Here is a 52394-nt window from a genome sequence, read left to right as displayed (position 1 = left end):
AGCACTACCGGCCGGACGGCGTCGTGATGTTCTCGGACATCCTCACCGTCCTCGAACCGCTGGGCTTTGACTACCGCATCGAGAGCGGCGTCGGCCCCGTGATCGAGGACCCCTTCGACGGCCCGAGCGACGTGCCGGACGACTACGCGGCGATCGCTGACGAGCTCGACTACGTCGGCGCGCTCCTCGAGCGGCTCGACGACGCCGTCGGCGATGAGACGTCGCTCATCGGCTTCGCGGGTGGCCCGTTCACGCTCGCCTCCTACATCATCGCCAGCGGCTCCTCGCGCCACGACGAGATCCGGCAGTTCCGCGCGCGCCATCCCAACGCGTTCGCGTCGCTCCTCGACGTCATCGCGGACGCCGTCCTCGACTCACTCCAGTACCAGATCGACCACGGGGCGGACGTCGTCCAGCTCTTCGACACGTACGCCGGCGAACTCGCGCCCGCGGATTACCGGGAGTTCCTCCTCCCACTCCATCGGCGGATCTGCGCGGGCGTCGACGCGCCCGTCATCCTCTTCGTGCGCAACATGGCTGGCCGCCTCGACGCGCTCGCCGACGCCGACCCCGACGCGGTGAGCCTCGACTGGACCGTTGACATCGCCGACGCGCGCGACGAGCTCGGCGATATCGCGGTCCAGGGGAACCTCGACCCGCAGTACCTCTTCGGCGACGAGTCGTTCGTTCGCGCGGAAACGGAGCAGGTTATCGAGGCCGCAGGCCCGCGCGGGCACGTCCTCAATCTCGGCCACGGCGTCCACGCGGACACGCCGATGGAGAACGTCCGCGCGTTCGTCGAGACGGCGAAGAACTGGGAGTACGAGAACTGAGCTACGCGAGGTCGTCGGCGACGCACTCGGCCTCACGAACGCGGCCCGGGACGCCGACGCGCGCCGTGTAGTTCGTCGCGAGCGTGATCCCGTCCGGCAGATCGAGTCGATCGAGCGCCGCCCACGACTCGTCGTAGGCCGGGAGCGCATGCCGGTCGATCGAGACGTCGCGGACGTGTGCCGCGGCGTCCATCACTGCCTCGAACTCGTCGGCGGCGATCTCTCCGACGTCTTCCGGGGCCATCTCGACGATCTTCTCGTCCTCCATCCCGCCGAGATACGCCGTGTACTGGCCGGTCCGCCCGAAGAGGCTGTGGTGCCACGAGACGCCGAGCGTTCGCAGCGACTCGGTGCGTCGCACCTGGTAGCCAAAGCCCTCGCGGCGCGCGTCCGAGTACATCGTCACGACCGCGAGCGGGTTGTACGTCAGCTCGCCGAGCGCGGCCGCCGAAGTGGGCGCGACGCCGCCGAGGAGGTCGGCGGCGGCCGGCGCAGGAACGGTGAGCACGACCTCGTCCGCAGTGACGGGGCCATCCGGCGTCGAGACGACGTAGCGCTCACCGGCGCGTTCGATCCCGGTCGCGGGCGTCCCGAGCCGCACGCGATCAGCGTAGCGTGCGGCGAGCGCGTCCGGGAGGCGCTGGAGACCACCGGTGATCGAGACCGGCGGCGGGGCCTCCCGGTCGGCTATCGCACGTTGCAGGAGCGGCCGGAGGAGACGCCCGTGTTCGCCCTGCATCCGCAACAGCGCGGGGAGCGCGTGTTTCACCGGCATCCGATCGGGATCGGAGCCGTACGTTCCGCCGTAGATCGGTTCGACGAGGTTACGATACGCCGTCCGCCCGAAGGAGCGCCGGACGGCGTGCCCGACTGACTCGTCTGGGCGCACGTCACCGGTCAACGGCTCCGCGAGGACGCGAAACTTCGCGTACCACGGGAGGAGGTCGGTGCGGAGGAACGTCGGAAGGTCGAAGGGGACTTCGCGGAGCGAGCCGCCCGCATAGACGTAGAGCGGGAGGTCGTCGTCCGCGACGAGCAGGTCCTCGCGAAGCCCCGCAGCATCGACGAGCCGCTCGATCCCGTCAGTCAGCCGGACCCGGTTCGGGCCGCGTTCGGCGACGAGGCCGTCGTCGAGGGGCTTCGAGTCGATGACGCCGCCTGCCTCGTCAGCGGCCTCGAGCGTGACGCTCGTGACGTCGCGCTCGGCGAGGGCGTGCGTGAGCGCGAGGCCCGTGATCCCCGCGCCGACGACGGCGACATCCGCGTCGTTGCCGTCCCGTTCTCGGCCCGTGCCCGCGGCCACGGGCACGGTTACTCGGCGCGCGGCGCGTTCAGGCACATCGCGCCCTCCTCGGCTGCGCACTGACACTCCCGGAGCTGGTAGTACTCGGGGTCGACGTCCGCCGCGAACGGCTCGACAAGGTCCGCGAGCAGTTCGGCGAAGCGTGGGTCGTCGTGCGGGACCGGGACCCGAAAGAGCTCCTTGCCGGCTGCCTCGACCTCCTCGCGGAGTTCGATGTCGAGTTCGGAGAGCGTCTCGGATTGCTCGTGCATGAAGCTCACGGGCTCGACGACGACGCGCTCGGCATCGGTTTCGACGGCGACATCCTCTGTCTCGGGTTCGGTCCACGGGATGTCGCGGTTCTCGTGGTTCTGGTAACCAACGACATAGTCCTCGACACCGACGAGGTGGGCGAGTGCCGTCGTGAACTCGTTCACGTAGACGTCGTAGCGCGACCCCTCCTCGAGGTAGTGCGTCGGCGTCCCGTGCGCGGAGAAGAGGACGTCCGTGTCCTCGGCATCGAGGTCGATCCCCTCGCGCTCGGCGTACTTACGGACGTTGTCGGCACGCATCCGGGTGTACGCGGGATGGCGGTGCCAGCCGGAGATGCGATCGACCGGCACGTCCCAGTCAGCGGCTGCGACGGCGTCGTTGAGGTCAGCGAGGGCATCGACGGTCGTCGAGGGGCCACAGAGCGGGTAGATCGGGAGGCCGACGAGTCGGTCGACACCGTCGGCTTTCGCGGCGGCGACGGCGTCCGCGATCGTCGGCTCGGAGAACTGCGTGCCGAGGTAGCCGGTGGCGTCGAAGCCGCGCTCGGTGAGAACATCGACGACGGCGTCGACCTGTGCTTTCGCCTGCGGGTTCAGCGGTGACCCGCCGATGTCTTCGTACTCCTCGATGAGGCTGGGCGCGCGCTTCTCGGCGAGTTCGCGCGAGCGCTCGCGGGCCTGCGCCTCGGGCATGTCGCCGTCGAGGAAGCGGTTGTTGTAGAAGATCCGTTCGAGATAGGGGACGACCTCCTCGCGCGTCGGCTCGGATGGTTCGCCGAAGTTCAGGAGGATGACGCCTGTGGTCATATGCGTTCGTTGGGCATCGGTCGGCCAAAAGGTATCGGTTGCCGAACCCACCGTACGGCCGTCGAACCAGTCGGTATATGCCGTTTGCGTCCGTTCGTGGATGGCCGTCAGACGCCCTTCAAGTTCGTCGAGGGCCGAACGAAAATATGATCATTCCGATGACAACGATTATGTAACACTATCAGAACAGTGTAATCGTATGCCCCGCAGAACGAAACGATGTGCCCTCACCCTCGGGCTCGTCGGTGCCCTCCTCCTCGCCGGTTGCTCGACGCTCCCGACCGGCGGGCTCTCGGACGCCGACGCGATCGGTGAGCAGGTCCAGCATCGCTACGACGCGATCGAGGGGTACAGTGCGACCGTCACGAAGACGGTCGAAACGGAACACGCGACGTCGACGGTCAGTGCGCACGTCTCCGCCGACACCGACGGTGCGACGACCGTCACGTACCGGAGCGGCCCGAACGCGGGGTCGACGGTGACGTACGAGACGGCGACACGCGCGTCCGCCCTCGCGACCGGCCCGAGCGATGCGGCGACGCGTGGGTCGACGTACGGCGCGCTCGCGGCGTCACTCGTCCGAACGAACGACGTCTCGATCACTGGAACGGCGGTCGTTGAGGGCCACCAGACCGCAGTCGTCTCGCTCACCGACGGCAATACGAGCGACGCGGACGACGCTGCCCGTCGCGTCTGGATCGACACCGAGCGTCGGATCCCGCTCCGCGTCGAAACGACGTGGACGACTGCGGACGGCGTGAACGTCACCGAGACAGTCACGTACACGAATGTGACCCTGCGCGAAACTGGTGACTCGAACGGCACGATGGCAGCGAACACGGTGAGCGCGACGTGAGCGATGGCTCGCGCTCGCGACTCGGTCGCCTCGTCATCGTCGGTGCGGTAGTCGGCCTGCTTGTCGGTGCGGCCGTCGTTCCGACCGTGTGGGATCGGACGAGCGGCCCGGACGGGAGCGTCGCCGTCATCGAACTCCACTCGACGATCACGAGCGACACCGCGAGTACGGTCATCGACAACCTCCGCGAGGCCAGGCAGAATGACTCGATCGAGGCTGTCGTCCTCGATATCGACAGCCCCGGTGGTGCCGCGGCGGCGAGCGAGCAACTCTACCTCGCCGTCAAACGCACGCAACAGGTGATGCCCGTCGTGACGAGCGTGACGGGGATGGCCGCCTCCGGCGGCTACTACACCGCGGTCGCCTCGGACGAGATCTACGTGACGCCCGCGAGCAGCGTCGGCAGCGTCGGCGTGCGAGCGACGATCCCGACGCCGGGCGTGCCGGCCGGCGAGATCGTCACCGGCCCTGACAAGGGTGCGACGTCGACGCAAACCGAGGTCCGCCAGCGCGTTGAGGCGCTCCGGCGGGCGTTCGTCGGTAGCGTGCTGGCTGAGCGGAACCTGACGCTAAGCGAGAGCGAACTGTCCTACGCGAAGCTCTACTCGGGCGCGCGCGGCGTCCAACTCGGGCTCGCTGACTCCGTCGGTGGGATCGACACCGCGATCAGCGCGGCCGCGAGTCGGGCCGGGCTCTCGGACTACCGCGTGGTCCGAATGGAGTCACCGACTCCGAACGTCCTCAGCCAACTCGGCCTCAGCGCCGACGCGGACGGGACGGCGAGCGCGAGCGCGACGTTCGGCAACCAGGGCGTCGAAACCGTCCACTACCTGATGCTCCATGGGTCGATCGCCGGCCCGAAGACGGAGGTGATCGCCAATGCGAGCGCCTGATCTGCGACGCGGTATCGGGGCGTTCGTCGCCGTCTTCCTCGCCGTCGTCGTCGTGACGGCCGGTGTGGGCTTTGCGAGCGGCGTTATTGGCTCGAGCGGATCGGCGCAGCCGGACGCACCTGCGTACGACACGGGTGAACTCCTGCCGACGCCGGTCGACGACAGCGGGTCCGTTCCGGTACCAGACGCGGGAACGCAGAAAACCGTCGTCGTCGACGCCGCGCACGGCAACGCAGTCGGGCGCGCGGACATGCAGCCGCTCGTGAACGCCCTGATCAAGGGCGGCCACGAGGTGCGCTTCTACACCGGCGGGACCTCTTCGCTCGTCTCCAGTTCGGGGACGTCGGCGCTGAACGAGACGCTCAACGGTGCGGACGCGTTCGTCATCGCCGATCCGGCCGCGGCGTATAGCTCGGCGGAAGCGGACGCCGTCTCTGCGTTCTCGGACGACGGTGGGCGCGTGCTCCTGCTCGGCGATACGCCGACCACGGCGTCGAGCACAGCGTCGCTCCTCGGGCTCTCTACGGGTGCGACGACGGCCGGGAGCGGGCAGCCGAACGCCGTCGCCGCCCGCCACGGAATGACGTTCAATGCCGACTACCTCTACGACATGACGGAGAACGCGAACAACTTCCAGTACGTCTACGGATCGCCGAGCGCCGAGGGCGGCCTCGCCGCCGGCGTCGATCGAACGGTGTTTGACGCCGCAGTCGCCGTCACACACGGTGACGCGGCGACGGCGGCCATCAGCGCCGAAAACGTCAGCCGATCGAGCACGCGGACGACCGGGACGTACGCCGTCGCGGTCCAGAACGGGAACGTCGCCGCGATCGGCGACACATGGTTCCTCACGCCGGACGGCGCGACCGTCGCCGACAACGAGGTCCTCATCGGGAACGTCGCCGACTTCCTCGTGAGCGGGACGAAGACCGGCACGATCGGCGGGTCGAGCGCTCGGCCGACTCCGGGCGCACTCTCCCTCGGTGGATCGGGCGTTACGCCGACCCCGGGGGGCGCGACGAACGGAACGAACACGACCAACGCGACGGCCTGACGCGTCGGCGCGTCGCGTACGGGAGGCGAAACGCTTGTGTCGCCCTCCCACAAACTCTGGTTAATGATGAGTGACGACGAGCCACCGACCGCCCCGGTCATCTGCGAGGCGTGCGGAACGACGAACCGCGTACCGCTCCCGGAGGTCGCCGACACCATCGAGCGGCACAACGAACGCGTCCACGGCGGGGCCGAGGAGGCTGAAGTCGACCCCGACGTCGCCGACAAACTCGCGGACCTCATCGCCCGCGATCTCGGGTTTCTCGACGAGTAAGGGGGCGGATACTGGGGATGCCCAACCAAGCAGCACGTTTAGTAGTACTGTCCAGTAATACTGCTTAGTAGTATCGAGCTGGGGTTCCGCGACGCTACGCACGGAGCGTGGCGGACCCGACTGGCGACGGCCGGCGTTGATCGAATGCCCGCGCTACCAGTCAGTGAACTTATCGCGGCGAAAGAGATCGAGCTCTTGGACGACGTTCGGGTCCTCCTGCTCGGCGGCGAAGGCGATGGCACGCGCGACGTCGGCGGGTTCGGCTGCGTCGCCGGGCTCGATGGCTTCAGCGAATTTCTCGCCGTCCTCGCTGGCGAACTCCGTGCGGACTTCGGTCGGGTTGATTACCGTCACGCCGACACCCTCGTTGCCGGCGCTCCCCTGCAGGCTCAACGCGAGCCCGCGTGTCCACCACTTCGTCGCGGCGTACACCGGTGCGCCGGGACGCGGGTACTGCCCGGCCATACTTCCGAGGAAGAGCAGGTTCCCCGCGCTCTCCTTCAGATGAGGCATGGCGGCACGCGCGACGTGGAACATCCCGTCGCAGTTCACGTCCATCATCTGTCGATACGCGTCGAGGTCGAGGTCCTCGATGGCCGTCTCGGCGCGCCCGAGACCGGCGTTGTTCACGACGACGTCGAGGCCACCGAAGCGCTCGACGGCCGCATCGACGAGCGCCTCGACCGCCGCGTTGTCCGTCACGTCCGTCGGGTGGACGACGGACTCGACGTCGTGATTGTCTGACATCTCGGTCGCGAGCGTTTCGAGTCGCTCCTCACGGCGGGCGCTCAGGACGACGTTCGCGCCTCGAGAAGCGAGTTCGCGGGCGGTCGCCGCGCCGATGCCGGAACTCGCGCCCGTGACGAGCGCCGTCGCGTCGGTCAGCGTGTCGGTCATACTCGTGACCGGTATAGCAAGGGGCTTAACGGTTCGGGAACCCGGTGAGGCGAATCAGCCGACGGATTCGGAGAGGGTTCGTCACTCGTCCACGGCATCGACGAGCGTGAGCGCGCGTTCGACGGCGTCGCGGGCGTCCGCGCCGAAGACGTAGCAGACGGGCTCGATGCCGTACGCGCCGTCGTGGTAGGCGACGGTCGGTACGCCGTCGGCGAACGCGTCGCGGAGTTCGGCCGCGCGGTCCTCGTAGCCGGCGTCGAACGCGACGGGGTCGTGTCCGCGCGCCCGGGCGGCGTCGAGGAGCGCGTCGCTCGTGGCGAGGTTCAGCGCGCCGCCGACGGTGTCGCCGACGTCGGCCGCGACGAGGAGCGCGCTCGCCACGTGGTGCGACGCCCCGAACGCCGGTTCGGAGGGGACCTCGACCCGCCCCCGCACGGCGTGGAGTCGGCCGGGGACGGCGGCGACGTCCGCGGGGTCGGCGGCCTCGGGAAGCGCGCTCGCCACGTTCGTCCCGACGTTCGGCACATGGCCGGGCGTCGCGTCCGCGGCGGCGAAGCGTCGGACGGCCGTGCGGACGTCGCGGAGCGTCTCGCGCTCGCGCGCGGCCGCCCCGTCGCGCCCGCGGACACAGAGGTCGCACTCGCGGCCGTCGAGCGCGGGCATCGCGTCCTCGTGGAGTGCGCAGACCGGCCCGCGGTCGACGAACGCGGCGAGGAGCTCGCGGACCTCGACGAGCGCGTCGTAGCCGGAGAGCTCGTCCGCGACCCAGCCGTCGGCGACGCGCTCGACCGTCGATGCGAAGCGCTCGTCGTCCGCGAGTCGGTCGGTCGTACGGGCCTCGCCGGCGAGGTAGTTGCTTACCGCGGCCTGCGTGACGCCGAGAAAGCCCGCAATCTCACGCTGCGAGCATCCTCGATCGGAGAGAGCGCGGGCGAGCGCGACGCGCATCGTCGGGACGAACTCGTCGGCGATCACCTCGGCGGGGAGGACGAGCCCGTCGTCGCGTGTCGTTGCCATCGGTGATAATCCAGTTATACCACTAAATTATATAGGTGGCGATGGCGAGGGGACCGATATGGGATACACCGAGACGCTGACCGAGGTCGCCGACCCGACCTGGGACGCCATCGAGGCGCACCCGATGGTGTCGGGGCTCGGCGACGGCACGCTCGACGTCGAGCCCTTCCGGTACTGGGTGCGTCAAGACTACGTCTACCTCGTCGAGTACTGCCGGGTGTTTGCCTACGGGGCGGCGCGTGCGCCCGACCTCGACACCCTCCGGCGTTTCGCCGAACTGCTCCACGAGACCGCAGAGACGGAGATGGATCTCCACCGCGAGTACGCCGCCGAGTTCGGCATCACCGAGGCCGAACTGGAGGCGACCGAGGCGTCGCCGACTACACGCGCGTATACGGACTTCCTCGTCCGCACCGCCGCAACCGGCACCTTCGGCGATCTCGTTGCCGTCCTCCTTCCCTGCATGTGGGGGTTCAACGAGACCGCGAAACGGCTCAAGGCCGGGGGGCTCCCGGACGATGAGCGCTATGCGGAGTGGATCCGTACCTACGCCGGCGACGACTTCACTGAGCTCGCTGAGTGGTGCAAGGCCCTCATGGACGACATCGCGGCCCGGTCGAGCGACGCCGACCGAGAGCGCTACCGCGAGATATTCGAGACCTCGGCGCGCTACGAGTACCGCTTCTGGGACGCCGCGTGGCGCGAGGAGGAATGGACGGCGTGAGCCACACGGACGACCTGCGCGCGGTGAGCGCGTGGGATGACGCCACAAACGGGGGCGAGCGCTAATGCTCGATGCGACGCTCACGCTCGGCGTCGTCGCCCTCGCGCTCGCCGCCACGACCCTCGTCGGCATCGGCTACGCGCTCCGGCGTCCCCTCTCGCTTGATGCACTCCTCACCGCACGCGGAAGCGCGAGCGAGGGCACGACGGTCGCGTCCATCGTCGGCTCCGTGATGGGCGCGTGGATCCTGCTCAGCCCCGCGGAGGCCGGTGCGGCCTACGGCGGCGTGACGGCCGTTCTCGGCTACGCGATCGGGAGTGCCGCGCCGCTCCTCCTCTTCGTCCCCGTCGCCGCACGCGTCCGCGACGTGATGCCGGACGGCCACTCGCTCACCGAGTACGTCCGCGCGCGCTTTGGGACCGCGTTCTACTGCTTCGTCCTCGTCGTCTCCGTCTTCTACATGTTCGTCTTCCTCGCGGCGGAGATGACGGGCGTCACCGCGGCGCTCGCGCTCGTCGCCGGCGTCCCTGCGTGGGCGACCGCGACTGTCATCGGCGGATTCGTCCTTGTCTACACGGCCTACGGCGGTCTCGTCGCCAGCCTCGTCACCGATACCGTCCAGACCGCCGTCGCGCTCCCCCTGCTCGTCGTCGCCGCCGTCGGCGCGCTCTGGCAGTTGGGCGGCACCGACGCCGTCTACCACACTGCCGCGAGCGCGTCCCCAGATCTCCTCACACTCGCAAACCCCGCGGCACTCGCCTTTGGCTTCTACGTCGTCTTCGCCGTCCTCGGCGCGAACGTCCTTCATCAGGGCGTCTGGCAGCGGATCTGGGCCGCTGAGTCCACGAGCGCGGTGAAACGCGCGTTCGGCGTCAGCGCCGTCGCCGTCGTTCCGATGATCGTTCTGTCCGGCGTCTTCGGCGTTATCGCTGCCGCGCGCGGCCTCGTGGACGGCAACGCCGGCGTCTCCTTCTTCCTCGTCGTCAACGACGTCTTCCCGACGTCGCTCGCGCTCGGCGTCGTCGTGCTCGCCGTTCTCCTCGTCGCCAGCACTGCCGACACAGTTCTAAACGGCGTCGCCAGCGTCGTCACCGTCGACCTCGCAGCGTTCACGGACGCCGACAGGGACACCCTCACGCGGATTTCGCGGGCCGCGACCGTCGTCGTCGCCCTCGCCGCCATCGTCGTCGGTGCGCGCGGCTACGACGTCCTTACGCTGTTCTTCCTCGCCGACCTCCTTGGTGCGGCCACGTTCGCGCCGTTCGTCCTCGGCCTCTACCTCCCGACGCTCGGCGAGCGCGGCGCGTTGCTCGCCTCCGTCGCGGGGCTGCTCGTCGGCCTCGCGTACTTCCCCGGCCTCGGACTCGCCGGCGCGCTCGCCGCCCTGGGCGTCCCCCTCACCCCCTCCTTCTTCTGGGTCTTCGTCGGCTCGACCGGCGTCTCGATCACGCTCACGTTCGCCGCGGCCGTCGTCGGGCGACACGAGTACGACGTGCGAACGCTCCGCCACGTCGGCGAGCGCCTCACGGAGGCGAGCGACCGGTGATCTCGCACCTCGGCTTCGCCGTCCTCATGTGGGGATCGATACTGCTCACCGCGGCCGTCTTCGGCTACGTCGTCCTGACGCTCCGGTGGTAGGCGACGACAAGACCTATTGATCGCCTCCTGGACGTACGTGTATGGCCGCCATCGAGATACGATCCCTCCAGAAGCGATTCGGCGACGTCACCGCCCTGCGGGACGTCGACCTCACCGTCAAGGAAGGCGAGGTGTTCGGGTTCTTAGGGCCGAACGGAGCCGGGAAGTCAACGACCATCGACCTCCTCCTCGACTACCTCCGGCCGACCGCGGGGTCGGTGTCCGTCTTCGGGCACGACGCGCAAGCGGAGACGAAGCGCGTCCACGAGCGCCTCGGCGTCCTCCCGGACGCGTACGGGCTCACCGGCCACCTGACCGCCCGCCAGCACGCGCAGTTCGCCATCGACTCGAAGGACGCGGACGACCACCCGCTCGAACTCCTCGATCGGGTGGGCGTCGCGGAGGCCGCCGATCGGAACGTCGAGGGGTTCTCGAAGGGGATGAAACAGCGCCTCCTCCTCGCGTGCGCGCTCGCCGGTAGCCCCGACCTGCTCGTCCTCGACGAGCCCTCGACGGGCCTCGACCCGAACGGCGCGCGCCGGATGCGCGAGATCGTCCGCGAGGAGAACGAGCGCGGCGCAACCGTCTTCTTCTCCAGTCACATCCTCGGGCAGGTCGAGGCCGTCGCCGACAGAGTGGGGATTCTCGTCGACGGCGAGGTGGTCGCGGAGGATCACATCGACGATCTGCGCGATTCGGTCGGGAGCGCGAGCGGCACCCTCGTCCTCACGCTGGATCACCTCTCGGAGGCCGCGCTGGCTGCCGTACGAGACGTCGAGGGCGTCACGAGCGCCGACGCTAACGGGCAGACGGTCACCGTCACATGCCCCGACGAGCGGAAGGCCACGGTCGTCGACGCCGTCCGTACCGATGGGGCGACCGTCCTCGACGTCGAGTCCCGCGAAACCTCACTCGACGACCTCTTCGCGAGCTACACCGAGACGGCCGACGCCGGTCCGGAGGGCGGGGTAGAACCGAGTGCGGACACTGGCGGAGAGGCGGGTGGCGATGCGAGCGCGGACGCCGCGACTGACGCGGAGGCGTCGCGATGAGTTGGCGCGTCGTCGCGGAGCGCGACGCCCGCGACCCCTTCCGATCGATGAGCGCGCTCACACTCTTCGGGGCGTACGCGATCCTGTTCGCCCTCGCCGGCTACCTGCAGTCCGGGGGATCGTCGGGAGTCGCCGGTGGCCTCCCGACGCTCGTCCAGTTCATCGTCCCGCTCACCGCTCTCGGCGTCAGTTACGGCGCTATCGCCGGAGCGCGTGACGACGGGAGCCTCCGGGTGATGCTCTCCTACCCCCACTCGCGGTTCGACGTCGCGCTCGGCACCGCGCTCGGGCGTGCGATCGTGACGTGCGCCGCCATCACGACGGGCTACGTCGTCTCGCTCGTCGTCTTCGTGGCCGCCGGAGGCAGCGGGGTCTCGGTGACGACGTTCGTCGGGGGATGGCTCCTCTCGTGTCTCCTCGGCGTCGCGTTCGTCGGCATCGGCGTTGGTGCCTCCGCGACCGCCCGGACCGCGCGTCGCGCCGTGGGACTCGCGGCGTCCGCGTTCCTCCTCTTCCTCATTGCGTGGAACGCGATCCCGACGCTCGTCCGCTACGTCGCCGCGGGCTTCCAGTTCTCGCTCGGCCCGACGCCGACGTGGGCACGCGTCTTCAACGCTTGCAGCCCCCTCGAGGCGTACAGCACGGCCGACGGGGCGCTCGCTGCGAGCGCGGCCTCGGGACCGTTCTACACGACCCGATGGTTCGCCGTCGTCGTGCTCGTCGCGTGGGCGGTCATCCCCCTCGCCCTCGGCTATCTGCGCTTCGAGCGCGCCGATCTCTAGTCGAAGCGCCCCGTGGTTGCCGCAACCAACTGGTCCACTCTATCCATCAGTCGCGTCGTACACGCCCTCGACGCCGAGTGGGCTTGCCGCGACGTCGATCGGTTCCCCCTCGGCATACTCGTCCGGGGTGACGACGGTGACGGCGTCGATGGAGCCCCCACGAAGGAACCCCCACACCCGTTGAAGGAGCGAGGGCGACCCGCCGCGCCGACAGACGACGACGTAGTTCCCGCTCGCGCGATCGGCAAGCGCGGGGTTGAGGTCGTGGTCATCGAGTTCCTCCGGGGGGACGACGTGGATGACCGTCCCGGTAATCGTCTCCGACATCACGGATCGCTACGCGTCGCGGGTGGTATAGCCTCCCGGATCACGGATTGTACGTACTCCCCATCCGCCACAGCATCGTGTCGTGGCTGGGCCACGTCGACGCTCCGGTCTCGGGGTGCCGAGGCGCGCAACTCACGCGTCGTCGAACTCGAAATCGGTGATCTCGAAGCGCGCGACACGGGTCGTGCTCTCCGTCACGTCGAAGTGCCAGTCGTGCGCCTCAACGACCCTGGGACTCCGCGCTACCGCGATGCTGAACGCGCAGTTCAACTATCTCGACACCCTCTGAGAACAGGAGAGACGCGCGGGTTCGTACACGGTACAGTGCAGATCAACGAGAGAAGGTGACACGCTTACGCCGTGTGGCATGACCATCGGGACAGCTGTTCTTTCGTGCGAAACAGCCCGCTCTCGCACGAGAGAACAGATCATGTCGTATATCGGTAACAATCCCACCTGCAGGATGGGAAGCCCCGCCGTGAGGGCGAGGAGATGTCACCCGAGGAACGGGAGGACGAACGTGACGAACACGCCGACGACGAACGCCGCCGCGCCGTAGGCGACCTGTGTCGTCGTGAAGGACTGCATCGGTGCCGTCGTCCGCCCGTCATGTATCGTGTCCATGCGTTCGCCTTCTGCGGGCCGGTACTTTCCGTTTGCGGACTCGCGAGGGGGCCTCCACAACGCATATGACGTCACCGTCCGATCCTCTGAGACAGATGCCCTCCAGACGCGCGTTCCTCACTGGTTCGGGCGCGACGGCCCTTGTGACCCTCGCCGGCTGTGGTGGCCGGGAGACCAGCGACGACCCAAGTACGACGAGCGAGAACACGACAGACAGGAGCACGACGGGTACGACGTCACTCCTGCCGGACGCGGCGTCGTTTGAGGCCGACCTCGTCCGCGACGTCACGGCCGATCACCCGCCGCGATTCGCGGCGACGCTGACGAACGAAGGGAGCGACCCGTTCACGGCCACGTTCGGGTTCGCGCCGCCGTTCTCGGTGACGACGCTCAACGCTATCGAGGGCGACGCGTCGCTGTTCTGCTATCCGGTGAGTGACGACGCGCGCCAGCACGTCCGCGCGGTCTCCATCGGGAACGACACGGCGAGCGACCTCCCGCCCGAGAGCCGCGCCGACGAGTGCTGGCGCGTCACCGGGAGTTACTCGACGAACTCGATCGCATACGCGCGGACGCTCGATGCCGGCGAGTCGCTGCGCGTCGCGTACGACGTCTACACGGACGGTGACGGGTCGTGCTTCCCGGACGGCGACTACCGCGCGACGACCGGTGTGTCGGTGCACCCGGGCACGAACACGGGCAACGCGACGGCCGAGCCCTCGACGTCGTGGAGCTACGGCGTGACGCTCGCGCTCCGCGACGGGTCGGTGTCGAGCGTCACTGGGAGCGACGTACGCGAGGTCGCGCTCACGGACGGGTGAGCCCGCCAGTCGGACACCTTTTCAGGGGGTGCCTGCCTATCTCCCCGCATGACCCTGACGAAGCGCGTCATCCCCTGTATCGACGTCGACCTCGACGAGAACGGGGACGCGGCCGTCTACACGGGCGTGAACTTCGAGGACCTGGAGTACACGGGCGATCCGGTCGAACTCGCGAAGAAGTACAACGAGGCCGGCGCGGACGAGTTCGTCTTCCTCGACATCACGGCGAGCGCGGACGGTCGCGAGACGATGCTCTCCGTCGTCGAGGACGTCGCGGACGAGGTGTTCATCCCGCTGACCGTCGGCGGTGGGATCCGCGACACCGACGACATCAAGGAGACGCTGCGCGCCGGCGCGGACAAGGTCTCGATCAACACCGGTGCGCTCGAACGCCCCGAGCTCATCACCGAGGGCGCGAAGGCCTTCGGGAGTCAGTGCATCGTCATCAGCGTCGACGCGCGCCGCCGCTTCGACGAAGCCGGCGAGCACTACGCGCAGGTGGACGGCGAGTCCTGCTGGTTCGAGTGCACCGTGAAGGGCGGCCGCGAGGGCACCGGTATCGACGTCGTCGAGTGGGCTGCCGAAGCCGAGGAACGCGGCGCGGGCGAACTCTTCGTCAACTCCATCGACATGGACGGCACGAAGGACGGCTACGACCTGCCCGTCACGAGCGCCGTCTGCGACGCCGTCTCGACGCCCGTCATCGCCTCCTCGGGCTGTGGCGAACCGAAGCACATGCTGGAGGCCTTCGAGGCTGGCGCGGACGCCGCGCTCGCAGCGTCCATCTTCCACTTCGAGGAGTACACCATCGAGGAAGTGAAGCAGTACCTCGACGAGCACGACGTCCCGGTTCGGTTGTAGGCCCAGTTGAGAGGCACTCGTTTGGTCTAACTGCTTACTGATACACCCGTCCGAGAGCAGATTGGGTAACGAGTATGGCGACGACGACAATCGCAAACCTCGACAACACCCCCAAGCTCGTGAATGACCGTAAAGCGAAAAGAACAGCGAGGGCTACCACGGCAGAGGCGACCATTACTTGATTCTCACGGGAAACCATATCGTAAATCGAGAGAGGTGAACAGAGTACCTACTGAAAGGCGATTTCCCTAGATCGAACGTCCGGGCAAAGACGCTTGGAACAGCTTCGCTGTTTCGTGATGACGAGAGACCGGTTTGTAGTCTTTCGAACTAGCCGAGTTTCACGCGAACGCGGAGCGTTCGCGCCTTTTTCACCCATGTTTTTGCGTCGTGAGGGTCGCCGTAGGCGACCCCTCGACGGAAAAAGGTGGAGGCGGCCTATCGCGCGTTTTCGAAGGCGGTGCGGAACTCGTTCATCTGCTCGTCGACGAGTGCCGCGCCCTGTTCGAGGCAGTCGAGCGGCTTCGCGCCCTCCGTCTTGAGCGTGAGGACGGGTTCGGTCTGACCGCCGGACTGTTCGGGGTTCTGGTCGTACGTCGCGGCGGCGACGTCGTCGAGTTCGAGGAGCGCGCCCTTGAGCACGTTCATGAACGTGTGGTCCTCGTCCGCGATCTCGATCGTGAGCTCTGTGTCCTGCTGCTCGATGACCCGGAGATCCATACACGTACGGTCGCTTCTGCGGCGTTTCAACGTTGCGGTCGCGCCCGCGTGCGGACTCGTCGCCGACCCGCCGGCGTTTAAGGGCGCGGGAACCGAGCGACGCGTATGGTCTCGCCCGCGCTCCTCGCCGGTGGGTTCGCCGCGATCGCGTGCTGGGGGCTCGTCCTCTGCGGTGTCGCCCTCCGAGCCATCCGACTCGGGACGGCGCTCCGGGTCGGTCTCCCGCTCGGGCCGCTCGTCGGCCTTGGCGTCGCCGCCGTCGCGGGTGCCTCGATCGCGGTACTCGCCCCCGCGGTCGTGCTTACCGTCCTCGTCTCGCTCGCGTGTGTCCGCGCGCTCGACGGCGTCGGCGACGAGTGGGGCCGTCGCCTTCGAACACACTTCCTCTTCGGCGTTCCGTGGGGGACGCTCGTCGTCGTCGCCACGGTCGCCAGCTTCTACCTGTTCGTTCAGGGCGGGTGGACGCATCCGTCCGACCCGCTCTCACTCCCCTTCACGTCGTGGTCGTACCTCTACCCGCTCGGCGTTCTCACCGCGCCGTTCGCGCACGCCGGCCTCTCACACATCACGGGCAACCTCCTCGGCACGCTCGTCTACGCGCCACTCGCCGAGTACGCGTGGAGCCACTATCCGACGCGGCGCGGCGAGTCGACGTTCGGCTCGCTCCGCACGAATCCGCTCGCGCGGATCGGCTGTTTCGTTCTCGTCGTCGCCGTCGTCGCCGTCCTGACGAGCGCGCTCGCGTGGGGCCCGATTATCGGCTTCTCGGGCGTCGTCTTCGCCTTCGGTGCGTTCGCGCTCACGCGCTACCCCGTCGCCACGATCGTCGCCAGCGCCGCGAGCGGCTTCGTCTCCACGTTCTACTACGCGCTCCGCGATCCGATCGTCGTCGCCTCCACCGGCCCCTCCTACGGCGGTCCGTGGTGGGCCGGGGTCGCCGTCCAGGGCCACGCAACTGGCGTTTTCGTGGGGGTTCTCCTCGGCGCGCTCCTCGTCACCGCGCGCGACGACCGCCCGAGCGCGCTTCGGCTCTGGGGCGCGGCGATCGTCTACGCCGCGAGCGTTCCGCTCTATGCCATCTGGTGGTACCGCGGCCCTTCGACGTACGTGCTCTACCGGGGCCTGGGCGTCCTCCTCGTCGTCGCGCTCGGCCTCTTCGTCGCTGCGGGTGTCCGCGCACGCTCCCGCCCGCTCCTCGCACATCTCGACACCGGCCTGACGCGCCGACAGGTCGCCACGCTCTGTCTCTGCTTCCCGCTGCTCGTCACCGTCATGGTCGCCGTCCCGGTCAACCTCGCGGCCGTCTCGTCCGACGCGGGCACGGGCGTAAGCGACAGTGCCGTCCACGTTGAGGACTACACGGTCACGTACGCGGAGAACGTCCCCAACGAGCGCGTCGGGGCGTTCGACATCTCGCTGTTGAACGAGTCGACGGGGGTGAACGCGAGCGGCGTCATCGTCTCAAACCCCGAGCGGGCGATCTGGACGCAATCTGTCTCAAAGGGATCACTCGCGTACGCGGGTCGCGCGTCGGTCCGCGTCGGTGGCCTCGGGTGGAGCGAGACCGTCGCCGCGACCCGTTCGGGGTGGGTGCCGACCGGCGGCTCGCCCGTCTATCGGGTCTCACTCGTCGCCCCCGACGGCGCGCGCTCGCTCGCCTACACCTCCCCGAACGCCACGGCCGCACCCGTGATCGCCGGCCGGAACGTCACTATCGCCAACACCCCTGAAGGGTTCAGCGTCGTCGTCTCGCACGCGAACGAGACGCTCGGGCGGGCACCGATACCCACGAAAAACGGAACGGCGACCGCCGGCGGCCTTGGGTTCGGACGCGCCGGGAACTCCCTTGTCGCCGCGCGCAACGGAACCCACGTCACCGTCGCGACCCGCGAGACCTACAACTGACGCCAGTCGATCCGGTACACCTCGACATCGAGTGTCTCGCGCGCGCTCGTGTGGAAGTCGAACTGCCGCGTGACGTCGAACTCAGCAGCGAATGTGTCGGTCACCGTCCCGTCCGCATCCCCTGCGAAGGACTCGATGAAGGCCTGACTCCCCGCGTTGTGGATCGACCACGAGACGCTCGCAAAGTCGGCGGCCGTCGCGAGAAAGCGCCGATCCGCGTGTCTATTTCCCTGCTGTGCCCCAAACGGCGGGTTCATCACGACCGTTGGCGCGGTGTCAAAAACGAGCGGCGGGTCGGTCGCGTCGCCGCGCACCCACGACACCGCGACCTCGGGATCGACGCGCCGCTCGTTCTCGCACGCGGTCGCCAGCGCGTCGCCGTCGACGTCGAGGCCCACGACGCGCGCCGGCGAGCGACACGCCGCGCCGAGCGCAAGCATCCCCGTCCCCGTCCCGAGGTCGAGGACCGGCCCAGCAATATCGCCCCGGAGGTCCGCCGTGTGGAGGACGTGCGCCGCGAGTTCCGCGGGCGTCGGGTACTGCTCGCGCTCGACGTCCGGGTCGTCGAACCCCGCGACGGCCGCGAGACGCTGTTCGAGGGCGCGCTTCATACGGGCGGGAGGATCGCGAAACGAAAAGCCGCGTCGGTTCCGCCTACGACTCGCGCGAGCGGTACCACGTGTGGACGATGGCCCCGACGCCGATGGCGCTGATGACGAAGCTCGCGAGGCCGCCGACGGCCGGGACGGCCGCGACGATCCCCGCACCGAGCGCCCCGACGAGCAGGTGGCCCCACCGCGTCGTCTCCCACCCCAGGCCGTCCGCAGCGCGCCCGCCGAGATAGACGTAGACGATGACGTTCCCGACGTAGTAGACGGCGAACGCGACGAGTAACAGCGGAATCGCCACGAGGATCCCGACGATGGTGATGACGAGCAGGAACGTCACGCACGCGAGGACGACGAGCGTCCCGATCCCCCAGAGGAATGACGGCAGCGGCTCCTCGCGCACGACGTCGATGAGCCGTTCGAGGTAGCTGTCAGCAAACGCCAACACTAGCGCACCCACGATCAGCGTTCCAAGGAACGCGCCGGCGGCGCGGCCGCCGACACCGAGCGTCTGCTGGAACCCGTAGGGGTCGATCTGCTGGAGCGGAAGCACGATGGGGTCCATACGTCCAAGGAGGGCGTACGAGGAGAAAGCCGTTGTGCGCCGCTCGTGGGTCGAGTCACTCCCCCGCTCGCCTCACCGTGGGTTCGGCGCGAAGGCCGAACCCACGGTACTCGCGCATCACTTTGTTCCGCGCTCGCTGTACCGTGGCTCCTACGGACCCACACTCACCACGTCCCGTGGAAGGTGTCGAACTCCATCTCGTCGAGGGGCTTGTTGCCGACGGCGCACTCGTACTCGCCGGGCGTCAGCATCGGCTTGTGGAAGCGCGGGCCGTCGTCGGTGGTGATGCGCGGACAGCCCGTGTTGACGAAGGCGTCCATGTCGAAGTTCCGAAGCCGATCCGGCGTCACCTCGTCCATCGTGATGAGGTAGGCGTTGTCGTTGTTCTCGACGATCTCGTTGGCCTGTTCCCAGCGGCCCTGCCCGATCTTCGTGCAGAAGATGACGCCCCACTTCTCGGCGTCCATCGCCTTGTGTACAGACGCGTAGCGCTGTTTCATGAACTGCTCGTGGTCGGCGATCGTGACCACGTTGTTCACGGGGTCGGCGATGACGACGTTCTTCTCGGGGTGCTCCATGGCGAGCCCGACGGGGTGGAACTTCCCGCCGCCGACGTAGAGCACCTGGTCGGCGTCGATGTCCGCGGAGGCGTAGTTACAACCGAGGACCTGTCCCTCGTTGGTCAGGCGCTCGTCGCCGCGGCGCGTGTGGACGGTGAAGCCGCGCTCCTCCAACCATTCGCGCATCTCCTCGAACTTGTTCATGTGTTGGGCGGTCGTGACGAGCCCGACGTCCCCGGTTTCGAGTTCTTCGAGGGCGTCCTCCATGATCGGCGTCACCTCGACGTTCGAGAAGAGCGGAACGTAGATGATCTTCTCCGAGTCCTTCATCGGGGAGTGCCCGAAGTGGACGAAGACGTCCGTTCGGCGCATCATGTAGGTGTCGAGGTCACACGCGCCGTAGCAGGGCTTCCCGGAGATCATCACGCGCACGTCGTCGGGGAGGAGTTTGCGCAGGTCGTCCGTGACGTGCGGGGCGCGGCGCTTGAGCCCCTCGGGGAACTGCATCCCGACCTTCTCCGCGTCGCGTTCCTCGACGGCCTCCACGATCCGTTCGAGTTCGTAGTCCCACGTCCGGTCGTGTCGCAGCGATAGCCCCGTGTTCCGGAGATCGCCCGCCGACCGCTCGTCCTGACTCATTAGCCGCTGGTACAGTATCTGGCCGTATAACCCCGGCGTTTCGTGGGGTTGCCGCCGCGTGCGACGCGTCCACGCGCCGATCGTGCTCGCCCGATTACTGTGTACTGTTCCCGAATAACAGGGAGAGCCAGTGCGCTTTTCAGTAACATGGCGTATGTACACGGCGTGTCCGAACATCAGCGCTCGCAGAGCGGGAAGCATGACGTAGGTGATACGGGTCACTCCGCGGTGAACCGACGGGCCTTCCTCGGCGTGGCCGGCGCGGCAGCCACGACGGCGATGGCCGGGTGTAGCGGGATGGGTGGGAGCGGCGGCGACAGCACGCCCACCCTCCGCGTGACGGCGTGGAGCGGCAACTACGGCGAGCGATTCGAACAGGCCATCAAGCCCATCTTCGAGTCACGCTTCGACGCCGAACTCGAAGTGAACACCGGGTGGAACAGCCTCCTCGCGAAGATCAAATCCGCACCGCCGGACGACCCGCCGTTCGACGTCACGGTGACGTGCGAACCCATCTACTACAACGGTCGGAACGCGGGGCTCTTCGAGCCGCTGCGCTACGAGGAGAACATCCCGAACATCGAGGGCGTCTACGACTACTACAAGAACGTCCGCCCGATTTCGCACGGTGCGCCGGCGGACGGCGCACCGCTCACGATCCTCTACCGGAACAGCCTCGATAAGCCGGTCAAGACATGGAGCGACTTCACGAACGGCGCGGTGCAGAACTCCGCCGGCGTCGGCGTTGACTCCGGCTTCTGGATCTATCCCCTGCTCGGTGCCGCCGTCGGCACGGACGCCGCCCCGAGCGCGGGCGAGCTTTACACTGAACAGTACCACGACGAGCTCATCAACACGCTCGAAGCGTGGCCGATCACGGGGTGGGCGGCCTCCGGGACCGATATCTGGCAGCAGTTCCGTAACGGCATCATCGACGCCGCCCAGTGGTACTTCGGGCAGGTCTACTACGACATGGAGAACCACGAGGACATCTCCTTCTCCATGCCGAAGGCGAACGCCGGTTACATGGACAACTGGGCGGTCGTGCGCGGCACTGACAAGCGCACGCTCGGCGAGGAGTTCATCAACATGCTCCTCGACCCCGAAGTGCAGAGCAAGTGGTCGGAGGACCACCCGCTGTTCTTCACGTCGAAGGAGATGTCGTACGCGGGCGACCTCGGCGACTATCTCCCGACGACCGCCGAGGAGGCCGAGCAGATGGCGCTGCCGCGCTGGGAGCAGGTCGCGCCCTACTCCGAGAAGTTCTCGAACAAGTTCAAGCAGCTGAAGACGCAGGGCTAATGGCGTCTGTCACACTCAGCGGCCTCCGCAAGGAGTACGGCGACCTCACCGCCGTCGACGGTCTGGAGTTGTCCATCGACGACGGCGAACTTCTCTGTCTACTCGGCCCGTCGGGCTGTGGGAAGTCCACGACGCTGCGCATGCTCGGCGGCCTCGAAACCCCGACGGACGGCGACGTCCACATCGGCGACGACCGGGTGACCGACCAGCCGCCCTACGAACGCGAGACGTCGATGGTGTTCCAGTCGTGGGCGCTCTTCCCGCACAAGTCCGTCCTGGAGAACGTCGCGTTCGGCCTGAAGATGGACGGCGTGGACGAGTCGGAGCGCGACGAGCGTGCCCGCGAGATGCTCGAGGTCGTCGAGATGAGCGGGTTCGCGGACCACGACCCGACGGACCTCTCCGGTGGGCAGAAACAGCGTGTCGCGCTCGCGCGCTCGCTCGCCATCGAGCCTGACGTGCTCCTGCTCGACGAGCCGCTCTCGAACCTCGATAAGCGCCTACGGGAGCAGATGCAACTTGAGCTGCGGAGCATCCATGACGAGGTCGAGACGACGTTCGTCCACGTCACGCACGACCAGAACGAGGCGTTCACGCTCGCCGACCGCATCGGCATCATGAACGACGGACAGATCGAGCAAGTCGGCGCGCCCCGCGAGGTGTACGACGATCCGGTGAGTCTCTTCATCGAGGAGTTCCTCGGTGACACGAACCTCGTGGACGCGACCGTCTCGGAGACGGCGGAGACGGGCGTCGTCGCCGACACCGCACTTGGGACCGAAATCACCGTCCCGACCGGCGACGGCGCGATCGACGCCGGCGACGATCTGACGATCTCGTTCCGCCCCGAGGAGCTCGACGTCGAACACGCAGACGCGACCGACGACGCGGGGCCGTCGATCATCGGCGAGATCACGGACGTCCTCTACCGCGGGTCGTCCGTCCGGTTCTACGTCGAGAGCGCCGGCGAACGTGTGTTCTTCGAGCAGAGCGTCGGCGCGGAGACCGACTTCGCGGTCGGCGACGCGATCGCCGTGTCGTGGGACCCTGACGACCTTCTCGCCTTCGCCGCCGACGGCTCACGGGTCGGTGGGGGGGTGGCGTAGTGACGTCCGAGTCTATGTTCGCGTGGCTCGGCGAGCGGATCAAACGGCAGAACGCACGAAACGTCTTCCTCATCGGGCCACTGGCGGCGTTCGAGCTCGTCTTCTTCGTCGTCCCGTTCCTCATCCTCGTCCGGATGAGTCTGAACGCGAACACGGACCCCGGCTTCTACCAGCCCGCGTGGACCCTTGACGCGTACCGGGCCGTCCTCTCCTCGGGGCTCTATCGCGAACTCGTGGTCTTCTCCTTCAAGCTCGGCGTGATCGCGACCGTCATCGCCGTGCTCCTCGCACTGTTCTACGCGTACGCCGCCTACCGGGCCGACGGGCTTCGCAAGTCGCTGTTGTTGTTCTCGATTATCCTCCCGCTACTGACGACACTCGTCGTGAAGACCTACGCGTGGCGGCCGCTACTCGCGCCCAACGGCGTACTGAACGACGTCTTGCTCGGCGTCGGACTCATCGGGAGCCCGATCCAGTTCGCGCCGGGGTTCGTCGGCACCGTGATCGGGCAGGTGTATATCGTCTTCCCGTACGCCGTACTGTCGATTTACAGCGTGCTCTCGACGATGGACTGGGACACCGTCGAGGCCGCCCGCGATCTCGGCGCGTCCCGCCCGCGATCGTTCCTCGAAGTCGTCGTCCCCGAGGCGCTCCCCGGCATCGCGGTCGCGACCGTCGTCTCGTTCGCGTGGAGCGTCGGCGCGTACGCCGCCCCCTCCCAACTCGGCTCGGGCGCGCAGACGACGTTCGCCATGGAGATTGAGAGCCTGATGCTCACGCAGTTCGACTACCCGACGGGCGCGGCGTTCAGCCTCCTGATGCTCGCCGCCATGCTCGTCGTCTCACTTGGCGTGATGCGCCTGCTCACCGGCTCCGTCGGGGGTGTCGAGGGTGTCTGACGTCGAGTCGACGCGCGAGCGAATCGAGGACGTACTCTTTCGCGCCGGCTACTGGCTCGTGTTCGCGATCATCATGCTCCCCATCGTCGTCGTGTTCGTCACGTCGTTCCAACAGGGGGAGTATCTCACCTTCCCGCCACAGGAGTTCAGCCTCCGGTGGTACACCCAGTTCTTCGCGAGCGCGGAGTGGCTGAGCGCCGTCCGCGACAGTCTGGTCATCGGCGTCGGCGCGTCAGTCCTCTCGACCGCTCTCGGCGTGACGGGATCACTCGCCGTGCAGCGCTCGGACTCGACGCTCGCGCGCGTCCTCCCGCCACTCATCATCCTGCCGCTCCTGCTGCCGCCGGTCGTCATCGGGCTGACGCTGCTCATCTACTTCAACCGGATTGGCTTCGGGAACACCTACCTCAACATCGTCGTCGCTCACACGCTGTGGGCGACGCCGCTCGTCTTCTTCGTGATGCAGTCCGTCTTCGCTCGCTTCGACTGGGATCTCCGAGACGCCGGCATGGACCTCGGCGCGTCACCCAGCCGCGTCTTCTACCACGTCGTCCTGCCGAACGTCCGCAGCGGCGTCGTTATCTCCGCCGTCGTGGCGTTCATCGTCAGCCTCCAGGAGTTCATCATGGCGCTGTTCCTCAAGAGCTACGAGGTACAGACCGTCCCCGTCCTCGCGTGGACGTCGCTCCAGTCGTCGCTGACGCCGCTCGTGAGCGTCGTCTCGGCGTTCCTCGTCGCCATCTCGATCGTCGGCGTGCTCGTCTCCGCGGCGCTGATGAACATCGAGTGGCTCGCCGAGCACCTCTAGCGACCGGCGGGCCTACTTGACTGGCTTGGCTATCCAGCCAGCGGGGTTAATCCCGAGACGGCAGAACAGGATGACGAATGCCGACGCGGGATACCGAACCGACCGGAACGGGTGTCGCCTTCGACGAGTGTGCGCACTGCGGGCGCGAACTCGAACGCGAGACATGGCAACCCGTCCGAACGGTCGAGGACGACGACGGCACGCTCTCCTTCCTGGCGTTCTGCGACGACGACTGTCACGACGCATACGGTGCGGCCAGCGACTAGCGGTCGGAACGCTTAGGATCGGGGCACGCACAGATTCGGTCATGGAGAGCGACTGGGAAGACTGGCTGCCACAGGCCGTCGCCGACGCCGACCCCGACGGCGTCGACATCTGGTATCTCGGCTGTAACGGCTTCGTGCTGAAAGCGAGCGACCGGACGACGGTGTTCGTCGACCCCTATCTGGGCACGGGCGACCCGCCGCGGACCGTGCGGATGATCCCGGTGCCGTTCAACCCCGAGGATGTCGTCGCCGCCGACGCCGTGCTGGCGACCCACGAACACACCGACCACGTCCACGGCCCGAGCCAGGCCCCGATCCTCGAAACGACGGGCGCGACCTTCTACGGGCCGGACGAGTCGCTCGCCGTCGTCGACGACGAGGAGTGGCCGATCAACTACGGCGTCGCGGACGACCAGTTCGACGAAGTGACGGAGGGCGACACCGTCGAGATCGGTTCCTTCACCGTCCACGTCGTCGAGACGCACGACCCGGACGCCGCCCACCCGGTCGGCTACGTCTTCGAGCACGACGCCGGAACGTTCTTCCACACCGGCGACAGCAAGCCAAGCGACTCCTTCAGCGCGCTCGGCGAGCGATTCGACATCGACGCGGGCGCACTCGCCTTCGGAACGGTGGGCAACGTCCCCGATAAGGAGACCCGGGAGCCCAAACGTACCCGCTGGTACAACGACGAGAACCAGATCGTCGAGTGCGCGAGCGACCTCCAACTCGACCGGCTCGTCCCCACGCACTACGACATGTGGAAGGGCCTCACCGCGGACCCGAAAGTGCTCCATCACCACGCGAAGAGCTTCACGTACCCAACCACCCTCGAACTCGTCGAGATCGGCGATCGCTTCTCGCTCTGAGGGCGCAAGCGCCCTGCGACGTATCCTCACGAAACACAAAAGCCCCCGCGTCCCGTTCGTCCAACAACGATGGAGCCAGTCACCGTCGCCGTCCCGCGCAAGGGTCGCCCGCTCGAAGCCGTCTTGGACCGGCTCGCGGGCCATCCCGACGCACAGCGGGTCGTCGACGACGTGACCGAGACGCTCCGCCGCGAGAAGGCCGTCACGAAGGGGAACGCGACGGCCGCCGCGGGCGTCTACGAGCGCCTCGCCGAGTACAGCGACCCCGACGATCCCTACCGGCCAGACTACACCCTCCTGCGCGACGACCGCGCGGGCAAACCCCGGCGGATCGTCTTCGACACCCTCACGCTCGACGTCGCGGGCGTCCCCGTCCGACTGGTCGGACGAGAAGAGCCGTTCCGCGCGCTGCGCAAACACGAGTTCGCGCTCGGCTTCGACAGCGCCGACCTCGTTTTGGAGGAGGTCGTCGGCCTCCGCGGCGAACCGCTCGCCACCATCGCCGACGTCAACGAGCGGATCGACCCGCAGGACACGGACGTCCGCGTCGTCACCGGCATCGGCGATACCGTCTATCACACGCTGATGGGCGACGCCGTCGCCTTCGACACTGAGACCTTCGACCGGGCGTTCCTCGACGCCTACGAGGGGCCGCTCTGTATCTCACCGCGCTACGAGCGGCTCGTCGAAGCCGTCGTCGGCCTCGAGGCCCTCGATGGGGTCGACTTCGTCTACCCCGAGGACGGCGTCGAGGAGGAGGCCGCCATCGCCGACGTCGGCCTCGGCGTCTACCTCACCGTCACTGGCTCGACCGCGCGTGAACACGGCCTGACGCTCGGCGAGCGCCTCTTCCCGAGCGAGACGGTGCTCATGGAGAACGCGAGCGAAGTGAGCGAACTGGCGGCGAACGGGAGCGCCGACGCGCTCGAACGCGTCCGCGAGGCCGTCGCCGCCGACGTCGACACCGAGCTGCCGGTCGCCTGACCCGCGGGACGAAACGCTATACGTCGGGACCTCCTTCGTCCACGCATGCCCACACTCCGACTGGATCTCCACGTCCACTCGGACGCCTCATACGACGGCCACGAACCCGTCGAGTTGCTCTTGGAGCACGCCGCCGACATCGGCCTCGACGGGATCGTCGTCACCGATCACGACGAGATCGACGCGTCGCTCCGCGCGGCGCGCCTCGCGCCCGACTACGGCCTCGTCGGCGTCCCGGGCGTCGAAGTTTCGACGAAACACGGCCACCTCCTCGCCGTCGGCGTCACCGAGTGTCCCGACCCCGGGATGGGATATCGGGAAACTGCCGCCGCGATCAGGGACGCCGGCGGCGTCGCCATCGCGCCCCACCCGTTCCAGCGCTCGCGCCATGGCGTCCGGCGACGCCACCTCACACCCCGGGACGGCGAGCACCCGGTGGACGCCATCGAAGTCTACAACTCGATGCTGTTCACGGGGTATCGCAACCGCCGGGCGCGGCGCTTCGCGCGCTCGCAGGGGCTCCCGGGCGTCGGGTCGAGCGACGCACACTACCTGATGAACGTCGGCCGGGCGTACACGGCCGTCGATGTTCCCGGCCCCGACACGCCCGCGAACGTCGATTACGCGGACGTCGTCGCCGCCATCCGCGACGGTGCGACCGGCGTCGAGGGTGGGCGGACGCCGGTGCGGCGGAGCGCGAGCCAGTACGCGAAAGGGGCGGTCCGCAAAAGCGTCTTCATGGCGACCTCGCACGCGCCGTTCGTGCCCGCCTATCCCGTCTCCATGCGAGACTGATCTCAGCGCTGGACGCCGAGCTCGTTCGCGCGCTCCGCAGCGAGGTTCGCCACCTGCTCGACGGTGAGGTCGGACTGATCGGCGAGCACGCGACAGAGCATCCCGAGCTGTGTCGCGGCCGTCCGCTGGAGCGCGTGGGGGTCCTCCGTCTCGTTGCCGAAGAAGAACTCATTCTCCTCGCTCGCGTCGAGGATACCGACGTAGACCGAGCGCAGGTCGTCGCGTTCGAGCGCCTCGATCGCCTGCTCGCGTACCTCGTCGAACTCCGTCGTCGAACTGTCGCTCATGGCCGCGCTTCGGTCCGGGTGGCGAAAAGGCCACGGACTCCGGTCGAACGTTCAAGTACCGGGACGCGCCACCGTGGGGTATGCGCCTCACGGACGCCGCGGCCCTGCGCGGGTGGATGGCTTACGAGACCCGTCGAGCCGTCGATACGCTGGCGCTCGACGTCGATCCCGCGCTCGTCTCGTACGCCGTCTCGTCGCGCGCGAAGCGCCGCGCGGGGGCGTGTCGCTACACGCCGCTTCCGAACGGTGCGGTCGGTGTCGAGCCGGCGTGGAGCGAGCGCACGCGGATCCACCGCGAGGCGACGGTGACGCTCGCCGTCCGCGCCGCCGAATCGTTCGACGAGGCGGCGCTCCGCGGCGTCCTCGAACACGAACTCCTCCACGTCGAGCAGGTACAGGCGTACGGCGTCACCGACCACGGACCGGCGTTCCGCGAGCGTGCGGACAACCTCGGCGTCCCGCTCGACTGTCCCCCGTTCGCCGATCCGGCGTACCGGCTCCGCTGTACGGACTGCGAGACCGTCGTCGGCCGGCGCTACCGGCGGTGTCCGACGGTCGAGGAGCCGGCAGCGTACCGGACGGGCTGCTGTGACGCCCCGCTGGCCGTCGAGGACTGCCGATAGACGGCGCGCGGGTGCGTGCCCGAATCCGTCCGCTTACAACCCCGACTGACTAACCGGTAAGTATGTTCGCTGCGACCGCGCCCGACGGGGGGAGCGACACGCGAACCGTCGTAGCCAGCCTCGTCGTCGGCGTCTTCTTCGGCGGGATGGTCGGCGGCGTCGCCTTCCCGACGCTCCCCCGGCTCGGCTCGGTCCTCGGGTTCTCCGCGCTCATCGTCGGCGTGATCCTCGCGATCAACCGGGCGACGCGGATGGTCGTCAACGCGCCCGCTGGCGCGCTCCTCGATCGCGACGGCGTACGGTTATCCGGCTGAATACCTCGGCTGCGCCCTCCTCTGCGCGGTCGCGATCGGCGTCGTCGTGGTCGCCGTCAGTGACGACGCCACGGTGGTCACAGGCGCAATCCCCGCGGACGACTGAGCTACCGGGGCCGCACGGCTTTTACAGGCGGCTGACCGAGGAGTTAGTACCTACGTATGTCCGTCTACGACTCCACAGTGACGCCTTCGATACCGGACCCTGGAGGTGCGACGTGAACCCGATCGCGTACATCCAGCGGCTCTTCGCGGTCGATCGTCGCGTCCTCGTCCTCGCACTCGCGCGCGCCGCCGACTCGCTCGGCAACTCCTTTCTGATCGTCGTCCTCCCGCTCTACATCGCCGACGTCATCGGCGGCGGCGGGTCCGGCATTACGGTCGGCCTCGGCGGGGTCGACGTCACGCTCGCACAGAGCCTCGCCGTCGGGATCGTCCTCTCGATGTTCGGCTTCCTGAACAGCTTCGGCCAACCGTTCACCGGCCGGTGGTCGGATCGCGTCGGCAAGCGCCGCGTCTTCGTGCTCTTCGGGCTCGGCGTCCTCGCCGTCACGAACGTCGCGTACGCCTTCGCGGGCAATTATGTCAGCCTGTTCGTCATTCGGGCGATCCAGGGGTTCGGCGTCGCGTTCACCGTCCCCGCGACCATCGCGCTCGTCAACGAGCTCGCGACGGACGCCACCCGCGGGAACAACATGGGCGTATTCAACACCTTCCGCCTGCTCGGATTCGGGCTCGGGCCCGTCGTCGCCGGCGGCCTCGTCCACGGCGGCCCATACGCACTCGGCCCGATCTCGCTTAGCGGCTACAACGCCGCGTTCGCTATCGCTGCGGGCGGTGCTCTCGTCAGTATCGCTCTCGTCGCCCTCCTCGTCAGCGATCCGGAGCGCGTCGAGGCGGACGCGAGCGATGAACTCTCCATTGCCGTCCTCGATCACGAACGCGAGGGCAAACTCCTCGATCCCGTCTTCACGCTTGGGCTCGCCTCGCTGTTCATGGCTATCGGGATCGCGCTGCTCTCGGCCATCGAGGCGGACGTGAACGCGCGCCTCGATCAGACGGCCTTCCTCTTCGGGATCGAGTTCGCGGCGTTCGTCCTCGCGCAGGTCCTCTTGCAGGCCCCGATCGGCTCCGCGAGCGACAGCTACGGGCGCAAACCGTTCATCTTCTACGGGCTCCTCCTGCTCGCGCCCGCGACGGCCGTGCAGGGGTTCGTCACCGAGCCCTGGATGATGGTCCTCGCGCGCTTCATTCAGGGAGTGGCTGGTGCGGCCGTCTTCGCACCCGCGCTGGCGCTCGCCGGCGACTACGCTCGTGCGGGCCAATCCGGGACACAGCTCTCCGTGCTCACGATGGCGTTCGGCCTCGGCGTCGCCATCGGCCCGCTGGCCTCCGGCGCGCTCGCCACGATCTCGTACGCCACGCCGTTCGTCCTCGGCGGCCTGCTCGCCCTCCTCGGTGCCGCCCTCGTCTACACGCAGGTTTCCGATACGGTCAAACCGGACGAGACGGAGACCGCGAGCGCCACGGCCAGCGACTAACGGTAGAGCGAGACGTAGAGCGTGGCGAACCCGACGAGGAACGGGAGCGTCGCGCCGATGTCGAAGACGGGGCCGACCGGGAGTTGATCCGCCAGCGCGGTGAGGCCGATGCCGATGCTCACGAACGCGAAGCCGACGAAGGCGTACTCCAGTCGGCGCGTTCTCGAACGCCGGTACGCCCGGAAGCTGATGAGTGTCAGCCCGAGCGTGAGCGCGAACGTCGCCAGCCGGACGGCGACGAGGACGAACGACGCGAGCGATGTCACGACGAGAGGGTGTGCCAGCGCGCGCATAAACTTACTCCTCTCCGCCGCCGAGCTCCGTCCAGAGGTCGCTGAAGCGATCCGCGAGCCCCTCTTCGTGGTGGACATCGACGACGTACTCGTCGTCGTCGAGGCGGATCGAGAGCGCCGAGAACGCACACGCGTAGCGTTTGTAGTGGTTCCCGTCGTCCGCCACGGTCATCTGTGCGGTGACGAGATCCGACTCCTCGAGCGTATCGAGACGCCGATACACCGTCGGCAGCGAGACGTCGAGGGCGTCCGCCAGCTCCTTCGCCGAACGCGGCTCGTCGTTGAGCGCGGCAAGCACCGCTCGCGAGCGCGCGTCACCGAGAGCGTCGAGGAGATCACCGACCCGCTCGGAGTGCACCATTCGTCTGTCACCGTCGGGCTGGATTAAGCTTTCTCAAACGCTGAAACCACACTCCCCCCCTTAATTTGGAGAGGGTCGAACGCGAATACATGAAGCGGACGACGGGCCACTACGGCGAGTCGAGCGGAACAGGGTCAGCGAGCGCCAGCGTCGAGACGCTGCTCCGCGAACTCGGCAGCGGGCGGAGTCCGAGGCCGTCGGCAGAGGCCTCGCCCGCGCGGCTCCTGGACGCCCTCCACTCGACGGAGGGTATCGAAGCGGGGTTCGTGTTCGACGAGGCCACGGTCAAACACAGCCTCGACGAGCTCCTCCTCGTGCTCATCGCGCTCCGAAGCGACGGCACGCACGGTAAGCAACTGATGGACGACCTCGCGAAGGCGTTCGACGCCGATCTGAGCCCGGGGACAGTCTATCCCCGCCTCCACGGGCTGGAGGAGTCCGGGGCGGTCGACGTTCACGAGATGGTGCGCACGAAGGAGTACACGGTCGCCGACGAGACGGACGCACGCGAACGCATCCGCGCGACGATGGCCCAACATCTCGCTATTGGGCGAGTGCTCCAGCACGCCCTCGCCGATGACGCGGTGTTCGCGACGGTCGACGACTGACGCGCGCCGTCGAGACGTAACTGTTTCCTCCCCGCGACGTGGACGTTGGAGCGATGCGACAGCTGCTCTGGTGGCTCATCGGCGGTTCTCGCGGCGGGAAGAACCGTCTACGCATCGTTCGGACGCTCCAGGCGCGCCCGATGAACACCAACCAGCTGTCGAACGAACTCGACTTGAATTACAAGACCGTCCAGCACCACCTCGAGGTGCTCGAAGAAAACGACGTCGTCACAACGAGTGGAGACAACTATGGCAAGATGTACTTCCTGACCGATCGAATGAGCGAGAACCTCGACATCCTCGAGGAGATCGCCGACCAAGCAGATATCGAGGGTGAGTCCGATGGCGCGTGAGCTCGCGCCGCTGACGAAGACCGCGGCCGTCGCAGTCGTCGCGGCGATCTGTGGCGTCGTCGCCGGGATCGCACTCCCCGTCGTCCCGATGCCCCCGCCCATCGACCACCACGCGATCGTGGAGACGTTCGTCCGCGTCCAGTTCGCGGTCTCGACGTTCAACCTCGTGCTCCTCGCGGCGCTCGTCGTCGCCTACGTCGGCCTCTACCGTGACCTCCCGAACAAGTACACGCTCAGCCTCCTCATCACGAGCATCGCGCTCTTCTTGTACGCGCTCTCCTCGAACCCGCTGGTCCCGCTAGCCTTCGGGTTCCCGCCGATCACCGGACTCGGCCCCTTTACCTTCCTCCCGAACTTTTTCGTCGGGGTCGCCGTCGTCGTGCTCTTCTACCAGAGCCAGACGTGAGAGACGGGCCGAATTTGGGCCTCATCTGGAACCGACTCGCGTCGAATGTCGGTAAAGCGCTAAACCCCTCGCGTCCGACCACCCGATCGTGAGCACGCAGTGCGAAACGGACGTGATGGAATCGAGCAGTCGAACGGCACGCGACCTGCGCTGGCGAGGCACGCGACGGTGGTGGCGCGTATGAAGGATCGCCGCATTCGCTCCCTCGCCATCGCCACCCTCGTCGTCGTCAGCGCGCTGGCCGCGTTCGCACCGGCGGCGTCCGCAGCGGTCACGAGCAGCGACACCGTGGCCGACTCGTCCGTGGGCGCGTACGTCACCGTCGGGAACGTCACCGTCCAGCCGGACGACCCGGTCGTCGGCGAGCAGACGACGATCACCGCGACGTTCGAGAGCGGGGAGGCGAGCACGGAAAGCGCGGAGATAACCGAAGTGAGTGTCCGTGGTCCCTCGACGTTCGTCACCGCGGACGACGTCGGGACGCTCGGTCCCGGCACGTCGGTCACCGTGCCGTTCTCGACTGCGTTCGAGTCGGCCGGCGAGAAACGCCTCACTGTCACGATCCGCGGGACCGTGTCAAATGGGAGCGTCTTCGTCGTGAAGAAGCCGGTCTACGTGGACGTCGACGAAGCGACGATCGACGCTGACCTCAGCGCGACGGCGACCGTCGCGAACGGCTCGTCGGTCCTCGAAGCCACGCTCGCCGAGCACGGGACGGTCGACCTTGAGGACGCACGCATCGACGCGATCGTCGACGGCGAGACCGTCGCGCGGGCGTCCGTCGCCGACGTCACGGCACAGAGCGAAAAGACGGTGACGTTCGACGGGACGGACATCCCCTCGGGGAACGTGTCGCTCGTCGCGCACTACACCGCGGCCGACGAACGCACCTCGACGAACACGTCGCTCCGGTACACGCCCCAAAACGCCGGCAACATGGCCATCACGGGCCTCGATGTCTCCGGGAGCGCCGGGAGCTACACGATCAGCGGTGACGCCTCGAACCTCGGGAGCGCGGACGCGGGCTCGGTCGTCGTCAGCGTCGTCGACGCGAGCGGGATCTCGGAGACGAACTCGTACTACGTCGGCGAGGTCGAGACGAGCGAGTTCGCGACGTTCGAGGTGTCCGCGAGCGTCTCCGGCGACGTCGAGAGCATCCCGGTCCAGCTCGAATACTCGGCCAACGGCGAGCGCCACTCCACGATCGTCGATGTCGACGTGAGCGGGACGAACGCTGTGAGCGCAAGCGAGAGCACGAGCCAGAACACCGGTGGACGAAGCGGCCCGCCGGGCGAGTCGAGCGGCGGCCCGCCGTTCCTGCTCATCGGCGGCGGCGTGGTCGTCGTCCTCGTCGCCGCAGTGCTCGTCTACCGTTGGCGCAGCCAATGAGCGTCATCGAACTCGACGACGTCGTGAAGCGCTACGAGAGTGGGGCACAGACCGTCACGGCGCTGAAGGGCGTCGACTTCCACGCCGACCGGGGCGAGATGGTCACCATCATCGGCCCGTCCGGCTCCGGGAAGAGCACGATGCTCAACATTATCGGCCTGCTCGACACGCCGACCGAGGGGACGGTCCTCCTCGACGACGACGACGTCACGGACTTCACCGAGGACGAACTGACGGAGAAGCGCCGGACGAACCTCGGGTTCGTCTTTCAAGACTTCCACCTCCTCCCGATGTTGAGCGCCGTCGAGAACGTCGAGCTCCCCTCGGTGTGGGATACGTCGGTCGACCGGCGCGACCGGGCGATCGACTTGCTGAAGCGAGTGGGCCTCGGCGACCGCCTCGATCACACGCCCGACGAGCTCTCGGGCGGCCAACAACAGCGCGTGGCCATCGCGCGCTCGCTCATCAACGAACCCGACATCCTCCTCATGGACGAGCCGACCGGCAACCTCGATCAGGATACGGGGCGGACGATCCTCGAGGAAGTCACGCGGCTCAAGGAGACGGAGAACATCGCTGTCGTGGCCGTGACGCACGACGACCAGATGCTCGACTACACGGACCGCACGGTCCGAATCGTCGATGGGGTGATCCAGCAGTGAGCGTCGCGGACGCCCTCTGGCGCTTCCCGAGCGTGATGATGGCGTGGCGGAACCTCGGTCGCAACCGGATGCGCACCGCGCTCGCCGCGCTCGGCATCGTCATCGGCGTCGTCGCCATCTCCTCGCTCGGGATGGCCGGCGTCGCCCTCCAACAGCAAGCGACGTCGAACCTCGGAAGCCTGACGAACCAGGTGTCCGTCTCGGCCGGCCAGGACAGCGACTACGACGGCGTGACCGAAGAGCAGGTCGAGGAGATCCGCAGCATCATCACCGACGCCGAGGTGATCCCACAGAAGTCGAACTCGACGACCGTCTCCTCACGCGGAAAGGAAGCCTACGTGAGCGTGACCGGGGTGACGGACGCCGCCGCGCTCTACGACGTCAGTAAAGGCACCGCCCCCGAGCGCTTACAGACCGGCGCGCTCCTCAGCAACAGCACCGCCCAGCAACTCGGCCTCGAACTCGGCGACCCGGTCGAGTACGAGGGGCATCTCTACCGGGTCGTCGGGCTCATCGACTCCAGTAGCGGCTTCGGGCCGGGCGGCGGGCGCGGCGAACTCGTCATCCCGATCTCCGGGCTCGCCGACCAGGATCACTACGATAGCGTGACGATCATCGCCGAGAGCGGCGACGCTGCGACCGAGATCTCGGACACGCTCGACGAACACTTCAACAGCGACGGCCGGGACGAGGAGGAGATCCTGCGCGTCTCCAGCTACGCCAGCGTGCAGGGGCAGATCAACTCCTTCCTGAACACGCTGCAGCTCGCGCTGCTCGGTATCGGCGGCATCTCGCTCGTCGTCGCGAGCGTCGCCATCCTGAACGTCATGCTGATGAGCACCGTCGAACGCCGCGGCGAGATCGGCGTCCTGCGCGCCGTCGGAATCAGGCGTGGGGAGGTGTTGCGCATGATCCTCACCGAAGCGACGTTCCTCGGGACGCTCGGCGGCCTCCTCGGTGCGGCCTGCTCGCTCGCCGTCGGCATGGTGATGTTCCAGGTGGTCAGCGGCGACGCGACCGGCGTCTTCCAGTGGGCGAGTGCGCAATACCTCGTGTACGGCTTCGCGTTCGCCGTCTTCGCGAGCGTGCTGAGCGGGATCTACCCCGCGTGGAAGGCCGCGAACGACTCGCCCGTGGAGGCGCTGCGAGGGTGAGCGTGCGCGACGACGCGTCCGCCGACGAGCACACCCGCCGCCTTATCGACTGGATCGCGGCGAACGAGAACCGCCGGCGCGTCGTCGACGCGCTCGCCGAGCGCCCGCGGAACGCGAACCAGCTCGCGAGCGTGCTCGGTCTCCACTACCGGACGATCACCCACCACCTGCGCCGGCTGACGTCGCGCGGTGCCGTCACCGCCGCCGGGGAACGCTACGGGCAGATGTACTTCCCCGCGGAGCGCATCGCCCCGCACGTTACCGGTGCAAACGCCAGCGGGGCGACCGCCGACGAGCTGAATGCCAGCGGAGCGAACGGCGAGACGACGGAGGACCGTGATGTCGACTGACCGCGTCGCCCTGCGCCGCACCGCGGCGCTGTTCGTCGTCGCGACCGCGATCGCGGCCGGCGTCGTGTTCGCGCTCCCCGCGTTCCTCATCCCGTTCTACCCGCCAGGGGTCTTCGGCGTCCTCGTCCGCCTGAAGCTCTTCTTCGCGACGCTGGCCGTCGTCCTGCTCGCGGCGCTGGTCGTCGTGTACGCGCGACTCTACCGCGACGTCCCGACGGGGTTCACCCGCGGCCTCCTGTTGTTCACGGTCGCGTTACTCCTCTACGCCGCGACCGCGAACCCGCTCGTCCCGCTCCTCCTCGGCTTCGGGCCGTTCCAGCCCATCGGCCCGTTCACCTTCCTGCCGGAGCTGTTCGCCTGCGTGGCCGCGCTCGTCCTCTACTACCAGAGCAACACGTAGTCGGGGCGGATTTGGGCCCCAGTCGGGGCCACTCTCGGCGGTCGTACTTACCGGACGCGTTCGAATCGACATCGTGATGTCGCAGACCAGCACGGATCAGAACCCGAAGGCCGCGCGTCTCGAACGCTATCTCGACGAACGCCTCGACACCGGCCCGTTCTACAAATAAGCAAGGCGAGTGCCTCGGGGCTTGACCCCGAAGGGTGAAGCCGACACTCAAACGTGTTCTATTCGTTCGATATACCGTTCAGTCGTCTCGCTGGATACCTGTCCCGCAGTTTCGATGTAGTACGACTGTTCCCAGAACCCACCGCCCCACAGATACTCCTCCAAGTACAGTTCGTGCTGTTCCCACATCTCCCGCGCCGTGCTGCTCTTGATAGTCCGTACAATCTCGCTCGCGGTGTTTAGTTAAGGCTGAAAAGTGAGGCGTGGTGATTTTGTGCTGGTCTATGGCTGAAATCTCCCGCCTCAGCGATTGTAGCGACTGGATCGACTTGGATTTTGTGGAGCAAGAGCGGACACCGAGCGAGCTGATGCAGCTCGGTATTCGACTTCACCTGTCCGTCCTTTCACTTTTGAATACCGTCTCAGAACTTGAGAGGTTCGGTGTCGAACGCTCGCGGAAGGCTGTTCACAACTGGGTTCAGAAGGCCGGTCTACAGTCCGCCAGCGACGCAAGTCCGGATCAACGGTTAACAGTTCTGGCTGTACGCCGTTATCAGAAACCCAGAGGTTTCTGGTTAGCGAATGAGACGCGAAGCGTCTCGTCAACGCTGTCGATCCGAAGGCAAACAAATTCCGTAATCTCAGGCTGTTCACGACGACTGCAACGGCATTAACGCAGCAGTTTCTACGGGAGCTTCGTGAGAAACACGACGTCAAAGACGTCCCCAGAAATCAGAGATTTCTGGTGTGCAAACGAGACGCAGGGCGTCTCGTTAACGCCGTGTTTCTCGTCGATCATGCCCAACATCTAGCGGCCGCACTCCAACGAGCGGGACTCCGATTTCAGACTGTTCGCCATGGAAATCGGAACGCTATCAAACGTGTTTTCCAAGAAATAAAGCGGTGTACTTCCTCGTTTAGCAATAGTTTCAGCCACGTCGACCCAGCAACCGCAGAAACGTGGTTGCAAGCCTTCGCCGTCTGGTAGAACTCGTTTAACTAAACCCGATATCGGCAGCTCCGCATAGGTTTATTACCATATGTGGTAATGCACGGACGTAATGTATGACTCCATCTCCGGAAAGAGCGTCCTTGTCGTCGGCGCAAGCCGTGGCATGGGTCGCGGGATCGCCGAGACCTATCTCGAGAACGGCGCGTCGGTCGTCGTGGCGGCGCGCTCGATGGAGGACCTCGAAGCGGTCGCCTCCGAACACGCCGACTGCCACGCTGTTGAGTGTGATCTCCGCGATCAGGGGAGCGTCAAAAGGGCGGTCGCAAAGGCTACCGACGAGCTCGGCTGCATCGACGTGGTCGTCAATAGCGCTGGCGTACTCACTCGTGGCCCGCTCCACGAGGCCAGCGAATCAGACCTCGAACTCGTCGTCGACGTCAACCTCCTCGGCGCGCTCAGACTCAGTAAGACCGCTCTTCCAAAGCTAGTGGACACCAGCGGTTCGCTCGTTCATATCACCTCTGAAGCCGGTTCGCGGGGCATTGCGGGGCTTCCCGCATACTGCGCGAGCAAGGGTGGCGTGAACACGTTGGTGAAGCAGTTGGCCGTGGAGTACGGGAACGAAGGCGTCACAGTGAACGCTATCGCCCCCGGAACGACGAAAACCTCGATGAACGAGGAAGTCCGGAATAAGGATCCCTCGTGGGTGGAGGAGCGCTCTGAGGATGTTCCGCTCGGCCGCCTCTGTTCCGTGGGGGAAGTCGTCGACGTCGCGCTCTTCCTCGGGTCTGATGCGGCCGATTACATCACTGGTGACGTCATCCACATCGACGGCGGGTCGTCTGCGACGTGATGGCTGACGCGGGTCGGTACCGATCGAGATACGGTCCTTCCAACACAATTGCGACTAAGTGATCAATCTCCACGCCGAATCCCACCCGGACGTGTATCGTGGCCGTGACGCGACCCATTTCAGTTCGGCCCGCGAGACGTGTCGGAAGTAACAGAGCGTACTCGCGGTCGCACCGCCGGTCTCCGTCCGCCTTGGTGTCGCGCTAGCTCTCGTTCGTATCGACGGTGACAACCGGTCGCTCCGTCCCCAACAGGACGAACTGGGTCACGCTCCCGAAGAGAGCTTTCCCGACGGGTGAGCGTTTCCGTCCCCCCATAACGATATATCGAGCGTCGTTCTCGTCAGCATAGTCGACGATTTTCTCGCCGACATCCCCGACTAGACCGACGATGTCGTACTCCACGGAGACCACCTCTTCGATCCCCTCCGTGACTTCGCTCGCGACCTGCTCCTCTAGCATGCCTCCGCCTTCCGTCCGGGTCCCTGCCCCTTTCTCCGCCATCTTGGTGTACTCCGACTCCTCGATAACATGGATGACGTGGAGCTTGTCGTCGTACGCCTGTGCGAGGTCGTCTGCCTGGGCGACGACGTTCTCTAGCATGCTCAAGTCGCTGATCGCTGCAACGATGACCATATGCAGTCGAGAGGCTCCACCGACATATATGTTTCTACTACGACACGCCATAACTGGTGAACCCATTATAGGCCGCAAGAGGCGCAAAAGTCCCCATATAGAGCTACAGATAATATATCAGAAGAAATGGATGACATCTACCCGGCAAAGTTAGTCGCCGGATAGAGGACGATCTGCGGGACGAAGATCGTGATTAGTAGCACCAGTAGGATCGGGATGTAATAGGGAAGCACTGCCCTCATCACTTCTTCAAGCGTTGCGTCGGTGACCTTCTCCAAGACGAACAGGATCACACCGAACGGCGGCGTGAGGAGACCCAGCATCAAGGTTAGGATCATCACGATCCCAAAGTGAATCGGATCGATACCGGCGATACCCAGTACCGGCATGAGGATTGGAACGAGGACGGTGATCGCAGCGATCGTCTCCATAAACGTCCCCACGACGAGCAGCAGGAGGACCAGCAGGAGTAACACCATCGTCGGCTGCGTAGTGAAGTTCGTAATCGCATCAGCGATCAGGTTCGGCAGGCCGAGTTGAAGCGCGATGAGACCGTACAGGGAGGCGACGCCGATGATAAACGTCAGCGAGAAGGTCTCTACCATCCCGTAGTGGAGTTCATCAATCAGCTCCCGGACAGACAGCTTGTTGTACACGAACATCCCTAGGAGAATGGTGTATATGACCGCAACAGCCCCCGCTTCCGTCGCGGTGAAGAGCCCTGACAGGATACCACCGACGATGAGGACGGGCGCAAGGAGGGGGAATACAGCCTGCTTCAAGCTCGCCCAGAAGTCCACCAGGGTGAACGAGTCCTCCACCTCGTAGTCCCGGATGTGTACGATCAGGAAAACCAGCATCATCAGAAACAGTCCGATGAGGACCCCCGGAACGACCCCACCGAGGAACATCTCGCCAATAGACTGCTCCGCGAGGACGGCGTAGATGATGATCGGAACGCTAGGGGGGATGATTGGGCCGATAATCGAGGATGCGCCGGTGACACCGAGGGAGATGTCCTTCTCGTATCCCTGGTCGCGCATCGCCGCGTACTCAACGCGACCGAGCCCGGCCGCATCGGCGACGGCAAGGCCGGACATCCCGGAGAAGATCATACTTGCAACGACGTTAACATGCGCAATCCCACCTCGGAACTGGCCAACCATCGAATTCGCCAAGTCGAAGATCCGCTGTGTCATGCCGATCCGGTTCATCAACCGCCCGAGAAGCAAGTAGAACGGGATCGCTAGCAACGTGAAGCTATTGACTCCGTACAACATCTGCTGAGCAATAACGTTGTAGTTGAGCCCGTTTCCGTACGGTGAAACCATGACGACAACACACGTCGCGCCCATGGCGATTGCGACGGGGACACCGATCGCGTACAGCACGAGCAGTGTCCCCAAGAGCAGTGCCCCGACGAGCAAGAGTTCACTCATCGTTGGATGCCTCCTCAACTAGACCTGCGTGTAGTGTCTGACCGGAACGGGCCGACCGCACCATCTTGATCAGGTCGATTACCGCGTAGATCAACGCGATCGCGATTCCGACGCCCATCAGCAGATACACTTGGCCGGACATAACGAACCCCGCCCCACCGAGCGACGTGGTCCATGCTTCAACGGTACCACGGTACATTGCCCACGTTGCGATAGCCAGGAATGCGATGACGATAAGGTTCCCGAGAAATCGAACGGTAAGTCCAACCTTCGGATTCCACCGCATCAGCCTCTGAAGCAGGAACTGGATCGAAATATGCTCGTTGTTACGGAGCGCTACGGCGGTACCGAGGTACGTTCCGATGATGAGCGTGATCCGGGCCAGCGGCTGCGTGAGGTAGACGAACCCGAGTGACTGTATGCTCAGCAGACGAACGAGGACCTGCACCGACGTCAGAACGATTGTGAGTGCGAACAACGCCGTCGCCGTATAGAGTACTGCTTTATCAAACGGATGTTCCCGTTTGAGATCGAGTGATTGGTCTATTTCCATTATTTAATTTATTTGTTTTGTCAAGGGATAAGGGTTACATATTCAGAACAGTCTCCCAGTCGAACGCCCAATTCTCCTCGAACATTCTCTCGACGGCGGGCGCTGCCGCGTCCTGGAAGGCTGCCACATCCACGTCTTCAACGATCGTCATCCCGTTATCGCTCAGGCTATTGATCAGTTCCTGTTCCCGCTCCTGAGAGGTTTCAGCGGAAGCCTGCGTGACCTCCTGGCTGACCTCGTCGATCATGTCTCGGTGAGTCTGATCGAGTCCCTGGTAGAAGTTATCATTTATATAGAGATTCCCGCTGGAGATCAGGTGACTAGTGAGGCTCAGGTGACTCTGGACCTCGTAGAGGTTGAATGAGCTAATTTGCTCGGCGCCCCCCTCGGAGGCGTCGACGACACCCTGCTCGAGCGCGCTGTACAGCTCGCTCAGCGAAACGGGCGTCGGCGAGGCACCGACGCCCTCCCAGATGGTGACCCACGGATCGAGTTCGGGGAGCCGAAGGTTGATATCCGAAACGTCCTCCGGAGTTCTGATCGGCGAGTTTGACGTCGTGTTCCGGGCACCACGGTAGATCTGCTGTCCTAATGGACGCTGGTTCCCGTTCTCAACTAGGGTGTCGATCCCTTCCTGCATCTCGTCGCTGTCGAGGATAGAAAGCAGTTGGTCGTAGCTCGGAACGACGAACGGGGAGCCGAAGAAGGCGTATCGCGGTGCGAACTGGTTGTACGGTGCAGTCCCGGCTGCGTGGGCTTCGACCCCACCTTGGCTCACGAGTTCGCCGAGCTCTGTCTCGTTCCCGTACGAGCCACCGGCACTGACGTCTACGGAGATATCGCCATCAGACTCTGACTCGATGGATTCCTTGAAGCTATTCGCAGTTTCAACCAGAATGTGGCCCGGCTCAAAGGCGCTCGCAATGGTCATACTGACGCTGCTCCCTCCGCTACTACCGCTTCCCTCACTGTCCCCCCCGCTGCTGGAACATCCAGCGACGGCGGCGAGTCCACCAGCACCAATCGTCTTCAGGAGCGTCCTACGGTTCAGAGTGTCGCTATCTACCATACATTGGACGATACAAGTTTGTATATATAAAACCACCGGTGTATTCTTGTTAATAGTGGAATATACAATATTACATGTTAATGAATGCTTCTTTTGGGAGAGGTTCGCACTTAACTCGTAAGCCAGAGTTTACGGCTCTGACAAGCTTAGCCGCCCGTTCTGTGACGTCAGTCCCAATTGAATGCGCTCGCGGTGAAGCCATCGTCGACGGTGATAATCTCCCCATTCGTATATGACGCGGCGTCACTCGCCAGGTAGATCGCTGCGCCGCCGATCTCCTCGGGATAGCCCAACCGATCGGTCGTCGTTCGCTTGACGATCTCCTCGTATCGGTCAGTCCCCTCCGTGTACGTCCCCTGTGTCTGGTCGGACTGTATGAAGCCGGGGCGAATCGCGTTGACACGGACATCCGGGCCGAACTCCTGGGATGAGATCCGTGTGAGGGCGTCTATTCCTCCTTTAGCGGACGAGTAGGCCGCGAGTTCAGGGATAGCGATCTGCGAAGAGAGGGACGCCATATTGATGATACATCCCGTTCCCATCGCGGGTGCAAACTCCTGGATAGCACGGCGGGACGCCTTCAGGTGGATGTCGAGGACATACTCCCACTCGTCCTCCTCAACATCGGAGATGTTCTGCCGAGCGATATAACTCGGCGAGTTGACGAGAACATCGATGTCGCCAAGCACGTCTTCCGTCACCTCGCGGACGTTTGTGAGCGTCTCCGGCTCCGTCACATCGCATGTGACTTCAACGGTATCGGCCCCGGCGTCGCGAAGTTCGTCGGCGGTTTCGACGACGTGATCTTCGCCTCGGCTGGTCGCGACGACGTCCGCACCATCTGCGGCGAAGCAGTTCGCGATGGCACGCCCGATCCCACTCGTCCCACCGAGGACGACGGCTGTCTTTCCGTTAACCGTAACTGGATTGTAATCGTCTGGTTGCATCAGTGTCTGACTTCGAGATATAATACTACATAACACATTTATATCTTGTGGATATGTCATCAACGATGGGGTAGATCGGATTGCGGGTTAGCCGTGTTCGTGTCTGCAAAATTTATTGTAATCTGCCAGTATATAGCGTGGGCCGGGGAATCCTGACTGTCCCGCCCCTCAGTAGGCTGTATATAATGTTCAGTATATATGAACGATGATTCCTCTCCAGGATCATATCGGTCACGGGTTCCCTGTATATTTTACAGCAGGGAGCAGTTCTGGGTTCGATAGATCGTCCCACACAGATGAACAGGATCGAGCCCCTCATCCCGCTCGAAGACAGATCGTCGCGGAACGGCCGTAACCGACCATCGTCCTCCCCGTGTTCTCCACCGACCCCGACATCACCGATCGTGATTCCGGTCCCTAACCGTGTCAGAAGCGGCTAGCAACGCACTTATCAGCGGATATACGGACGAACGCCGCGCCGCCAAGTGAGATGAGTGAACTACGAGCCTTGAGGCTCAGAAGAAAGGGGTCGGACGGAGACTGCACTCATCCTACCTCCCGAGTACGACGGGCGCTGGAGTCTCGCAAAGCAGATCGGCATCGAGACGGCGGTCGTCCATGCACTCGGAATCGGCGACGGCTCGCGCCCGTAGCGCGACGAGGACCCCCTCGAGATGACCCAGACTACCTGTGATTGCGGCCTCAATGTCGGAGGCATCGAGGGCTGCGCCCCAATCGGCGACCCGACCACGTCCCGACGATGGCCACCGAGGAGAACCCGAGCCCTGCTACATGACGCTCGGCCGTCTCTACCGAGCGGAGCAGGCCGAGTGCCTTGGAGCTTGCCCCCGATGCGAGTTCATGTGGTCAGCTACAGGATGGGATGCTGGAGGCGACACCGTAACTACCGCCTACGTCGGCCGTTCATGCCCCCTTCACCATGTGTGTAGGTGACCCAAGTGTCGACACCCCACATATTTTTATCACCCGTTACGGTATAGCAACTCATGCCAGACGTAGATATCAGTTCTGTAGACACAGTGGCACTTGAGGCTCCGCTCGACGAGCCGTTCGGCTACGCGCAAGAGTGGGTCGACACTCGGAGCGCGCTGCTCGTCCGGATCGAGGCGGACGACGGCACCGTCGGTTGGGGCGAGTGCTGGGGACCGATTGCCGGGTCTCGAGAGACGATTGACGATCTGCTCGCCCCTATACTCGTCGGCGAAGACCCCCTCGACATTGAGCGCCTCCACGATCGGCTCTATGACGTCAGCCGGGCGGCCTATCAGTCCATCGTCCCGCTCCCGGCGATCAGCGGCCTCGACATCGCACTCTGGGACCTCCGCGGAAAGCTCCTCGACGAGTCGGTTTCCCGCCTCCTTGGCGGGCGTCGCCGCGATGCGCTCCCTGCATACGGGACCGGCCACTACTTCAAGCCGGTCGAGGATCTCGACGAACAGTACACGGCCATCGTCGCCGAAGCCGAGGGGAACGCCGACGCCCTCGGCGCCATCAAGCTCAAGATCGGGCTCTCGCTCCTCGGGCACGGTCATGAGGCAGACATCGAACTCGTTCGCCGCGTCCGTGACGCCGTCGGCCCGGATGTCGACGTAATGGTTGACGCCAACTACGCGTACGACCGCCCAACGGCCGCGGCGGTTGGCCACGAGCTTGCTACCCTCGATGTCCGGTGGTTCGAGGAGCCTGTCGCGCCGGAGAACTACGCGGGCTACTCGGCGCTCCAGCGCGAACTCGATATCCCGGTCGCCGGCGGGGAGTGCCAGACACCCGCCGAGTTCGCGCACCTGCTGAGTGAGGGAGCCCTCGACGTTGCGCAGCCCGACCTCTGTAACGTCGGCGGCCTTACTGCTGCCCGCCGGATCGCGGAGCGTGCCCGCGCGGACGGCACCGCGCTCGTTCCGCACGTTTGGGGGACGCCGATCGCCATCGCCGCCGCGCTCCACCTCCTGGCCGTGCTCCCGCGCGAGCGGCCACTCGAATTCGATCGCTCCGACAACCCACTCCGCGAGTCGCTCGCCCCCATCCCGTTCGCGCCGGACGCGGACGGACGTGTCGCTGTCCCCGAGGGGCCCGGGCTCGGGATCGATCTCGACGCGGACGCTATCGAGCGGTATCGCGTGGACGGTGGTCAGGCATGACGACCGTCGACGCGGTCCGCACCGGCCACTATCGGGTCCCCGCGGAGGACGCCCACGACGACGCCACGCAGTCCTTCGACGCGCTTGAGCTCGTCGTCGTCGAGGTCGACGTCGGCGACATCACTGGCCTCGGGTTCACCTACACCATCGGAGAGGGCGGTGCGGCGGTCCACGGGTTTGTTTCGGAGACGCTCTCCCCCCTACTCATCGGCGGCTCTGCGGCCCCGCGTACCGCTCGCGAACGCCTCCGCGCCGGGACGACGTTCGTCGGTCGCGAGGGCGTATCCGAACTCGCGGTCGCCGCAGTTGACATCGCGCTCTGGGACGTGCTCGGGAAGCGCCGCAGCGCCCCGCTCTACGAACTTCTCGGAGGGTCCCGCGAGCCGATTCCCGCGTACAACACCGACGGCGGCTGGCTCCAGATTGATCAGGAGACGCTCGTGAAGAACGCTTCGAACGCCGCTGACGCCGGCTTTATCGGCGTGAAGATGAAAGTCGGGCGCGGCCTCGCCGCGGATGAGGTACGAGTCCGAGCCGTCCGCGACGCGCTCCCCGCAGGGACGGATCTCTTCCTCGACGGGAACTGTGGCTATGACATCTCCGAGGCTAAGCGATTCGCCAACCGTATCGACGACGTCGACATCGGCTGGTTCGAGGAACCTCTCGAGAAGGGGGACTACGCAGGGTACGCCGACCTCCGTGGTGCCGTGACGGTCCCGATCGCTGCCGGTGAGAACTACTACAACCCGACGCAGTTCAAGCAGGCGCTCGCGGCCGGCGCGCTCGACGTCCTTCAACCGGACGTCTGCCGTGTCGGTGGTATCACCCCCTGGCTGTCCGTCGCGGACCTCGGGGACGCTTGGGGGATCCCCGTCTCCCCGCACTACATCGAACCGATCCACGTTCACCTCGCGGCGGCCGCGCCCGCCGTCTCGCGGATCGAACACCACTCGACCGTCCTCACCCGCGTCCTCGACGACCCGATCGAGCCGACCGACGGGCAGTACGTGCCACCGACGGACCCCGGACACGGCGTCGTGTTCGACGGCCTTGACGGCTTCCACGTCGGCGGCGAACGCCTCAGATAGCCGCGCGCCGACTCGGGATGCAGCGCCGGGGCGTTACCAGGAGGTGATATCCCCTTCTAGGTGGGGCGGATGTCAGGGAACCTTGTTCTCCAGTTCGTCGTAAGCGTCAGTTTCGTCGACAGTGTCGAGATTGCCAGCCAGGATATTCGCACATCGTTCGTAGTAATGCGGCGTTGAGCCTGCCATATGCGGCGTGATGTAGACATCGTCGAATGCCCAGAGCAGATGATCCTCCGGAAGCGGTTCAGGGTCTGTAACGTCGAGGGCCACACCTGCAAGCTGGCTCCCACGGAGCGCGTCCACTAACGCCTCGGTGTCTACGATCGGCCCTCTGGCTACGTTCACCAACACCAACGGGGTGGCATCGTCTCGAACGCCACTCGGTCGATCAGCCCCTCGGTCGTCTCCGTCAATGGGCAGGCCAACACGAGGTAGTCAGTCCGCGAGAGTGCCGTCTCGAACTTCGGGCCGTCGAAGCCGACGACGTCGTCCGTCGGTCCCCCCTTTGGCGGGCGTGTACCGGGCAGGCGATCGTCTCGACGTCGAACGGGCCGAGACACTCGACGATCGCCTGCCCGATCGCGCCAAGCCCGACGACGGTCACCGTCGACCCCTTCAACTCGCCCGCACGATAATGGTCCCAGTAGGTCTTCTGTCACCGACGCCACCCCTCGTCGAGGCGTCGCGCGAACACGAGTAGGTTTCCGAGAACCTGTTCAGCCATGTTCGGAGCGTGTGGACCCCGGACGCGTTCGTGGCAGTGACCCCCTGTGCTTCTAGCCTGTCTAGCGGCGGGTGATCGTATCCTGCGGCCAGCCCCGCGAACAGCTGCAGATCGTCGGCTCGGTCGAATATCGACTCATCGATCTCGAGCCCGGTAATGACGTCCGCATCCGTACTTTCGGCGAGTTCCTCGCTTCGCGTCCGCGCGACGACCACCTCGTCGCTCGATCGAGCGAGTCGGCTCGCTCGGTCGTACCACGCTCGGCCCGTAACGCGGTTTCGAGAAGCTCGTCGAGACGCACGTCCTTTCGGAGAACCGATGATGGTCCGTATGGACGGCGTCGAACAGCCCCTCGCCGCCATCCAGCGTGGCGAGAGTGCCACCGATCCTGCCGCTTCTCTCGTGAAGGAAGCCCGCGAACGCGACGACCTCCGTGTGCACTCCGATCCCGAGCCCGTCGCCTTCGACGATGGACAGTACAAACGGGACGTCATCGACGCCTGACCCCGAACGGGGAACATTGATACTACTCGCCTCATACAGAACGTCCATGGAGCCAGCACTGATTCTGCCTCCGGACCGAGACGAACGGTGGGACCTCGCAAAACAGATCGGCGTCGAGACGGCGGTCGTCCATACGCTCGAGATCGGCGACGGCTCCCGACCATGGAAGTACGAGGACCTCCTCGAGCTCACCCAGACGTTCCGTGAGTACGGGATCGACGTCGGCGTCATCGAGGGCTGTGTCCCGATCTCCGATACGACTCGCCTCGGCCGCGACGGTCGCGACCAGGAAATCGACCGGTTCAAACAGTATCTGCGGAACCTCGGTGAACTCGACGTTCCCGTCGTCGCGTACGACTGGATGGCCGGCAAACGCTGGGCCCGCACCTCAACCGCTATTCCGACCCGCGGTGGCTCGCTCACCACGGGCTACGACGACGAGCTGATGCAGGGCGCACCCGATCAGGAGATTGCCCCCATCGATGCCGACGAGCTCTGGGAGGGCTTGGAGTATTTCCTGAACGAGGTCGTCCCGGTCGCCGAGGAGGCGGGCGTGAAGCTCGCCCTCCATCCGGACGATCCGCCGATCGACAGCCTCCGCGGCGTCGACCGTATCGTCACGTCGCCGGCGAACTACGACCGCGTGATGGAGATGTACGACAGCGAGTACAACGGTATCACGCTCGGCCAGGGGAACTTCGCGGCGATGGGTGCGGACATCCCCGAGATGATCCGGCACTTCGATGAGCGAATCAACTTCGTTCACTTCCGCGACGTCGAAGGGAACAACCGGAAGTTCGTCGAGAAGTGGCACGACGACGGACCCACGGACATGCACGCCTGTATCGAGGCGTATCGCGACATCGGCTTCGAAGGCCCGGTTCGCGTCGATCACGTCCCGACGATGGCGACCGAAGAGAACTCGAACCCCGGCTATATGACGCTCGGTCGCCTCTACGCGACCGGCTACCTCAAAGGCCTGCTCGAAGCGACTGAGTAGCTCACTCCGCGCCCGGCACGAAGACACACGCGACGACCGCGCGGCGACGGCGTCCCCGAAGCTCGCAGTCCACATTAGGCTCCGAACGAGGATCGGCTCGACGTCTGACCCGCTAGTCGTCGATGGCGACCGTTGCAACACTCGGACACACCGTAAGTAGCTGACACCTCTCAGAAGGGAGAGTGAACGACTCCGGACACTCGCCCTCTATCGCCGGACGTCGGTAATCGTGTCCAGGAACGCGTCCGTGAGGATAGCGCCGTCCACCTCGCCACGTACTGAACGCCCGTGTCGATCCACTGGTTCGCCATCTCGGCGTCGTCAGCGAACATCCCGACGACCTTTCCCGCCGCTTCGGCGCGCTCACAAACCTCCGACATGAGATCCTCGACGCGCTCGTCGCGGACCTGCCCAGGAATCCCTAGGTATTTCGATATATCGTAGGGGCCAAGGAAGAGCATGTCGATACCGTCGACGTCAAGTATCGCGTCAAGGTTCTCGACGCCACGCTCGCCCTCGATATGGACGATGACGGTCACACGCCCGTTCTGCTCTTCGGTGTAGTCGTCGCCGCCCATGTAGCCGCCCGCACGGACGTACGGTGAGAGCCCATGTGAGCCGAGCCGGCCGATGTCGCGCGCGCGATCGCGTTCGCGGCGGAACAGGAGTCACCGAACGTCGTCCAGGAACTCGACCTCTATCGACGCGATAAGTTCGAGGGGTGGTGACCCGTCGTTCAGCTCTGCCGGACGAAAGAAGACGTAATTGCCGGGGTTTTCGTATCGGTCCGGAGACTCGGTCGAACACCGGTCAACCAGGCCGAACAGAACAGCCAACATTACACCGATATTTGCGTCAACTCAGACTAAGAGTACGTCATGTTGAGTTCGACGACGTTCGCGGCGTTCTGGAGGTAGTTGGGTATCTCCTCTTCAAAGCGGTCGCCTTGCATTCGGCTCGTCGGTCCGGAAATACTAATCGCCCCTACGACTCCCTTCTCCGGTGTGATGATCGGGGCGGCGACACAGCGAAGGCCGTTCAGGCGCTCTTGTCGGTCGTACGCGTATCCTCGTTCGCGGACCACCTCTAACTCCTCAAAGAACGTTTCACGATCCGTGATCGTCTGGTCAGTTCGTGCCGGCATTCCCATCGTATCGAGGATCTCCTCGACGCGCTCTTCGGGAGTGTGGGCAAGAATTGCTTTTCCGAGCGCCGTACAGTGGAGGTGAACGCGCATCCCGGCGTTCGTATCGAGGCGAACCGCCCGTTCTCCCTGCGCAAGGTAGAGGTACACTCCACGACCGTATTCTTCGACCGAAAGGTTCACCAACTCGCCCGTCTGCTCGGCCAGCAAGTCGATCTCCGGTCGAGCGACGTCGTAGAGCTCCGGTCGGTTTCGCGAAGACTCCCCCAGCTTCAGAAAGCGGAGTCCGACGTCGTAGATCCCGTCCTCCTTCACCACGTACTCCGCGCTGTGAAGCGTGTTGAGGTGGTTGTGGACGGTGCTCTTCGGGAGGTCGAGCTCGCTTGCGAGCTCCGTCACGCCCGCTCCGCCGAGGCGAACGAGCGCCTCGACGATCTCCAGACTCGTCCGCGTCGCCTGTACCGTCGATCTCGTCGTGGTCATGGTTCCTACTCACTGGCCAGGGTAACTTAACCTTTGTTCATGCACGTCGAACGCTCGTTCCCACGGCCGACATACGCTTTGCACCGTACCAATGGTCGTTTCACGGTGCTCTGTCGTCTGTAAGCCGATCCCGAATCGCCGAACGGGCAAATCGGACCCGTGTCACACTCGGTTCTGAAACAACCGCTCTCAGAGCGGTGGACGTCCACACCGGCTCGTCCTGTTGTACGACGGGACGCGGAACCGACAGATCCGTCATCGTCGGTGTACCATCCGATTCGCTTCGGCGGCACGAGGGGTCGGTCCAATGACCCGGACCCATCCGACAAAACAGCGACGAGGCTACTGCTCGGGATCGAGGAGTTCGACGGGGTGAGTGACGTTGCGGGCGAAGAGGTCGCTCATCTGCTCGGTGCAGGAGGTGCCGCTGGCGACGAGCGTACGCTCTTCCTCGTCGGCGAACTGCTCGTAGAGGTCTTCGCCAACGTCCATCGAGAGTTCGTAGTACTCCGACTTGTAGCCGAAACTCCCCGCCATCCCGCAGCACTCCACGTCCGAGGTAACGACGTCGAAGCCGACATCGTCCAGTACCGCCTCCGTGTACGCTTCGGCCCCGAGAGTGCGCTGCTGGCAGTGCGAGTGGTACGCGATTTTCTCGTCGGGCTCGGCGAGCGCGGAGCTGTCGGCACCGTTCTCGAGAAGGCCATAGACGTATTCGAGGATGTCGTAGCTTCCCTCCGCGAGCCGGTCGTGCGTGTCCACATCGAGGAGCTTCTCGTACTCGCGGCGGAACATCGCGAGATCGGAGGGTTCGACGACGACCACGTCGAAGTCGGCGTCGAGATACGGCATGAGATCGTCCGCGACGCGCTCGGCGTGCTCGCCGGCCGTCGAGATCATCCCCTGAGAGAGGGGGGCGCGCCCGCTCTCGATGGGCGTGGCGAGTTCGACGTGCGCATCCAGCGCTTCGAGCACGCGGACAGCGGCCTTTCCGCGCTCTGTAAGCACGTAGTTCGTGTAGGCGTCCGGATACAAGACGACCTTCCGAGAGGCGTCGGCGTTCGGCGCACGCGGTCGGCGTGACTCGAACCACCCAGCGAGGGTTTCACGCTGGAACGCGGGGAGTTCCCGGTCGGGCGCGACGCCCGCGTACGTGTCCAGCAGCGAGCGGACGGGACCGAGATTCGCCGCCCAGTTCGAGAGCGGGGCGGTCTTACTGCCGAGTTTCGCGAGCGTCCCGAAGTTTCCGAACAGCCGCTTCTGGAGGCTCACCGTCCCCTCGGCGTCGGGCGTGAGGCCCTCGACGAGGAACTCGAACTCGGAAGGAGTGCGCTGGTCGTTCAAGCGGTCGCGAACGACGGTGTTGATCCAGGGGATGTCGATCTTCACCGGACAGGCGTTCACGCAGCGACTACAACCAGTACAGAAATCGTTGAACTCGTCGGCGGCTTCCTCGCCGCGAATGCCGGCCTCCCAGCCAGTCGCGATACCGCCGGTATAGGTTTCGCCGCCGAAAGCATGCCCGCCGACGTGCTGGAAGTTCCCACACGAGTTCGCACACGCCCCACAGCGGATGCAGTAGAGCGTCTCCTTCAGGTCGTCGTCCTCGCGCATCGCCATGCGACCGTTGTCGATGAGGACGAGATGGAACTCACGCTCGCCGTCACCCGACCCGAGTGGTTCGTCCGGGTTCTCGAAGTCGATCGTCGGGGAGTCGACGGGTGGGGTGAGCATCGAGACGTACTGCGAGATGTCCTGGCCGGTCGCGGTCTTCGAGATGAGTTCGACGAACGGTTGGACGTCCTCGGCGCTGGGGATGATCTTCTCGACACCGGCGACGGCGACGTGCGTGTCGGGGGTAACAGCGCTCTTTCGGGCGTTCCCCTCGTTAGTAATGAGTGTGATCGTCCCGGAGTCGGCGAGCACGAAGTTCGCACCCGTCATGCCGATGTCGGCGGCACGGATCTTCTCGCCGAGGTAGTCCCGCGCGAACTGAGTGAGCTCTTCGGCCGTCTCGAAGGGCTCGTCGGGATCGAAGACTTCGTTGAAGAGTTCGGCGACGTCCTCGCGGGATTTGTGAAGCGAGGGGCCGACGAGATGGGAGGGGCCTTCGTCGGCGATCTGGACGACGAACTCGCCGAGATCGGTTTCCCACACGTCGACGCCAGCCTCTTCTAAGGCGTCGTTCACCTCCAGCTCTTCGGAGGTCATCGATTTGGACTTCACGAGCGTCTCTGCGTCCTGTGCGTCGGCGACCTCGGTGATGTATCGGTTGGCGTCCGCGGCGTCGTCGGCGAGATAGAGGGTTCCCCCATTCGCCTCGACGCTCTCTCGGAGCTCCTCGATTAGCTCCGGCAGCCGCTCGACGGCGTCCTCCTTAATGCGCCGGGCTTCCGTTCGAAGCCCCTCGAACTCGTCGAAACGATCGATGGCCTCGTAGCGCTCCTCGTTCATGTGGGTGACGTTCTCGTGGACCGCGTCACCTTCTGTCTCTAATAGGTGGCGGATCTTCTCCGCCTTCCGCCTGCGCTCGCGTCCCGCGCTCATTGTTCCTCCAGGACGATGACGTGCACGTACTTCGGCCCGTGGACGCCCTCGACGAGTGCGCCCATGTCGCCAGTCGAGCTTACGCCCGTGGCGAACACGGACGACTTCCCGGCGGCGAACCGCTCACCGAGGTAGCCGGTCGCGGACGCCACATCCGGGAGGATGTCAGATTCGCGGACGACCACGACGTGCGTCGGCGGGTAGAGGCTCACCGGCTCAGCGCCCGCCCGGTCGGCGTCGACGACGAGCGTCCCGTACTCCGCGATGGCCTTCCCGGCGGGGGTGACGCCCGTCTGCGCCTCCCGAAGCAGGCGGGGCGTCGGCGGGGTTTCGACCGCGGTATCCTGCAG

63 protein-coding genes and 4 pseudogenes (1 of these 67 running past the window's edge) are annotated in these 52394 nt (G+C 65.7%); 38 read left to right on the top strand and 29 right to left on the bottom strand.

The window, feature by feature from the left end; translation table 11 throughout:
- Positions 1 to 833, top strand: the 3' portion of a protein-coding gene (gene hemE / locus ABDZ36_RS14645; RefSeq protein WP_211312847.1) for a uroporphyrinogen decarboxylase. The gene continues 178 nt to the left of window position 1, outside the view; 833 of the gene's 1011 nt are visible here — the last part of the coding sequence; the start codon falls outside the window, past its left edge; it ends in the stop codon at positions 831 to 833.
- A gap of 1 nt (position 834) precedes the next feature.
- On the opposite strand, the gene hemG is transcribed toward hemE, so the two are convergent.
- The gene (gene hemG, locus ABDZ36_RS14640) at positions 835 to 2172 is read right to left on the bottom strand and encodes a protoporphyrinogen oxidase (protein ID WP_343749375.1); all 1338 of its coding nucleotides are present in this window, start codon (positions 2170 to 2172) and stop codon (positions 835 to 837) included.
- Positions 2145 to 3194: a ferrochelatase gene (hemH, locus tag ABDZ36_RS14635; protein ID WP_211312848.1), complete on the bottom strand. Its 1050-nt coding sequence runs from the start codon at positions 3192 to 3194 to the stop codon at positions 2145 to 2147. The genes hemG and hemH overlap by 28 nt, the downstream gene beginning before the upstream one ends.
- Positions 3195 to 3393: 199 nt before the next feature.
- Between hemH and ABDZ36_RS14630 the strand changes: the two genes are divergently transcribed.
- The 4 genes from ABDZ36_RS14630 (at position 3394) to ABDZ36_RS14615 (ending at position 6270) form a co-directional block, all read left to right on the top strand.
- A complete protein-coding gene (locus ABDZ36_RS14630) occupies positions 3394 to 4050 on the top strand; it encodes a LolA-like protein (RefSeq protein ID WP_211312849.1) in 657 nt (218 codons plus the stop codon).
- A complete protein-coding gene (locus ABDZ36_RS14625) occupies positions 4047 to 4943 on the top strand; it encodes a S49 family peptidase (protein WP_211312850.1) in 897 nt (298 codons plus the stop codon). The genes ABDZ36_RS14630 and ABDZ36_RS14625 overlap by 4 nt, the downstream gene beginning before the upstream one ends.
- Positions 4930 to 5997 (top strand): DUF4350 domain-containing protein, encoded by a 1068-nt coding sequence (locus ABDZ36_RS14620; RefSeq protein WP_211312851.1) that lies wholly within the window; start codon positions 4930 to 4932, stop codon positions 5995 to 5997. Before ABDZ36_RS14625 ends, ABDZ36_RS14620 begins: the two co-directional genes overlap by 14 nt.
- A 66-nt stretch (positions 5998 to 6063) precedes the next feature.
- Positions 6064 to 6270, top strand: coding sequence for a DUF8149 family protein (locus ABDZ36_RS14615; RefSeq protein WP_211312852.1), 207 nt, complete (start codon positions 6064 to 6066; stop codon positions 6268 to 6270).
- A gap of 153 nt (positions 6271 to 6423) precedes the next feature.
- Here the strand turns inward: ABDZ36_RS14615 and ABDZ36_RS14610 are convergent, their stop codons facing one another.
- Together ABDZ36_RS14610 and ABDZ36_RS14605 are read right to left on the bottom strand one after the other, a co-directional pair.
- Positions 6424 to 7167, bottom strand: a complete 744-nt coding sequence (locus ABDZ36_RS14610) for an SDR family oxidoreductase (RefSeq protein ID WP_211312853.1) — start codon at positions 7165 to 7167, stop codon at positions 6424 to 6426.
- 81 nt (positions 7168 to 7248) lie between these two features.
- Entirely contained in the window at positions 7249 to 8184 is a 936-nt protein-coding gene (locus tag ABDZ36_RS14605) for a thiamine-phosphate synthase family protein (protein WP_211312854.1), read from the bottom strand.
- A 58-nt stretch (positions 8185 to 8242) separates the two neighbouring features.
- Between ABDZ36_RS14605 and tenA the strand changes: the two genes are divergently transcribed.
- The 4 genes from tenA to ABDZ36_RS14585 all read left to right on the top strand — a co-directional run bounded on the left by tenA (position 8243) and on the right by ABDZ36_RS14585 (position 12380).
- On the top strand, positions 8243 to 8908 hold the full coding sequence (gene tenA, locus ABDZ36_RS14600; RefSeq protein WP_211312855.1) for a thiaminase II: 666 nt from the start codon (positions 8243 to 8245) through the stop codon (positions 8906 to 8908).
- 64 nt (positions 8909 to 8972) lie between these two features.
- The gene (locus ABDZ36_RS14595; protein WP_211312856.1) at positions 8973 to 10454 is read left to right on the top strand and encodes a sodium:solute symporter family transporter; all 1482 of its coding nucleotides are present in this window, start codon (positions 8973 to 8975) and stop codon (positions 10452 to 10454) included.
- A gap of 133 nt (positions 10455 to 10587) precedes the next feature.
- Entirely contained in the window at positions 10588 to 11598 is a 1011-nt protein-coding gene (locus tag ABDZ36_RS14590) for an ABC transporter ATP-binding protein (protein WP_211312857.1), read from the top strand.
- Entirely contained in the window at positions 11595 to 12380 is a 786-nt protein-coding gene (locus ABDZ36_RS14585) for an ABC transporter permease (protein WP_211312858.1), read from the top strand. The genes ABDZ36_RS14590 and ABDZ36_RS14585 overlap by 4 nt, the downstream gene beginning before the upstream one ends.
- Before the next feature lie 39 nt (positions 12381 to 12419).
- Here the strand turns inward: ABDZ36_RS14585 and ABDZ36_RS14580 are convergent, their stop codons facing one another.
- The 3 genes from ABDZ36_RS14580 to ABDZ36_RS14985 all read right to left on the bottom strand — a co-directional run bounded on the left by ABDZ36_RS14580 (position 12420) and on the right by ABDZ36_RS14985 (position 13406).
- Positions 12420 to 12707 (bottom strand): DUF7526 family protein, encoded by a 288-nt coding sequence (locus tag ABDZ36_RS14580; RefSeq protein WP_211312859.1) that lies wholly within the window; start codon positions 12705 to 12707, stop codon positions 12420 to 12422.
- 132 nt (positions 12708 to 12839) lie between these two features.
- The gene (locus tag ABDZ36_RS14575) at positions 12840 to 12977 is read right to left on the bottom strand and encodes a hypothetical protein (RefSeq protein WP_211312860.1); all 138 of its coding nucleotides are present in this window, start codon (positions 12975 to 12977) and stop codon (positions 12840 to 12842) included.
- A 225-nt stretch (positions 12978 to 13202) separates the two neighbouring features.
- Positions 13203 to 13406 carry a DUF7550 family protein gene (locus ABDZ36_RS14985; protein WP_425545324.1) on the bottom strand — a complete coding sequence of 68 codons (204 nt, stop codon included), beginning with the start codon at positions 13404 to 13406 and terminating at the stop codon, positions 13203 to 13205.
- Between the two features lie 20 nt (positions 13407 to 13426).
- On the opposite strand from ABDZ36_RS14985, the gene ABDZ36_RS14565 reads away from it, so the two are divergent.
- On the top strand, positions 13427 to 14152 hold the full coding sequence (locus tag ABDZ36_RS14565; protein WP_211312861.1) for a hypothetical protein: 726 nt from the start codon (positions 13427 to 13429) through the stop codon (positions 14150 to 14152).
- Positions 14153 to 14200: 48 nt separating this feature from the next.
- A complete protein-coding gene (gene hisF / locus ABDZ36_RS14560; RefSeq protein WP_211312862.1) occupies positions 14201 to 15013 on the top strand; it encodes an imidazole glycerol phosphate synthase subunit HisF in 813 nt (270 codons plus the stop codon).
- 34 nt (positions 15014 to 15047) lie between these two features.
- On the opposite strand, the gene ABDZ36_RS15030 is transcribed toward hisF, so the two are convergent.
- Positions 15048 to 15212 (bottom strand): DUF7987 family protein, encoded by a 165-nt coding sequence (locus ABDZ36_RS15030; RefSeq protein WP_486187709.1) that lies wholly within the window; start codon positions 15210 to 15212, stop codon positions 15048 to 15050.
- Positions 15213 to 15451: 239 nt separating this feature from the next.
- Complete coding sequence (locus ABDZ36_RS14555) at positions 15452 to 15733, bottom strand: DNA-directed RNA polymerase subunit L (RefSeq protein ID WP_211312863.1); 282 nt, start codon at positions 15731 to 15733, stop codon at positions 15452 to 15454.
- A gap of 105 nt (positions 15734 to 15838) precedes the next feature.
- On the opposite strand from ABDZ36_RS14555, the gene ABDZ36_RS14550 reads away from it, so the two are divergent.
- Positions 15839 to 17638 (top strand): rhomboid family intramembrane serine protease, encoded by a 1800-nt coding sequence (locus ABDZ36_RS14550; protein ID WP_211312864.1) that lies wholly within the window; start codon positions 15839 to 15841, stop codon positions 17636 to 17638.
- Here the strand turns inward: ABDZ36_RS14550 and ABDZ36_RS14545 are convergent.
- The 3 genes from ABDZ36_RS14545 to dph2 all read right to left on the bottom strand — a co-directional run bounded on the left by ABDZ36_RS14545 (position 17629) and on the right by dph2 (position 20010).
- Complete coding sequence (locus ABDZ36_RS14545; RefSeq protein ID WP_211312865.1) at positions 17629 to 18249, bottom strand: METTL5 family protein; 621 nt, start codon at positions 18247 to 18249, stop codon at positions 17629 to 17631. The two genes, ABDZ36_RS14550 and ABDZ36_RS14545, sit on opposite strands and share 10 nt — an antisense overlap.
- 43 nt (positions 18250 to 18292) lie before the next feature.
- Positions 18293 to 18811, bottom strand: coding sequence for a DUF8173 domain-containing protein (locus tag ABDZ36_RS14540; RefSeq protein ID WP_211312866.1), 519 nt, complete (start codon positions 18809 to 18811; stop codon positions 18293 to 18295).
- Between the two features lie 164 nt (positions 18812 to 18975).
- The gene (dph2, locus tag ABDZ36_RS14535) at positions 18976 to 20010 is read right to left on the bottom strand and encodes a diphthamide biosynthesis enzyme Dph2 (protein WP_211312867.1); all 1035 of its coding nucleotides are present in this window, start codon (positions 20008 to 20010) and stop codon (positions 18976 to 18978) included.
- 165 nt (positions 20011 to 20175) lie between these two features.
- Here dph2 and ABDZ36_RS14530 point away from each other — a divergent pair, with 165 nt between their 5' ends.
- The 8 genes from ABDZ36_RS14530 (at position 20176) to ABDZ36_RS14495 (ending at position 27039) form a co-directional block, all read left to right on the top strand.
- The gene (locus ABDZ36_RS14530; protein WP_211312868.1) at positions 20176 to 21312 is read left to right on the top strand and encodes an ABC transporter substrate-binding protein; all 1137 of its coding nucleotides are present in this window, start codon (positions 20176 to 20178) and stop codon (positions 21310 to 21312) included.
- Positions 21312 to 22418: an ABC transporter ATP-binding protein gene (locus ABDZ36_RS14525; RefSeq protein ID WP_211312869.1), complete on the top strand. Its 1107-nt coding sequence runs from the start codon at positions 21312 to 21314 to the stop codon at positions 22416 to 22418. Before ABDZ36_RS14530 ends, ABDZ36_RS14525 begins: the two co-directional genes overlap by 1 nt.
- Positions 22418 to 23317, top strand: coding sequence for an ABC transporter permease (locus ABDZ36_RS14520; RefSeq protein WP_343749373.1), 900 nt, complete (start codon positions 22418 to 22420; stop codon positions 23315 to 23317). The genes ABDZ36_RS14525 and ABDZ36_RS14520 overlap by 1 nt, the downstream gene beginning before the upstream one ends.
- Positions 23310 to 24125: an ABC transporter permease gene (locus ABDZ36_RS14515; RefSeq protein WP_211312870.1), complete on the top strand. Its 816-nt coding sequence runs from the start codon at positions 23310 to 23312 to the stop codon at positions 24123 to 24125. Before ABDZ36_RS14520 ends, ABDZ36_RS14515 begins: the two co-directional genes overlap by 8 nt.
- A 77-nt stretch (positions 24126 to 24202) precedes the next feature.
- Positions 24203 to 24391 (top strand): DUF7576 family protein, encoded by a 189-nt coding sequence (locus ABDZ36_RS14510; protein WP_211312871.1) that lies wholly within the window; start codon positions 24203 to 24205, stop codon positions 24389 to 24391.
- A 41-nt stretch (positions 24392 to 24432) separates the two neighbouring features.
- Positions 24433 to 25260 carry an MBL fold metallo-hydrolase gene (locus ABDZ36_RS14505; RefSeq protein ID WP_211312872.1) on the top strand — a complete coding sequence of 276 codons (828 nt, stop codon included), beginning with the start codon at positions 24433 to 24435 and terminating at the stop codon, positions 25258 to 25260.
- Between the two features lie 69 nt (positions 25261 to 25329).
- On the top strand, positions 25330 to 26244 hold the full coding sequence (locus ABDZ36_RS14500; RefSeq protein ID WP_211312873.1) for a phosphoribosyltransferase HisG-related protein: 915 nt from the start codon (positions 25330 to 25332) through the stop codon (positions 26242 to 26244).
- A gap of 45 nt (positions 26245 to 26289) precedes the next feature.
- Positions 26290 to 27039: a CehA/McbA family metallohydrolase gene (locus tag ABDZ36_RS14495; RefSeq protein WP_211312874.1), complete on the top strand. Its 750-nt coding sequence runs from the start codon at positions 26290 to 26292 to the stop codon at positions 27037 to 27039.
- Positions 27040 to 27041: 2 nt separating this feature from the next.
- Here ABDZ36_RS14495 and ABDZ36_RS14490 read toward each other — a convergent pair whose 3' ends face one another.
- Positions 27042 to 27326, bottom strand: a complete 285-nt coding sequence (locus ABDZ36_RS14490; RefSeq protein WP_211312875.1) for a DUF8113 family protein — start codon at positions 27324 to 27326, stop codon at positions 27042 to 27044.
- A gap of 80 nt (positions 27327 to 27406) precedes the next feature.
- Here ABDZ36_RS14490 and ABDZ36_RS14485 point away from each other — a divergent pair, with 80 nt between their 5' ends.
- From ABDZ36_RS14485 to ABDZ36_RS14475, 3 genes are all read left to right on the top strand, one after another.
- On the top strand, positions 27407 to 27949 hold the full coding sequence (locus ABDZ36_RS14485; RefSeq protein WP_211312876.1) for a SprT-like domain-containing protein: 543 nt from the start codon (positions 27407 to 27409) through the stop codon (positions 27947 to 27949).
- A gap of 62 nt (positions 27950 to 28011) precedes the next feature.
- Positions 28012 to 28263: a hypothetical protein gene (locus ABDZ36_RS14480; RefSeq protein ID WP_425545323.1), complete on the top strand. Its 252-nt coding sequence runs from the start codon at positions 28012 to 28014 to the stop codon at positions 28261 to 28263.
- A 227-nt stretch (positions 28264 to 28490) separates the two neighbouring features.
- Positions 28491 to 29804 (top strand): MFS transporter, encoded by a 1314-nt coding sequence (locus ABDZ36_RS14475; RefSeq protein ID WP_211312897.1) that lies wholly within the window; start codon positions 28491 to 28493, stop codon positions 29802 to 29804.
- On the opposite strand, the gene ABDZ36_RS14470 is transcribed toward ABDZ36_RS14475, so the two are convergent.
- The gene (locus ABDZ36_RS14470; RefSeq protein WP_211312877.1) at positions 29801 to 30097 is read right to left on the bottom strand and encodes a DUF7521 family protein; all 297 of its coding nucleotides are present in this window, start codon (positions 30095 to 30097) and stop codon (positions 29801 to 29803) included. The two genes, ABDZ36_RS14475 and ABDZ36_RS14470, sit on opposite strands and share 4 nt — an antisense overlap.
- A gap of 4 nt (positions 30098 to 30101) precedes the next feature.
- Positions 30102 to 30458 carry an ArsR/SmtB family transcription factor gene (locus ABDZ36_RS14465; RefSeq protein WP_211312878.1) on the bottom strand — a complete coding sequence of 119 codons (357 nt, stop codon included), beginning with the start codon at positions 30456 to 30458 and terminating at the stop codon, positions 30102 to 30104.
- Positions 30459 to 30547: 89 nt separating this feature from the next.
- Between ABDZ36_RS14465 and ABDZ36_RS14460 the strand changes: the two genes are divergently transcribed.
- From ABDZ36_RS14460 to ABDZ36_RS14425, 8 genes are all read left to right on the top strand, one after another.
- A complete protein-coding gene (locus ABDZ36_RS14460; protein ID WP_211312879.1) occupies positions 30548 to 31066 on the top strand; it encodes a PadR family transcriptional regulator in 519 nt (172 codons plus the stop codon).
- A gap of 53 nt (positions 31067 to 31119) precedes the next feature.
- On the top strand, positions 31120 to 31419 hold the full coding sequence (locus ABDZ36_RS14455) for an ArsR/SmtB family transcription factor (protein ID WP_211312880.1): 300 nt from the start codon (positions 31120 to 31122) through the stop codon (positions 31417 to 31419).
- Positions 31409 to 31825, top strand: coding sequence for a DUF8036 family membrane protein (locus ABDZ36_RS14450; RefSeq protein ID WP_343749371.1), 417 nt, complete (start codon positions 31409 to 31411; stop codon positions 31823 to 31825). The genes ABDZ36_RS14455 and ABDZ36_RS14450 overlap by 11 nt, the downstream gene beginning before the upstream one ends.
- Before the next feature lie 180 nt (positions 31826 to 32005).
- Positions 32006 to 33214, top strand: coding sequence for a hypothetical protein (locus ABDZ36_RS14445; RefSeq protein ID WP_211312881.1), 1209 nt, complete (start codon positions 32006 to 32008; stop codon positions 33212 to 33214).
- Positions 33211 to 33876, top strand: a complete 666-nt coding sequence (locus ABDZ36_RS14440) for an ABC transporter ATP-binding protein (protein ID WP_211312882.1) — start codon at positions 33211 to 33213, stop codon at positions 33874 to 33876. The genes ABDZ36_RS14445 and ABDZ36_RS14440 overlap by 4 nt, the downstream gene beginning before the upstream one ends.
- Positions 33873 to 35030 carry an ABC transporter permease gene (locus ABDZ36_RS14435; RefSeq protein ID WP_343749370.1) on the top strand — a complete coding sequence of 386 codons (1158 nt, stop codon included), beginning with the start codon at positions 33873 to 33875 and terminating at the stop codon, positions 35028 to 35030. The genes ABDZ36_RS14440 and ABDZ36_RS14435 overlap by 4 nt, the downstream gene beginning before the upstream one ends.
- Positions 35027 to 35380 carry an ArsR/SmtB family transcription factor gene (locus ABDZ36_RS14430; protein WP_343749369.1) on the top strand — a complete coding sequence of 118 codons (354 nt, stop codon included), beginning with the start codon at positions 35027 to 35029 and terminating at the stop codon, positions 35378 to 35380. The genes ABDZ36_RS14435 and ABDZ36_RS14430 overlap by 4 nt, the downstream gene beginning before the upstream one ends.
- Positions 35370 to 35780, top strand: coding sequence for a DUF8036 family membrane protein (locus ABDZ36_RS14425; RefSeq protein ID WP_343749368.1), 411 nt, complete (start codon positions 35370 to 35372; stop codon positions 35778 to 35780). The genes ABDZ36_RS14430 and ABDZ36_RS14425 overlap by 11 nt, the downstream gene beginning before the upstream one ends.
- A gap of 216 nt (positions 35781 to 35996) precedes the next feature.
- Here the strand turns inward: ABDZ36_RS14425 and tnpA are convergent.
- A pseudogene (gene tnpA / locus ABDZ36_RS14420) lies at positions 35997 to 36179 on the bottom strand (IS200/IS605 family transposase); the annotation flags it as partial.
- 53 nt (positions 36180 to 36232) lie between these two features.
- Here tnpA and ABDZ36_RS14415 point away from each other — a divergent pair.
- Together ABDZ36_RS14415 and ABDZ36_RS14410 are read left to right on the top strand one after the other, a co-directional pair.
- Positions 36233 to 36936: pseudogene (locus ABDZ36_RS14415) on the top strand (transposase domain-containing protein).
- A gap of 73 nt (positions 36937 to 37009) precedes the next feature.
- Entirely contained in the window at positions 37010 to 37753 is a 744-nt protein-coding gene (locus ABDZ36_RS14410; RefSeq protein WP_211312883.1) for an SDR family NAD(P)-dependent oxidoreductase, read from the top strand.
- Positions 37754 to 37955: 202 nt separating this feature from the next.
- On the opposite strand, the gene ABDZ36_RS14405 is transcribed toward ABDZ36_RS14410, so the two are convergent.
- The 5 genes from ABDZ36_RS14405 to ABDZ36_RS14385 form a co-directional block, all read right to left on the bottom strand.
- The gene (locus ABDZ36_RS14405; RefSeq protein ID WP_211312884.1) at positions 37956 to 38387 is read right to left on the bottom strand and encodes a universal stress protein; all 432 of its coding nucleotides are present in this window, start codon (positions 38385 to 38387) and stop codon (positions 37956 to 37958) included.
- 137 nt (positions 38388 to 38524) lie between these two features.
- Complete coding sequence (locus ABDZ36_RS14400; protein WP_211312885.1) at positions 38525 to 39826, bottom strand: TRAP transporter large permease; 1302 nt, start codon at positions 39824 to 39826, stop codon at positions 38525 to 38527.
- Positions 39819 to 40379, bottom strand: coding sequence for a TRAP transporter small permease (locus ABDZ36_RS14395; protein WP_211312886.1), 561 nt, complete (start codon positions 40377 to 40379; stop codon positions 39819 to 39821). Before ABDZ36_RS14395 ends, ABDZ36_RS14400 begins: the two co-directional genes overlap by 8 nt.
- A gap of 34 nt (positions 40380 to 40413) precedes the next feature.
- Positions 40414 to 41448: a TRAP transporter substrate-binding protein gene (locus ABDZ36_RS14390; RefSeq protein ID WP_343749367.1), complete on the bottom strand. Its 1035-nt coding sequence runs from the start codon at positions 41446 to 41448 to the stop codon at positions 40414 to 40416.
- 167 nt (positions 41449 to 41615) lie between these two features.
- Positions 41616 to 42395 (bottom strand): SDR family NAD(P)-dependent oxidoreductase, encoded by a 780-nt coding sequence (locus tag ABDZ36_RS14385; RefSeq protein ID WP_211312887.1) that lies wholly within the window; start codon positions 42393 to 42395, stop codon positions 41616 to 41618.
- A 1007-nt stretch (positions 42396 to 43402) separates the two neighbouring features.
- Here ABDZ36_RS14385 and ABDZ36_RS14380 point away from each other — a divergent pair.
- On the top strand, positions 43403 to 44554 hold the full coding sequence (locus ABDZ36_RS14380) for a mandelate racemase/muconate lactonizing enzyme family protein (protein WP_211312888.1): 1152 nt from the start codon (positions 43403 to 43405) through the stop codon (positions 44552 to 44554).
- Positions 44551 to 45642, top strand: coding sequence for a mandelate racemase/muconate lactonizing enzyme family protein (locus ABDZ36_RS14375; protein WP_211312889.1), 1092 nt, complete (start codon positions 44551 to 44553; stop codon positions 45640 to 45642). The genes ABDZ36_RS14380 and ABDZ36_RS14375 overlap by 4 nt, the downstream gene beginning before the upstream one ends.
- Before the next feature lie 72 nt (positions 45643 to 45714).
- Here the strand turns inward: ABDZ36_RS14375 and ABDZ36_RS14980 are convergent, their stop codons facing one another.
- From ABDZ36_RS14980 to ABDZ36_RS14965, 4 genes and pseudogenes are all read right to left on the bottom strand, one after another.
- On the bottom strand, positions 45715 to 45945 hold the full coding sequence (locus tag ABDZ36_RS14980; protein WP_425545322.1) for an NAD(P)-dependent oxidoreductase: 231 nt from the start codon (positions 45943 to 45945) through the stop codon (positions 45715 to 45717).
- 38 nt (positions 45946 to 45983) lie between these two features.
- Positions 45984 to 46202 (bottom strand): NAD(P)-dependent oxidoreductase, encoded by a 219-nt coding sequence (locus ABDZ36_RS14975; RefSeq protein ID WP_425545321.1) that lies wholly within the window; start codon positions 46200 to 46202, stop codon positions 45984 to 45986.
- A pseudogene (locus ABDZ36_RS14970) lies at positions 46202 to 46246 on the bottom strand (hypothetical protein); the annotation flags it as partial. The gene ABDZ36_RS14975 and the pseudogene ABDZ36_RS14970, both read right to left, overlap by 1 nt.
- 11 nt (positions 46247 to 46257) lie before the next feature.
- Positions 46258 to 46581, bottom strand: coding sequence for a Rossmann-fold NAD(P)-binding domain-containing protein (locus ABDZ36_RS14965; protein WP_425545320.1), 324 nt, complete (start codon positions 46579 to 46581; stop codon positions 46258 to 46260).
- 106 nt (positions 46582 to 46687) lie between these two features.
- Here ABDZ36_RS14965 and ABDZ36_RS14365 point away from each other — a divergent pair, with 106 nt between their 5' ends.
- Entirely contained in the window at positions 46688 to 46870 is a 183-nt protein-coding gene (locus ABDZ36_RS14365; RefSeq protein ID WP_343749366.1) for a hypothetical protein, read from the top strand.
- A 46-nt stretch (positions 46871 to 46916) separates the two neighbouring features.
- Positions 46917 to 47870, top strand: a complete 954-nt coding sequence (locus ABDZ36_RS14360; protein ID WP_211312890.1) for a mannonate dehydratase — start codon at positions 46917 to 46919, stop codon at positions 47868 to 47870.
- Between the two features lie 170 nt (positions 47871 to 48040).
- On the opposite strand, the gene ABDZ36_RS14355 is transcribed toward ABDZ36_RS14360, so the two are convergent.
- Entirely contained in the window at positions 48041 to 48448 is a 408-nt protein-coding gene (locus ABDZ36_RS14355) for an aldolase/citrate lyase family protein (protein ID WP_211312891.1), read from the bottom strand.
- Between the two features lie 42 nt (positions 48449 to 48490).
- Here ABDZ36_RS14355 and ABDZ36_RS14350 point away from each other — a divergent pair.
- Positions 48491 to 48598, top strand: a pseudogene (locus ABDZ36_RS14350) (SDR family oxidoreductase); the annotation flags it as partial.
- A 137-nt stretch (positions 48599 to 48735) separates the two neighbouring features.
- Here the strand turns inward: ABDZ36_RS14350 and ABDZ36_RS14345 are convergent.
- The 3 genes from ABDZ36_RS14345 to ABDZ36_RS14335 all read right to left on the bottom strand — a co-directional run.
- On the bottom strand, positions 48736 to 49497 hold the full coding sequence (locus ABDZ36_RS14345) for an IclR family transcriptional regulator (protein ID WP_211312892.1): 762 nt from the start codon (positions 49495 to 49497) through the stop codon (positions 48736 to 48738).
- A 342-nt stretch (positions 49498 to 49839) separates the two neighbouring features.
- Positions 49840 to 52044 (bottom strand): LUD domain-containing protein, encoded by a 2205-nt coding sequence (locus ABDZ36_RS14340; RefSeq protein ID WP_211312893.1) that lies wholly within the window; start codon positions 52042 to 52044, stop codon positions 49840 to 49842.
- Positions 52041 to 52394: LUD domain-containing protein (locus ABDZ36_RS14335; RefSeq protein ID WP_343749365.1), on the bottom strand; the 354-nt coding region annotated here is incomplete at its 5' end. The genes ABDZ36_RS14335 and ABDZ36_RS14340, both read right to left, overlap by 4 nt.

Source organism: Halarchaeum salinum (genome assembly GCF_039520965.1).
Lineage (GTDB): Archaea > Halobacteriota > Halobacteria > Halobacteriales > Halobacteriaceae > Halarchaeum > Halarchaeum salinum.
The sequence above is the reverse complement of the archived record's forward strand: the minus strand, read 5'-3'. Positions and strand labels throughout refer to the sequence as shown.

Excerpts from the sequence above, each read along its gene's own strand:
- ABDZ36_RS14585 (WP_211312858.1), top strand. The coding sequence starts at position 11,595 with ATGAGTTGGCGCGTCGTCGCGGAGCGCGACGCCCGCGACCCCTTCCGA.
- ABDZ36_RS14355 (WP_211312891.1), bottom strand. The coding sequence starts at position 48,448 with ATGGGCGGCGACGACTACACCGAAGAGCAGAACGGGCGTGTGACCGTC.
- ABDZ36_RS14525 (WP_211312869.1), top strand. The coding sequence starts at position 21,312 with ATGGCGTCTGTCACACTCAGCGGCCTCCGCAAGGAGTACGGCGACCTC.
- ABDZ36_RS14455 (WP_211312880.1), top strand. The coding sequence starts at position 31,120 with ATGCGACAGCTGCTCTGGTGGCTCATCGGCGGTTCTCGCGGCGGGAAG.
- ABDZ36_RS14480 (WP_425545323.1), top strand. The coding sequence starts at position 28,012 with ATGTTCGCTGCGACCGCGCCCGACGGGGGGAGCGACACGCGAACCGTC.
- ABDZ36_RS14605 (WP_211312854.1), bottom strand. The coding sequence starts at position 8,184 with ATGGCAACGACACGCGACGACGGGCTCGTCCTCCCCGCCGAGGTGATC.
- ABDZ36_RS14405 (WP_211312884.1), bottom strand. The coding sequence starts at position 38,387 with ATGGTCATCGTTGCAGCGATCAGCGACTTGAGCATGCTAGAGAACGTC.
- ABDZ36_RS14550 (WP_211312864.1), top strand. The coding sequence starts at position 15,839 with ATGGTCTCGCCCGCGCTCCTCGCCGGTGGGTTCGCCGCGATCGCGTGC.
- ABDZ36_RS15030 (WP_486187709.1), bottom strand. The coding sequence starts at position 15,212 with ATGGTTTCCCGTGAGAATCAAGTAATGGTCGCCTCTGCCGTGGTAGCC.
- ABDZ36_RS14485 (WP_211312876.1), top strand. The coding sequence starts at position 27,407 with ATGCGCCTCACGGACGCCGCGGCCCTGCGCGGGTGGATGGCTTACGAG.
- ABDZ36_RS14490 (WP_211312875.1), bottom strand. The coding sequence starts at position 27,326 with ATGAGCGACAGTTCGACGACGGAGTTCGACGAGGTACGCGAGCAGGCG.
- ABDZ36_RS14620 (WP_211312851.1), top strand. The coding sequence starts at position 4,930 with ATGCGAGCGCCTGATCTGCGACGCGGTATCGGGGCGTTCGTCGCCGTC.
- ABDZ36_RS14365 (WP_343749366.1), top strand. The coding sequence starts at position 46,688 with ATGGTCCGTATGGACGGCGTCGAACAGCCCCTCGCCGCCATCCAGCGT.
- ABDZ36_RS14580 (WP_211312859.1), bottom strand. The coding sequence starts at position 12,707 with ATGTCGGAGACGATTACCGGGACGGTCATCCACGTCGTCCCCCCGGAG.
- ABDZ36_RS14380 (WP_211312888.1), top strand. The coding sequence starts at position 43,403 with ATGCCAGACGTAGATATCAGTTCTGTAGACACAGTGGCACTTGAGGCT.
- ABDZ36_RS14565 (WP_211312861.1), top strand. The coding sequence starts at position 13,427 with ATGCCCTCCAGACGCGCGTTCCTCACTGGTTCGGGCGCGACGGCCCTT.
- ABDZ36_RS14555 (WP_211312863.1), bottom strand. The coding sequence starts at position 15,733 with ATGGATCTCCGGGTCATCGAGCAGCAGGACACAGAGCTCACGATCGAG.
- hisF (WP_211312862.1), top strand. The coding sequence starts at position 14,201 with ATGACCCTGACGAAGCGCGTCATCCCCTGTATCGACGTCGACCTCGAC.
- hemH (WP_211312848.1), bottom strand. The coding sequence starts at position 3,194 with ATGACCACAGGCGTCATCCTCCTGAACTTCGGCGAACCATCCGAGCCG.
- ABDZ36_RS14395 (WP_211312886.1), bottom strand. The coding sequence starts at position 40,379 with ATGGAAATAGACCAATCACTCGATCTCAAACGGGAACATCCGTTTGAT.
- ABDZ36_RS14440 (WP_211312882.1), top strand. The coding sequence starts at position 33,211 with ATGAGCGTCATCGAACTCGACGACGTCGTGAAGCGCTACGAGAGTGGG.
- ABDZ36_RS14470 (WP_211312877.1), bottom strand. The coding sequence starts at position 30,097 with ATGCGCGCGCTGGCACACCCTCTCGTCGTGACATCGCTCGCGTCGTTC.
- ABDZ36_RS14345 (WP_211312892.1), bottom strand. The coding sequence starts at position 49,497 with ATGACCACGACGAGATCGACGGTACAGGCGACGCGGACGAGTCTGGAG.
- ABDZ36_RS14510 (WP_211312871.1), top strand. The coding sequence starts at position 24,203 with ATGCCGACGCGGGATACCGAACCGACCGGAACGGGTGTCGCCTTCGAC.
- ABDZ36_RS14375 (WP_211312889.1), top strand. The coding sequence starts at position 44,551 with ATGACGACCGTCGACGCGGTCCGCACCGGCCACTATCGGGTCCCCGCG.
- dph2 (WP_211312867.1), bottom strand. The coding sequence starts at position 20,010 with ATGAGTCAGGACGAGCGGTCGGCGGGCGATCTCCGGAACACGGGGCTA.
- ABDZ36_RS14630 (WP_211312849.1), top strand. The coding sequence starts at position 3,394 with ATGCCCCGCAGAACGAAACGATGTGCCCTCACCCTCGGGCTCGTCGGT.
- ABDZ36_RS14610 (WP_211312853.1), bottom strand. The coding sequence starts at position 7,167 with ATGACCGACACGCTGACCGACGCGACGGCGCTCGTCACGGGCGCGAGT.
- ABDZ36_RS14340 (WP_211312893.1), bottom strand. The coding sequence starts at position 52,044 with ATGAGCGCGGGACGCGAGCGCAGGCGGAAGGCGGAGAAGATCCGCCAC.
- ABDZ36_RS14595 (WP_211312856.1), top strand. The coding sequence starts at position 8,973 with ATGCTCGATGCGACGCTCACGCTCGGCGTCGTCGCCCTCGCGCTCGCC.
- ABDZ36_RS14360 (WP_211312890.1), top strand. The coding sequence starts at position 46,917 with ATGGAGCCAGCACTGATTCTGCCTCCGGACCGAGACGAACGGTGGGAC.
- ABDZ36_RS14445 (WP_211312881.1), top strand. The coding sequence starts at position 32,006 with ATGAAGGATCGCCGCATTCGCTCCCTCGCCATCGCCACCCTCGTCGTC.
- ABDZ36_RS14500 (WP_211312873.1), top strand. The coding sequence starts at position 25,330 with ATGGAGCCAGTCACCGTCGCCGTCCCGCGCAAGGGTCGCCCGCTCGAA.
- ABDZ36_RS14410 (WP_211312883.1), top strand. The coding sequence starts at position 37,010 with ATGTATGACTCCATCTCCGGAAAGAGCGTCCTTGTCGTCGGCGCAAGC.
- ABDZ36_RS14400 (WP_211312885.1), bottom strand. The coding sequence starts at position 39,826 with ATGAGTGAACTCTTGCTCGTCGGGGCACTGCTCTTGGGGACACTGCTC.
- ABDZ36_RS14465 (WP_211312878.1), bottom strand. The coding sequence starts at position 30,458 with ATGGTGCACTCCGAGCGGGTCGGTGATCTCCTCGACGCTCTCGGTGAC.
- ABDZ36_RS14545 (WP_211312865.1), bottom strand. The coding sequence starts at position 18,249 with ATGAAGCGCGCCCTCGAACAGCGTCTCGCGGCCGTCGCGGGGTTCGAC.
- ABDZ36_RS14540 (WP_211312866.1), bottom strand. The coding sequence starts at position 18,811 with ATGGACCCCATCGTGCTTCCGCTCCAGCAGATCGACCCCTACGGGTTC.
- ABDZ36_RS14615 (WP_211312852.1), top strand. The coding sequence starts at position 6,064 with ATGAGTGACGACGAGCCACCGACCGCCCCGGTCATCTGCGAGGCGTGC.
- ABDZ36_RS14590 (WP_211312857.1), top strand. The coding sequence starts at position 10,588 with ATGGCCGCCATCGAGATACGATCCCTCCAGAAGCGATTCGGCGACGTC.
- ABDZ36_RS14385 (WP_211312887.1), bottom strand. The coding sequence starts at position 42,395 with ATGCAACCAGACGATTACAATCCAGTTACGGTTAACGGAAAGACAGCC.
- ABDZ36_RS14460 (WP_211312879.1), top strand. The coding sequence starts at position 30,548 with ATGAAGCGGACGACGGGCCACTACGGCGAGTCGAGCGGAACAGGGTCA.
- tenA (WP_211312855.1), top strand. The coding sequence starts at position 8,243 with ATGGGATACACCGAGACGCTGACCGAGGTCGCCGACCCGACCTGGGAC.
- ABDZ36_RS14390 (WP_343749367.1), bottom strand. The coding sequence starts at position 41,448 with ATGGTAGATAGCGACACTCTGAACCGTAGGACGCTCCTGAAGACGATT.
- ABDZ36_RS14450 (WP_343749371.1), top strand. The coding sequence starts at position 31,409 with ATGGCGCGTGAGCTCGCGCCGCTGACGAAGACCGCGGCCGTCGCAGTC.
- ABDZ36_RS14505 (WP_211312872.1), top strand. The coding sequence starts at position 24,433 with ATGGAGAGCGACTGGGAAGACTGGCTGCCACAGGCCGTCGCCGACGCC.
- ABDZ36_RS14425 (WP_343749368.1), top strand. The coding sequence starts at position 35,370 with ATGTCGACTGACCGCGTCGCCCTGCGCCGCACCGCGGCGCTGTTCGTC.
- ABDZ36_RS14495 (WP_211312874.1), top strand. The coding sequence starts at position 26,290 with ATGCCCACACTCCGACTGGATCTCCACGTCCACTCGGACGCCTCATAC.